Source organism: Enterococcus sp. AZ078, from assembly GCF_051714985.1.
Classification (GTDB): domain Bacteria; phylum Bacillota; class Bacilli; order Lactobacillales; family Enterococcaceae; genus Enterococcus_B; species Enterococcus_B hirae.
The window spans coordinates 2667843-2715000 of the sequence record NZ_JBIOSW010000001.1; the positions used below are offsets into that span (position 1 = coordinate 2667843).

At 39.1% G+C, this 47158-nt stretch carries 31 protein-coding genes, 17 tRNA genes, 1 riboswitch and 1 other annotated feature (2 of these 50 only partly in view); of the genes, 5 read left to right on the forward strand and 43 right to left on the reverse strand.

All coding sequences use genetic code 11. The features are described 5' to 3' along the window. The 7 genes from IGJ18_RS12415 to IGJ18_RS12445 form a co-directional block, all read right to left on the reverse strand. Positions 1 to 392, reverse strand: the 5' portion of a protein-coding gene (locus IGJ18_RS12415) for a YesL family protein (RefSeq protein ID WP_010721012.1). The gene continues 223 nt to the left of window position 1, outside the view; the window shows 392 of its 615 coding nt (coding positions 1–392); the start codon lies at positions 390 to 392; its stop codon lies beyond the left edge, outside the window. Positions 393 to 615: 223 nt separating this feature from the next. Next, positions 616 to 2070: an ABC transporter substrate-binding protein gene (locus tag IGJ18_RS12420; RefSeq protein WP_010721013.1), complete on the reverse strand. Its 1455-nt coding sequence runs from the start codon at positions 2068 to 2070 to the stop codon at positions 616 to 618. Between the two features lie 37 nt (positions 2071 to 2107). Continuing rightward, the gene (locus IGJ18_RS12425) at positions 2108 to 3028 is read right to left on the reverse strand and encodes a carbohydrate ABC transporter permease (protein WP_010721014.1); all 921 of its coding nucleotides are present in this window, start codon (positions 3026 to 3028) and stop codon (positions 2108 to 2110) included. A gap of 13 nt (positions 3029 to 3041) precedes the next feature. Then, entirely contained in the window at positions 3042 to 3989 is a 948-nt protein-coding gene (locus tag IGJ18_RS12430; protein ID WP_010721015.1) for an ABC transporter permease, read from the reverse strand. Positions 3990 to 4624: 635 nt separating this feature from the next. Continuing rightward, positions 4625 to 5350 (reverse strand): pseudouridine synthase, encoded by a 726-nt coding sequence (locus IGJ18_RS12435; RefSeq protein ID WP_034700491.1) that lies wholly within the window; start codon positions 5348 to 5350, stop codon positions 4625 to 4627. A gap of 83 nt (positions 5351 to 5433) precedes the next feature. Continuing rightward, positions 5434 to 7080 (reverse strand): putative polysaccharide biosynthesis protein, encoded by a 1647-nt coding sequence (locus tag IGJ18_RS12440; RefSeq protein WP_438843393.1) that lies wholly within the window; start codon positions 7078 to 7080, stop codon positions 5434 to 5436. 338 nt (positions 7081 to 7418) lie between these two features. Continuing rightward, complete coding sequence (locus IGJ18_RS12445; RefSeq protein WP_438843394.1) at positions 7419 to 8021, reverse strand: hypothetical protein; 603 nt, start codon at positions 8019 to 8021, stop codon at positions 7419 to 7421. A gap of 351 nt (positions 8022 to 8372) precedes the next feature. Here IGJ18_RS12445 and IGJ18_RS12450 point away from each other — a divergent pair, with 351 nt between their 5' ends. Next, positions 8373 to 9875: a UDP-N-acetylmuramoyl-L-alanyl-D-glutamate--L-lysine ligase gene (locus IGJ18_RS12450; protein ID WP_438843466.1), complete on the forward strand. Its 1503-nt coding sequence runs from the start codon at positions 8373 to 8375 to the stop codon at positions 9873 to 9875. Positions 9876 to 10172: 297 nt separating this feature from the next. Here IGJ18_RS12450 and celB read toward each other — a convergent pair whose 3' ends face one another. From celB to IGJ18_RS12490, 8 genes are all read right to left on the reverse strand, one after another. Beyond that, positions 10173 to 11516, reverse strand: coding sequence for a PTS cellobiose transporter subunit IIC (gene celB / locus IGJ18_RS12455; protein WP_010721020.1), 1344 nt, complete (start codon positions 11514 to 11516; stop codon positions 10173 to 10175). Beyond that, positions 11516 to 12034, reverse strand: coding sequence for a hypothetical protein (locus tag IGJ18_RS12460; RefSeq protein WP_181915155.1), 519 nt, complete (start codon positions 12032 to 12034; stop codon positions 11516 to 11518). Before IGJ18_RS12460 ends, celB begins: the two co-directional genes overlap by 1 nt. A 14-nt stretch (positions 12035 to 12048) precedes the next feature. Then, positions 12049 to 12363 (reverse strand): PTS cellobiose transporter subunit IIA, encoded by a 315-nt coding sequence (locus tag IGJ18_RS12465; RefSeq protein ID WP_014834421.1) that lies wholly within the window; start codon positions 12361 to 12363, stop codon positions 12049 to 12051. A gap of 24 nt (positions 12364 to 12387) precedes the next feature. Then, the gene (locus IGJ18_RS12470) at positions 12388 to 14367 is read right to left on the reverse strand and encodes a BglG family transcription antiterminator (RefSeq protein WP_010736973.1); all 1980 of its coding nucleotides are present in this window, start codon (positions 14365 to 14367) and stop codon (positions 12388 to 12390) included. 16 nt (positions 14368 to 14383) lie between these two features. Next, the gene (locus IGJ18_RS12475) at positions 14384 to 14698 is read right to left on the reverse strand and encodes a PTS cellobiose transporter subunit IIB (protein WP_010736972.1); all 315 of its coding nucleotides are present in this window, start codon (positions 14696 to 14698) and stop codon (positions 14384 to 14386) included. Between the two features lie 221 nt (positions 14699 to 14919). After that, complete coding sequence (locus tag IGJ18_RS12480; protein WP_438843395.1) at positions 14920 to 18609, reverse strand: hypothetical protein; 3690 nt, start codon at positions 18607 to 18609, stop codon at positions 14920 to 14922. A 1075-nt stretch (positions 18610 to 19684) separates the two neighbouring features. Continuing rightward, on the reverse strand, positions 19685 to 22099 hold the full coding sequence (gene leuS, locus IGJ18_RS12485) for a leucine--tRNA ligase (protein WP_034868000.1): 2415 nt from the start codon (positions 22097 to 22099) through the stop codon (positions 19685 to 19687). 125 nt (positions 22100 to 22224) lie between these two features. Further along, positions 22225 to 22435 (reverse strand) — a binding site (T-box leader). 99 nt (positions 22436 to 22534) lie between these two features. Then, positions 22535 to 24535: a muramidase-2 gene (locus IGJ18_RS12490; protein WP_438843396.1), complete on the reverse strand. Its 2001-nt coding sequence runs from the start codon at positions 24533 to 24535 to the stop codon at positions 22535 to 22537. Positions 24536 to 24916: 381 nt separating this feature from the next. Here IGJ18_RS12490 and IGJ18_RS12495 point away from each other — a divergent pair, with 381 nt between their 5' ends. From IGJ18_RS12495 to IGJ18_RS12505, 3 genes are all read left to right on the forward strand, one after another. Continuing rightward, complete coding sequence (locus tag IGJ18_RS12495) at positions 24917 to 25567, forward strand: phosphatase PAP2 family protein (RefSeq protein WP_010721028.1); 651 nt, start codon at positions 24917 to 24919, stop codon at positions 25565 to 25567. A 246-nt stretch (positions 25568 to 25813) separates the two neighbouring features. Further along, complete coding sequence (locus IGJ18_RS12500) at positions 25814 to 26770, forward strand: TIGR01212 family radical SAM protein (protein WP_010736968.1); 957 nt, start codon at positions 25814 to 25816, stop codon at positions 26768 to 26770. Beyond that, on the forward strand, positions 26770 to 27339 hold the full coding sequence (locus IGJ18_RS12505; RefSeq protein ID WP_053766190.1) for a class I SAM-dependent methyltransferase: 570 nt from the start codon (positions 26770 to 26772) through the stop codon (positions 27337 to 27339). Before IGJ18_RS12500 ends, IGJ18_RS12505 begins: the two co-directional genes overlap by 1 nt. 180 nt (positions 27340 to 27519) lie before the next feature. Here IGJ18_RS12505 and IGJ18_RS12510 read toward each other — a convergent pair whose 3' ends face one another. From IGJ18_RS12510 to IGJ18_RS12540, 7 genes are all read right to left on the reverse strand, one after another. Next, positions 27520 to 28347, reverse strand: a complete 828-nt coding sequence (locus IGJ18_RS12510; RefSeq protein WP_063627623.1) for a class C sortase — start codon at positions 28345 to 28347, stop codon at positions 27520 to 27522. Between the two features lie 26 nt (positions 28348 to 28373). Further along, positions 28374 to 29888 carry a SpaH/EbpB family LPXTG-anchored major pilin gene (locus IGJ18_RS12515; protein WP_438843397.1) on the reverse strand — a complete coding sequence of 505 codons (1515 nt, stop codon included), beginning with the start codon at positions 29886 to 29888 and terminating at the stop codon, positions 28374 to 28376. After that, positions 29881 to 31173 (reverse strand): pilin N-terminal domain-containing protein, encoded by a 1293-nt coding sequence (locus IGJ18_RS12520; RefSeq protein ID WP_438843398.1) that lies wholly within the window; start codon positions 31171 to 31173, stop codon positions 29881 to 29883. The genes IGJ18_RS12515 and IGJ18_RS12520 overlap by 8 nt, the downstream gene beginning before the upstream one ends. A 51-nt stretch (positions 31174 to 31224) precedes the next feature. After that, positions 31225 to 34155, reverse strand: coding sequence for a prealbumin-like fold domain-containing protein (locus IGJ18_RS12525; RefSeq protein ID WP_438843399.1), 2931 nt, complete (start codon positions 34153 to 34155; stop codon positions 31225 to 31227). A 36-nt stretch (positions 34156 to 34191) separates the two neighbouring features. Beyond that, the gene (locus tag IGJ18_RS12530; protein WP_438843400.1) at positions 34192 to 36045 is read right to left on the reverse strand and encodes a hypothetical protein; all 1854 of its coding nucleotides are present in this window, start codon (positions 36043 to 36045) and stop codon (positions 34192 to 34194) included. A 230-nt stretch (positions 36046 to 36275) separates the two neighbouring features. After that, positions 36276 to 38045 (reverse strand): ABC transporter ATP-binding protein, encoded by a 1770-nt coding sequence (locus tag IGJ18_RS12535; RefSeq protein ID WP_438843401.1) that lies wholly within the window; start codon positions 38043 to 38045, stop codon positions 36276 to 36278. Positions 38046 to 38047: 2 nt separating this feature from the next. Then, a complete protein-coding gene (locus tag IGJ18_RS12540) occupies positions 38048 to 39760 on the reverse strand; it encodes an ABC transporter ATP-binding protein (protein ID WP_034868009.1) in 1713 nt (570 codons plus the stop codon). A gap of 117 nt (positions 39761 to 39877) precedes the next feature. Between IGJ18_RS12540 and IGJ18_RS12545 the strand changes: the two genes are divergently transcribed. Further along, on the forward strand, positions 39878 to 40534 hold the full coding sequence (locus IGJ18_RS12545; protein ID WP_010721039.1) for a TetR family transcriptional regulator: 657 nt from the start codon (positions 39878 to 39880) through the stop codon (positions 40532 to 40534). 153 nt (positions 40535 to 40687) lie between these two features. Here IGJ18_RS12545 and IGJ18_RS12550 read toward each other — a convergent pair whose 3' ends face one another. The 21 genes from IGJ18_RS12550 to IGJ18_RS12650 form a co-directional block, all read right to left on the reverse strand. Then, on the reverse strand, positions 40688 to 41233 hold the full coding sequence (locus IGJ18_RS12550) for an acyl-CoA thioesterase (protein WP_010721040.1): 546 nt from the start codon (positions 41231 to 41233) through the stop codon (positions 40688 to 40690). A 130-nt stretch (positions 41234 to 41363) separates the two neighbouring features. After that, a complete protein-coding gene (locus IGJ18_RS12555) occupies positions 41364 to 42152 on the reverse strand; it encodes an alpha/beta hydrolase (protein WP_010736957.1) in 789 nt (262 codons plus the stop codon). Between the two features lie 154 nt (positions 42153 to 42306). Continuing rightward, positions 42307 to 43782: an MDR family MFS transporter gene (locus IGJ18_RS12560; protein ID WP_053765574.1), complete on the reverse strand. Its 1476-nt coding sequence runs from the start codon at positions 43780 to 43782 to the stop codon at positions 42307 to 42309. 168 nt (positions 43783 to 43950) lie between these two features. After that, a complete protein-coding gene (gene metK / locus IGJ18_RS12565; RefSeq protein WP_034868017.1) occupies positions 43951 to 45144 on the reverse strand; it encodes a methionine adenosyltransferase in 1194 nt (397 codons plus the stop codon). Next, positions 45142 to 45220: riboswitch (SMK box riboswitch) on the reverse strand. Its footprint overlaps the gene before it by 3 nt. Positions 45221 to 45563: 343 nt before the next feature. Further along, a tRNA-Glu gene (locus IGJ18_RS12570) sits at positions 45564 to 45635 on the reverse strand. A 12-nt stretch (positions 45636 to 45647) separates the two neighbouring features. Next, positions 45648 to 45721, reverse strand: a tRNA-Ile gene (locus IGJ18_RS12575). A gap of 15 nt (positions 45722 to 45736) precedes the next feature. Continuing rightward, positions 45737 to 45807 (reverse strand) — tRNA-Gly (locus IGJ18_RS12580). 4 nt (positions 45808 to 45811) lie between these two features. Next, positions 45812 to 45884: transfer RNA gene (locus IGJ18_RS12585), tRNA-Phe, on the reverse strand. Between the two features lie 3 nt (positions 45885 to 45887). Next, positions 45888 to 45961 (reverse strand) — tRNA-Asp (locus IGJ18_RS12590). Positions 45962 to 46004: 43 nt separating this feature from the next. Beyond that, a tRNA-Met gene (locus IGJ18_RS12595) sits at positions 46005 to 46078 on the reverse strand. Positions 46079 to 46124: 46 nt separating this feature from the next. After that, a tRNA-Ser gene (locus IGJ18_RS12600) sits at positions 46125 to 46214 on the reverse strand. An 18-nt stretch (positions 46215 to 46232) separates the two neighbouring features. Further along, a tRNA-Glu gene (locus IGJ18_RS12605) sits at positions 46233 to 46304 on the reverse strand. A 16-nt stretch (positions 46305 to 46320) separates the two neighbouring features. Continuing rightward, a tRNA-Ser gene (locus tag IGJ18_RS12610) sits at positions 46321 to 46408 on the reverse strand. A gap of 24 nt (positions 46409 to 46432) precedes the next feature. After that, positions 46433 to 46506, reverse strand: a tRNA-Ile gene (locus tag IGJ18_RS12615). 14 nt (positions 46507 to 46520) lie between these two features. After that, positions 46521 to 46591 (reverse strand) — tRNA-Gly (locus IGJ18_RS12620). A 1-nt stretch (position 46592) separates the two neighbouring features. Beyond that, positions 46593 to 46669: transfer RNA gene (locus IGJ18_RS12625), tRNA-Asp, on the reverse strand. Between the two features lie 46 nt (positions 46670 to 46715). Further along, a tRNA-Met gene (locus IGJ18_RS12630) sits at positions 46716 to 46789 on the reverse strand. A gap of 45 nt (positions 46790 to 46834) precedes the next feature. After that, a tRNA-Ser gene (locus tag IGJ18_RS12635) sits at positions 46835 to 46924 on the reverse strand. A 24-nt stretch (positions 46925 to 46948) separates the two neighbouring features. Next, a tRNA-Ile gene (locus IGJ18_RS12640) sits at positions 46949 to 47022 on the reverse strand. A 14-nt stretch (positions 47023 to 47036) separates the two neighbouring features. Beyond that, positions 47037 to 47110 (reverse strand) — tRNA-Met (locus tag IGJ18_RS12645). A gap of 28 nt (positions 47111 to 47138) precedes the next feature. Continuing rightward, positions 47139 to 47158, reverse strand: a tRNA-Ala gene (locus tag IGJ18_RS12650) (it continues 53 nt past the right edge of the window).

A 47158-nucleotide genomic window follows, 5' to 3' on the forward strand; every position in this document is an offset into this window, starting at 1 on the left:
TCGTATTCACTATCTAAAATCAAGCTATACTGATAAGTGGAGTAAATATAAAGTAAACTAAAAATCAGGATAAAATCAGTAATCAAAAAAAGAATGCCTTGAATTTGAACAGATAAGTATAAATTATAGCCAAGCAAAAATGTCCCCGCTAAAAATAAACCAAACAACACATTCCCACGGACAAATGTTTGTTTAAATGTTTCCCACCCTCGCTTAAACGTAATCTCTTTATATTCAAAACCATAAAGATAAAACAATTCGTTGACTGTTTTATAAGCAGGTCCAATCCCTAATACGATGGCTCCCATCAGTGTATAGATCCAAAAATAAAAAGTTAATTTCATGACCACCCACACTCTGATAAATAATGTTTCTAGTGCTTTACCTAACATGCGATTCCCTCCATAAAAAACATTGTATTCCCTTTCATTATACAAGAGTAGTAAAAAAGTAAAAGAACCAGTTTGATAAAAAGCCTAATGAACTTTTAGCTACTTGGTTGCTTTTCTTTCATTTCTTCGGACACTAATCAAAAAGCAGAACTCTCCAAAAATTCGACATGCAAATTTCGGAAAAAGTTCTGCTTCTTTCTAGAAACTGATTCAGTTCCTTGAATTATTTACTTTCCTTACGAAATGCATCATATTGTTTTTGCATTTCTGTTAATACTTTGTCATAACCTGCTCTGTTCAAAGCATCTTTTAGTTTTGGTAATGTTTCATCAGGATCAACTGTCCCAGTATTTAATCCATCTAGGTATTGATTCATGACATTTGAGATATTACTTAGTTCTGTTTTTACGCTATCTGTATTGAAACTAAAGCCTAAGATTGGAGAAGTTTTTGCTTCTTCGATTGATTTATCTCTTTCAGCGATCATTTCATCTGTGATCGTATCTTGTGTGTATAAGATTTCATTGTTACCGGTATTCCAAGCAGACATGTGCATGTTTGGTTGGTACCCATCTAATAATTTGATCTTATCATCGCCATCTTTTTTCCATGCTTCGCCTTCGATACCCCAAACTAAACCATTCAATAATTCTGGATCGCTATTTAATAAACCTAAAAATTCAACTGATTTTTCTTTGTTTTTAGAAGTATTTGATACGACAAAGTTGGCCATTTGTGCTTGTCCAGTTGACTTCAATGGAACAGTGATTGCTTTTGAAACCAATTCTTGTTTCGCTGCATTAGTCAAGATCGTATCGCCATAATCGTATGGTCCTTGTGTTTCGCCACGCATTAACCAAGTATTTCCTTCAAGTGGGTAATCTTTATTACTAGTAGCAGCATCGCTAGGAATCAATCCTTGTTTATACCAGCTGTGCATCGTACGTAATAATTCGATAAACGTTTTGTTGTCGTATTGATTGATGATCTTAGTGTCATCGCCGTTTAAATCAACCGCAAATGGTAATGTATTCCCTAATGGATAATCGAAATCTCCTTGGACCTTAAATCCTTGTCCAATCGCAAAAGCAGCTGTATTTGGGTCTTTTTTATGGAATTCTTGTAACACTTTTTCCGCATCCTGATAAGATTCGATCCCATCAATCGATAAATTGTATTTGTCTAATAACGGCTTGTTGAAAGTCAACACTTGTTGGGCAAACACATTGCCATTTACTGGAAAGGCATACAATTTTCCGTTAACTAAATTTCCTTTGATATACGCTTCATCTAAAGAATCATACGCTTCTTTCGCATATTTTGGTGCTAATTCTGTCAAATCAGTAAATGCACCCTTTTGCGCATTTGATACATAGTTGTTGGCAAAGGCAATATCGTAGTTTTCACCAGAAGAAATAATGACATTCATTTTCTTCTCGTAATCGCCCCAACCGATGTAGTTGATGTTGACTTTAACTCCGATTTTATCTTCGATCCGTTTATTTGCAATATCCATTAACTGATCGAAATTCTCTGGTTTATCACCGATTTGATACATTTGAAGGGTTGTTGAATCACTTGCTTCAGCTTTTTCTTTTGTCCCCGATCCGCAGGCTGCCAATGTTCCAACCATCATTGCAGAAACGCCAGTAAAGGCTAATTTCTTCCATAACTTCATTTTTCTTCCTCCTAAATTGTTTTATATTTTTATTGCATTACTCTTTTACTCCACCAATCGTTAATCCTTTAACAAAATGTTTCTGGAAGAATGGGTAGCTGATCGCAATCGGCAAAGTAGAAATCACGACGATCGCCATTCGAGCTGATTCTCCCGGAACAGAAGCAAGTCCGCCTGTCAATTGACTGCCCGCTCCTGAATTTTGTGTCAAATATTGAATATTGCTTTGGATCTTCATCAATAAATATTGCAAAGGAACCAGTTTATCATCTTGAATATAAAGCAACGCATTAAACCAATCATTCCAATACCCTAAGGCAGCAAACAAACTGATCGTTGCAATCCCTGGAATTGCCAGCGGTAAAACGATTTGCACAAAGATTCGCAGCTCACTAGCCCCATCAATTCTTGCAGATTCAATGATCGAATCTGAAACCGAGCGTTTGAAGAACGTTCGCATCACGATGATATTGAACGGACTGACCGCCATTGGCAAAATCAATGCCCAGATCGTATCTTTTAACTGCAAGAGATTCGTCATTACTAAATAGTTCGCAACCATCCCTGGTGAGAACAACATCGTGATCAAACAAAATACGGTAAAGAAGCGCCGAAATGGGAAGTTTGATCGTGAAATCGCATAAGCGTATAAAGAAGTCGCTGTACTATTGATCAAAGTCCCTAGAACAGTGACAAGGATCGTCACAAATAAAGCTTGGAAAATCTTGTCTTGCATTTGACCGAATAAGTAAGTATACCCAAATGTACTAAATTCTTTTGGCCAAAAACTGTAGCCATATTGTGTCAAAGCGGATTCTTTCGTAAAAGAAATCGCAATCACGAATAGAAACGGTAAGATGCAAGAAAGAGCAAACAATGCGATCAACAAGTTAGAGAAAAAATTGGTTGTTTTGTTAAATGAACGAATCTGTACTCGTTCGACTTTCTTTTTTTTCATTTCTTTCTCCTCCCTAGAACAATGCTGATTCGCTGTCGAAACGACGAGCAATCGTATTTGTGATCATCAATAGAACAAACCCCACAACGGATTGATACAATCCCGCTGCAGCTGTCATTCCAAAGTCACCAGTAGAGGTCAAGCCATTATAAATGTAAGTATCCAATACTTGTGTGACATCATAAAGTGCCCCGGAATTTCTCGGGATATTGTAGAATAAACCAAAGTCTGCTCGGAAAATATTCCCGACAGCTAGAATCGTTAAGATCGTCATCAACGGAATCAATTGTGGAATCGTCACATGTTTGATTTGTTGCCATTTGCTGGCACCATCCACCATCGCTGCTTCATAATAAGTAGGATCGATCCCCATAACAGAAGCAAAATAAATGATACTGTTATAGCCAATCCCTTTCCACGTACCGATAAAGACAAGAATAAACGGCCAATACTTCGGTTCGTTATACCAGTTGATCGCTTCTCCACCATGCCCAGTGATCCACTGATTAAAGATTCCTTTGTCAGGGCTCAAGAAGGCATAAACAAAATACCCAATGATGACCCATGATAGAAAGTAAGGAAGTAACGACATTGTTTGGTAAACTTTTACCAGTCGTTTATTCCGTAATTCACTCATAATGATGGCAAAAACAACGGAAATCAATAAATTCAAAAGAATAAAAGTAACATTATATAAAATGGTGTTTTTAGTGATCAAGAAAGCTTGATCAGAAGTAAATAAGAAGCGGAAATTTTCCCAACCAACCCAAGGGCTTTCTCTTAAACTAGCTAAAAACCCGTCAGCAGAAATATGGAAGTTTTTAAATGCTACTACGTTTGCTAATACTGGGATATAAAAGAAAAAAATCATCCATAGCATCCCCGGCACAGCCATCAGTACTAAAGCTTTGTAGCGCCATAGATTAGCAAAAAAATGATTTAACCCCTTTCTTTTTTTCATCGTAAAACTCCTTTCGTGTCATTCACAAGCCAATTATAGCGCTTACAACAAAAGGAATAAATAAACAAATTATAGATAAAATGATACAAAATATAGATAACAAAATTAGGCAGAGGTTCACTTTTAGCGATCAATCTTTTCAAAAAACCGTTGGCTAATGGCAGTAATTTCTAAATAAACACGAATGAAATGAGCATAAAAAAAGGGTGTCAGGTATAGATAAACCGATAAATAAGTCGAACATGCAGAAAAAAAAGCCACTCATTAAAATGAAAATCACTGATATTCTAGTAGGTATTTAAGTTGCTACTGTACAAGTTATATTCGTTTTGAGATAGACAATACTCACGATTAGTTGAACAGGAGTTTTGAACAGACGATCAATCCTATACTGCTTCTATTCACTCTTTTGTTAACAGCAAGTATATTGCTTTATATAAACTAAAGCGATGTGGCTGTAATAAGAAAAGACACCTTGAACTCCTTTAGAATGAATTGGGCGAACCAATTCATCGAAGGATTCAAGATGTCTTTTACTTAGCTTATCAAAGATACCCTAACTATCATTTTATCATTTGACAATGAGCCTAAAAACAGGCTAGCTGGCTTTTGTTTCTTCATCGTATTTCGTTTGATTACAATTCCTTTCCCTCTAACTGCTTGACTTCTTCAGCTGTCATTTGCCGATACTCGCCGAGTGCCAAGTCTTCTGGGAGCAGAAAGTTCCCCATTCGGATTCTTTTAAGATAAGTGACTTCTTTTCCTACGGCTTTGACCATCCGTTTGACTTGATGGAATTTTCCTTCATGCAGGATCAAGCGAATCACCGATGTTTCATCTTCCGAATTGACTGAAACAATGGTTAATTGAGCAGGTCTGGTTTCTTCGCCACCGTCAATGGTCAATCCTTGACTAAATGCCTGTACATCGGCTTCGGTCATGATACCGTTGACTTCAGCGAAGTACTCTTTTTCGACATGTTTCTTTGGGGAAAGTAAACGGTGAGCCAAGCCGCCATCATTTGTCACAACCAATAAGCCTTCTGTATCTTTATCTAAACGCCCGACTGGAAAAAGGTCTTCCCGATAAGAAGTATCATCGAATAGATCAAGCACTGTTTGATCGTAGTTGTCTTGAGTGGCTGAAATTACTCCAGCTGGTTTATTGAGGATATAATAAAAATCTTTTTGGTAAATGAACTGTTCGCCTTCATAAGTCACTTGATCCTTCCATTCATCTACTTGGAATTTGTCACTTTTAATGGTTTGATCGTTCACTTTGATGTGCCCTTTTTTGATCAGTGCCTTGACTTCTTTGCGACTGCCTAATCCGACATCCGCTAAAAATTTGTCTAATCGCATGCTTTTCCTCCATTTGATTGAAAAAAGAAGTTAAGGGATAATAGGGAACATTATTCCTAACTTCTTTTTTCAAATTTTATTTACTACTTGATTCTTAATCGATGGCGTAATCGAACCATACTTGGTCCTAAAAGACGTTCAGCTAATCGAATTTTTAACGCTAAGTATGCGTACACCGTACCGCCAACACCAGCTACAAATAAAATCAAGAACAATGACTGAATTTTACTATCTTGATTGAGGAATAAACCGAAAACAGATTTCGTGACCCCAGCTGCTACCAGCATGATCAGTGTCAAAATAAAAATCAATAGTGTTCTCCGCCAAACAAAACTTGGTTTGAAACGTGCCACTTGACGCATCTTTTTTAAAATCAACGTGCAAGAAACAGCAAAACCGATCATCGTCGCAAATAATGGACCATAGACTTCAAACAGACGGATCGCTGGATATTGCAAGATCACCTTCACGACAAAACCGATTGCAAGATAACGGATCGCTGCGGCATTTTCAAACATCCCTTGAAGCATATTGGAAACTAACATATATAGACCAAGGAACAGCCCCACAAAACTGGCTTGGATCAACACGTGACTTCCTAGTTTATCAGGTGCATAAAACAACGTATTCAAAGGATAGGCTAGCAAGATCACGCCAAAGGTAGCAGGAAACATAAAGAACGAAAACAATTGTAAATTGCCACTTGTCAGTTTCGCTAAACCACGATGATCTTTGATCGTCACCGCTTCGGTGATCAACGGCAATCCAGTAGAAGCGATGGAAGTAGCAAGTGCAATCACGACCATCGTCAATTTATCTGGGTTTGCACTGAAAATTGAAAAGAGATCCAATAACTGATCTTTGGAATATTCAGTCGTTGCTGACATGATTTTAATAAAGGTAAACTGATCTACTAATTTAAAGATCGTCACTCCTGACCCAACAATAATAAAAGGAATCGCTTCTTTGATCGTATCTAGTAACAATTCTTTTGTCGCTACATTGACTTGGTTATGGCTATACTGGACACGTGCCGCTGAATACGCCTGTTGTTTTTTCAAAAAATACAACAAAACCAAAATACTTGCTAACATTCCGATAAATGCAGCAAAAGTCGACTGAGTAACTGCTGTGACATAATCGCCTTTCATGACTTTCATAATAATAAAGGTCGCAAGCAACATGTAAAAGATCCGTGCGACTTGTTCCACGATTTGGGAAAGTGCATACGGCATCATTTCTTGGTTTCCTTGGAAATACCCTCGTATAACACTCATACAAGGAAAAACAAGTATCGCGATACTGAGTGATCGCATCGTTGGAATCAATTCTGCTCCGCCACCAGAAGCATGTGCGAGCCAAGGCGAAGCCACATACATAAATAATGAAAATAAGAGTCCTAGTACACCCATCATCTGTAATGCTCGAATAAATAAACGCCGAGAGGTCCCATATTCATTTAATGAATTGTAGCGAGCGGTTTGCTTTGCGATCGCCGCCGGAATCCCAGCTGTTGAAATCAGTAGGAACAAAGCATAAATATTGTAGCCCATATTGAATAATCCATTGGCAGCTTTCGCATTCTCTCCCATCCATGCGTACCATGGGATAATGTAGATCGCACCGAGTAACCGGGAAATGATATTACTAGCTGTCATCCAAGCAGAGCCACGAGCCATTTTTTCTTGAGGTGTTAAATTTTCCATTGCTGGTTTTCGTTGATTAGTCATCGATCAGATTCCAACTTTCTTCAAAACATTACTAACAGTTTAATAGCAAAATGGGAAACTGGCAATCTTTTTTGTGTGATTTTTCTGTAAATTCACTATTCTTTAGATAACTCTTTGTTTTGTTTTATTTTTATATTTTCATTAGAATTAGATAACAAACTGTTCCTGTGTTTCTGTTCATTGATAGCCTTTTCCGTTAAGTGATTGAGTGGTTGTTTTATACTCGAATGTTCTCCAGACTTCAACATGCCTTGTTTTTTACTAATTATATCTCTATATTTATAAATAAAGCTTTGTGAGGAATGCTTGTATTCACTCCATAGTTGCGGATCTTTTTCCTAAGGTGCTTCACATTGTTTTCCATTAGAAAAAAATGTGATTTTCCCCTCTAAAGCGTAGCGATGACGATAAATATATCTCAGTTCTCTATTTGTAATACTTCGGTTATACAAATCTTTTTTATGAACAACATTCCGCATATTTATTCCGTCTATAACAAAAAATAATTGAGTATTGGCATTTTTTATAGCAGCATCGATCCCTATTTTACATCCTCTTTTGGCATGTAAAATAGGGGAAATAACTTCTCCATCTTTTTCGAACAAACATTTTTCTTTTAACTTCAATATATGTACATCTTTATAAATATTTTCTAATTTATTTTTCTCTTTTTCTTGCAAAGATTGAAGATAATGTTTCCCTATAGGATCCATTTTAATATTTATGGGAATATAGGAATATAAATTCTTGGTAAAATTCTGCCACCTCTCTTTAGTGGTCAATTTTTCAGCTTCCTGTAAAATAGCTTCTTTTATTTTATTGTTATAAGTATCAATGTAGTTTTCTCGGGTTAACTTTTCATCTGAATACGAGAGAATAAACTTATCTCTTTCTGATTTCAACCCCAAAACTAGAATTTGCTTCTCTTCTATTTCAACCATTCTATTTCCCTTTCATTTTCATATTTTTCTTAGTCAATCTATCATTTCTTATTGGAATCAGGAATTTCCTTATTCTCCTCTCTATAGTAATCAAAGACATCTTGAAAACAGAATATCCTTGTACTTAAAGGTTAAAACATTTCTATACTAATATCAAAAAAATTGAGTAAATCTTTTCTTCCTCTCATCTTTTTACAAAAAACTAGCCCTGTAATCAGTGAGGTCATCGTCTTACGCTAGCTTTTTCCTTTTTGCAATCAACTTTATTCTCTTTCTTCCCTTCCCGTAAGCCTTTTGAAATATGCTATAATGGATCAGAACCCAATGAATAATAAAGTGAGGGATGATTCAATGAGCTTCTCTTTAGAAGATATCCGTAAATTATTGATCAAAGAAAATTTATTAAAAGAATTTGTTTCTGTTCAAGGTTGGCATTTAGATGCTCCTGAGCAATTTGTATTCAAAAAGTTAAGTTATGACTCACGCCAAGTAGATCATGAGACGTTGTTTTTTTGTAAAGGTCTGAATTTCAAAGAAGAGTATTTAACAAGTGCGATCTCGAATGGTTTGAGCTACTACGTCGCTGAACAGCCTTACGAAAATACAGCAACTGGTATCATCGTGACTGATATTCGCAAAGCGATGGCGATCCTTTCCATGGCTTTTTATCAGTATCCCCAAAAACAATTGCAAGTGATCGGCTACACTGGAACTAAGGGAAAAACAACGGCAGCTTATTTTACCAAAGCCATTTTAGATCATGCGACAAACAATAAAACAGCGTTGCTTTCAACAATGAACACGACTTTAGATGGACAAACTTTTTTTAAATCCCATTTAACAACGCCTGAATCATTAGACTTGTATCGCATGATGGCGGAAGCGGTAAAAAATGGCATGACACATTTAGTGATGGAAGTATCCTCACAAGCTTACAAAACGCAACGGGTATATGGTTTAACGCTAGATGTAGGAATCTTCCTGAACATCTCTCCTGATCATATCAGCCCCATTGAACATCCAACTTTTGATGATTATTTCTATTGCAAACGTCAACTGATTTTAAATTCTAAAACTGTGATTTTAGATCATGAAAGTGATCATTTCGATCTTTTACAGGAAACGGCTGAGTTAGCAAACGTCCCTTACATCACTTATGGACGTTCTGCCGAATCTGATTATGAAGTAAACAGTTTAACTTCAGGGAACCATGCCTTTCATTTGATCAAACACAACGGAAAACTTGATATCGAAGCAGACTATGAGATCCAATTAGCCGGTGATTTCAACCAAGAAAATGCAGCAAGTGCTATCATTGCGGCTGCGTTGACTGGCGCCTCCATCGAGGATGCCCAAAAAGGACTCAAAGCAGCACGTGTGCCTGGACGGATGGATCAGTTGATCCAAAAAAATGGCAGTCATGTTTATGTCGATTATGCCCATAATTATCTCAGTTTAAAAACATTATTAGAATTTGCCAAAAAAGAACATCCGAAGGGTCGGGTCATCGTTGTTCTAGGTAGCCCCGGAAACAAAGCAGTTTCTCGCCGTCAGGATTTCGGAAAAGTATTATCAGAAACGGCTGACGTCGTCTTTTTAACAGCGGATGATCCAGCGTTTGAAGATCCGCAAAAAATCGCTGAAGAAATCAATGCAGCTATCACTAATGCTGAGCTTGAGGTTCATTATGAAATGGATCGTCCAGAAGCGATCAGACAAGCATTAGCGATCAGCAATCCTGAAGATTCCGTTGTAGTCGCTGGAAAAGGAGTCGATCCTTATCAAAAAATCAATGGGATAGATGTTCCTTATAAAGGCGATTATGAAGTCGTCAAAGAACTGATTGAAGATTGAGTATTTCAATGAATACCACTTATTTACAATAAAAAATACGAGATGCGAAACGTATTGAAGCGAGGTTGAGACAAAAGTGTTCAGCATCAAGAAATAAGAAGGAATTTCCGAAAATTGCTTCTCAAATTTTTGGTAAATTTCGGCTTATTTCCGAAGATGCTACTTTTGTATCACCGTTTATTCGTTTTTAGAGATACTAGAAGAGACTGAGACAACTTTTGTCTCAGTCCCGCTTCATATTTATCGTAGTTTTCTATCTTTGTTTTTATTGAGTTAATTGAAGCAAATCACATGGCTTTATTCCGCAGCTAATTCGGCTGCTTTTTCTCTTTCTTCAGTCAATAGTTTATTGTCATAGTATTTGATGAATGGTAACCAAATGAAGAACGCTAAAATTGCACATAATACTGCTAAAACAGCCGCCTTCCAGTCTCCCCCACTACCGACAAATGCGCCCACACCAACTGGCGAAGGCCAAGGCATTTGCGCCAGCATTGGCTTAACGATCTCGAAGCGAATGGCAAAATAAGCTAGTGAAGCCGATGCCATCGGTGCTAGGAAAAATGGAACAGCCAGATACGGATTATAAACAATTGGCATCCCAAAAATAATTGGCTCATTGATATTAAAGATACCTGGAACTAGTGAAGCTTTCCCTAGTACTTTTAATTGATCGGATTTAGCCAAAAAGGCAATGAAGAAGATCAATCCTAATGTGGCCCCTGATCCTCCTACTGTTACATAGGAATTATTAAATTCGCCAGCAAGCGGGAAATTCGCTCCCTGTGCATTTGCTGCCATGTTCGCTAATACGATTGGTGTCAAGAAAGAAGTAATGATATTGGCGCCGTGGATACCCACGATCCATAGTGCATGGATCAAGAAATAGATCACCATGATCCCTAACCATGTGTTCGTTAATTGAGTAACAAACCCGAATGGGATCGCAATCATTTTGAAGATATCTGTTCCTAATACAACCAACAGACCATTAACAAGCATCACGACGAAGCCAATCACAAATGTAGGGATCAAAGCTGTAAAGGAACGAGAAACACCTGGAGGTACTACATCAGGCATCTTGATGACCCAATTCCGTTTGACACAGATGCAATATAATTCAACAGCTATATATGACATGATGATTGCTGTAAAGATACCGGAAGTGCCTAGCCGCTCGACAAATGAGCCCATCCGAATCCCGTTCACGACAGTTTCCGTATCTGAGATACTAGCGATCAAGCTTACTTTCCCATCGGATAACACTAATTCCGGAATACACATGAAGAAAGCAAATACCGCAAGCAGCGAACCAGTTAAAGGATTGACATTCAACCCTTGTTCATCTCGTTCGATTGAAGTCAGTTCATAAGCAAAAACAATAGCAAAATAAATGGATAAAATCCCCATGGTCATCGTGTTGATGATCATGTACAAATCACTGACTTTAAAAAATGTAGCGTTGAAAAACCCTTCAAGAAATGGAAATGGTAAAGGTAAGATATTCAAAACCAAAAACATCGACCCGACAATCGTAAATGGAATCGAAGCCATCCCTGCTGCCATTACCGCCCGAACGATTTTCATTTGTGCAATTTTTCCCATCGGTCCCATCAAATACTTTTCCAAAAATTTAAACATTAGTTACTCCCCTTCCCTAATTGTGAACTCTTTTCATATTGTTTAACACGTTGATATTGACGGTCTTGATTACGTTCAATTTTTTCTAAGCGGAACCAGCAAAAGCCACAAATAAAGATACCGCTTACAAATAATGCGAGTAAAAATAGCTTGGTGCTATGATCATTAGCCATAAATGGAAAAAATGAGCGATACCATGGGGTAAGTAGTAAGCCACTGATTCCTACGTTCATCATTCCTTGAATCTTAAAATAATTGCTCGTCCAAGGTGCTCGGTTCGTGTGCGTACGATAAAGTATGACTTGTTCACCAATAGCAGGAACGATCAAACCCAGCAAGCTAAGCGGCAGTAGCCAGGCACTGCTTCTTGCGATTAATAGTAGTACTAGCCAATTAAGATTGATGAAAAAGAAAAAGGCTGTCAAATAACGAATCACAAGATAACGATTGAAGTACATGATTTTCAAACTAAATTGTTTCTTTTCTAAAGCTAATTGTTGCTTCTTAGTTTCATCCACCTTAATCTCCTCTTTCAAGCTTTTTGTTGATACAAATAACTCATTTCATTTGCGACTTCTAAAAGGGTCATTGTTGTCATTAAATGATCTTGGGCATGGACCATGATGATCTCCATCTCGATTTTTTGCCCACTTGCATATTCTTTTAGCAAGTTTGTCTGGGCTTTATGCGCTTCTAAAATAGCTTCATTTGCTTTATCTAATTGTTGACTCGCTTCCGCTTTTTCTCCTTGCCGTAGAAGTTTGAAGGCTTCATGAATCAATGTTCGGGCATTTCCACTATGCAAAATAATATCAAAAGCGATGACTTGTAATTCTTCACTCGTCATATTTCCAGTCACACGTATTCCTCCTTATTCAATCACCTCGTCAAAATGATTGCTAAAATTTTCAAACGTTGGTTCAATTAAAATTTGTTGTTGCAAATCTGTGCGATCAATTAATTGCACAATTGCTTTTGTCACTATAGTAATTTCTTCGTTTTCAATAAAAGATGGTGACACGAGAAAAACAAATTTGATCTGTTGGTAATCATCCCAAAACATCCCCTCCGGAATCACTGCGACTGCAATTTTTGTCGTGACCCCTACTGGAATAGCTGGATGTGGGACTGCAACGGTTTCACTGAAGACAATCTGCCCCATTTTCTCTCGCTTGCTGATTTGTGCCATCATTTCAAGGGTATAATCTTTTACTTCGTCTTTTTCTAAAAGCGAGAGTAGGTCTAAAATCACCGTCTCTTTAGTTGGTCTTTCAGAATAGACTTTGTACCATCTTTCAGAAAGCTGGCCATGATAATCCTGTCTTTTTTTCGGAGAATCTGTGCAAATAGTTTTTATTCTTTTTGACGGACAAGGTTGTAAGTCCGCAATCGTCTGTCGAATTTTTTGGCTATCTAGTGGATTCAAAAAGACACTCACATGTAATACGGGGATCTTAAAAATCATCGTTGATAAATCGATTGATGAAATAATCATATCTACGCCCATCAAAGTCATTTCATTGATCTCGTAATAACCTTTGACATTGGTCACTAAGAGCATTTCGCCAAACTCAGCAAGCACACGATTCTTCAACAATTGCGCACTTCCATAACCAGTTGCACAAATGATCAATACACGTATTTTTTTCGCTGTTCTGACTTTTTCTAAAGCTGCCATGATGTGTAAGGTAAGATACGCCCATTCATCTTCATTGATCGTGAATTGTCGTAACATAGGCATTTGACTAAATATTCTTTTCGTCTGTTCAAAGGCGACCATATTTTCTTTTTTTATATCCTCAGTCAACGGATTCTCTAAAGTAATCCCTTGCCGTAGACGAACCACCATTGGCGTCAAATGATTAAGCAGACCATTTTTTAATTGTTGATCCTCAATCAGTGAATCGCCAAAAAAGTCGGCAAGCTGCTCAATCACTCTTGCTAATTCCTCGTAAAGCAGCTCATCATTTATTTTTTCGATGGGATTAGACTTAGCAACCAAATGCAATGTCAGATAATGAATTTCCGCTTCTGGAAAAGGTACTTTTGTCACACGATTCATTCGTTGAACGATCTTTTTTGCTACTTGATATTCACGGCGATCCACTAACTCTTCACTAAAATCTAAAGCTTCAATGGGGAATCCTTCGTTGATTCGCTTGATCGTTAAGGCTAGGTGTAATGCTAGATTTTGCATGATAAAATCAGAAACTTTTAAATTTGCTTCTCGGATCTCATCTAAAATAATGATTAAAACCTCTTCAAAATTGAATTCATTGAAAAAGTGACTGTTCACTAAATAATCTTTTAAAGAATTAGCTGCTTGATCACCAAAAAATGTGTCCATAATAAAATGGCGCTTGTTTTGCTCTGATCCTTCGATCCACATTCCTTGTCGCGGTTTAGAACAAATTTTTAACGCATAGGGCTCAATTTTTGCCTTTATCTCATTTAGATCATTGGATAAACTAGAACGGCTGATAAAGAGTTCCGACTCTAATTCATCCATAAAAATGGCTTCATCTTCTAGCAATAACTTATTCAACAGATATTTTTGCCTGTCTTCAGTTTCAAAAAATTCCATTTCAGACATGCCTTGATCAGCTGCGATATTTTGATGTTTTAAAAAAAATGCAAATGCCAAAGGCTTTAAGATCGCCAACTGATATCCTTGTCCTTGTTTGGCAATGATTTTTGCCCCATTTTTTTCAATTTTCTCTTTGACATCAACCATGTATTTACGGATTGTTCGATCAGATAAAGACAATTCAGAAGCAAGCTCATGACTAGTGATATATTTTTTTTGGTAGTTGATCAATAGCCCTAACAATGCTTTTTCGATCTGTTTCATCTTTATCCACTCCTAGTTAGATATTTTCTTCAATCAATTCCGCTAATTTCTGAATACCTGTGGGAATCGGAACATACGCTTGAAAGGGGATACTAACCACAGGTTTATCAACCGTTTTTCCTAGTTTAACAAACTTATCTAAAAACATCGTGGTTTGAGGACTAATGAGAAATAAATCAAAGTCGCTTGACTTGATCATTTTATCGCCTTCTGTCGCAGATACCGCATCGACTTCGATTTCTTCCCCCTTTTGTTTGAATAGATCCGTGGTCTTAGAAGCCATCATAGAAGATGACATCCCTGCTGCACAAATAATCAATGCTTTTTTCATTTTATTTGCTCCTTCCTTTTCGTTCTATTTAAAGTATAAATTGTAAACGTTTTCTTTACAAAAGAAATACTTCCGTATCGATTAGGAAGAAAAAAACATACAAAAAAAGAAACTGAGCTAAAACTTGCCTCAGTTTCTTTTTTAGTTGGTTAAAAAATTCTTTCTGTTTGTTTTCGGAACTATCCGATGCTTTCACGATCTCTTTTGAATAGGTCTATATCTCATGGTGTTTTAAAATGCAACTGCATCAAGTAACTAGGTCTGATTGGCGCATCTAAGGTTTCCGACAAGATGTTGTCACCTGCTGTTCCAAAGAAAGAGAACTCATAAGCATTCTGTTCACTTGTTAAAGTGACAAGTTCAACGGTTTCTGATAGATTTTGACCATTTGCTACTAAAACTACCTCTTGTTCATGATCCGTATTTTGCAAACCTAATGTCAGTTCAGTTAATCGTTCGGTTTCTTCAAGACTAGTCATGGCATCCACATAAACGGATACCGGACGGTTGGAATTATTTTTGATCTCATAATTTGGTGAAGCGATACCAGCTAGAATATCCTCCTGTACAAAACTCATACGTGCAGGAATGGTGACATCGATGTATTGTGCGTTAGATGTAATCGTCAATATTCCGTCTAGTTCTGTTTTATTGCCAAATTCATCAATCAATTTCAGCGTAAATCGATGATCGTCTGCAGGCAACTCAGAAAATTCTAAGCCATTCTCGAAAGTTAACTCAAGTCGGATATTTTCTGGTAAGGACCAATTGTCAGTTGGATCGCCATCTAACAACTCTCGTAAATCCGGCATTTCACTTCCTTGCTCATAGACAAGTGAATCTCTTAGCTTTCCTTCTGGAGGTGTTGTATCCTCGATCAATAGATTTATAGGTGAAAAGTGTTGTTGGTTTCCTGCTTCGTCTGTTAGAACAGAGGCTACAACATACGCAGTAGCTGAAGGCACTTTCCCAGCAACTTCAAACTTTCCTCCTTGAAGATCCTCCAGCCCAATCGTAATCTTTTCTGGTAAACTCCAATTATCTTGTAAAGTCCCTTCTTTAATCACACTCATTAACTCTTCTCGGCTAAGACTGCCTGTACGTCTTGCTTCAAATGAAACACTCCGTTCAAACTCTGCTGTCGGTGCCTTCGTATCTACTACTGTATATTTAGTAGTAAGTTCTTGCGTGTGATTCGTTGTTTTGTTTTTCACAGCAACTGTTACTTCTCCAGTTGCTCCAGGTGCCCATTCTTTCGGTCCATTAGTCAGACGATACTCATAATCATCGGTATCTTTTGGTCGTTTATCAAACCATGATTCTAGAATCGTCCGAGATAATTCTTGGCTTCGTTGGGCTTCAACAACCACTTCAGACTTTATTTCAAACCGTTCACCGATGTACAACTTCCCCTTAAGTTCTCTAGCATTTCCCCTTTCATCCGTCAAGGTTAACGTAAACTCGTGCGCCCCTTCAGGTAATTCTGAAAACTGCTTGCCGTCCTTGAAGCTTAACGCAAGTTTGATATTTTCTGGTAGCGACCAGTTGTCGGTGGGTTCGCCATCTAATAACTCTCGTAAATCTGGCTCTTTACTGCCTTTTTCAAAAAACAGTGACTCCTTAAGCTTGCCCTCTGGTGCTTGCGTGTCAACGACTGAAATATTTTTCATGTATCGAGCCGTATTTCCAGCTTCATCTGTTAAAGTAACAAAAATACTACCATACATACTTGGTGCCTTTCCAACAAGTTCAAACGGTTCATTTGCGGATCCGATGTTAGTCAATCCGATCGTAATCTTTTCTGGTAAACTCCAATTATCTTGCAGATCACTCTCAATCAACAGTTCTCGTAGTTCTGCTTGCGTGAGCGCACCTGTACGCCTTGCTTCAAACACGATCTCTTTTTTAAGTGTTGCGGTGGGTGCTTTAGTGTCTACGACGGAGTATTTCGTTTCATATTCTTTTGTTTCATTCGTTGCTTTATTTGTGACAGCGACTGTTGCTTGTCCGTTAGTGTCTGGTGCCCATTCTGCCGGTCCGGAGACTAGACGATAGTCATAACTGTCAGGATTGTTTGGTAATTGTTCAAACCAGCTTTTGAGAATTTCAGTTGATAGCTCTTTGGCTCTTTGTGCTTGGACAACCACTTCCGATTTGATTTTAAACGCATCACCGACGTGTAACGTACCTTTGAGCTCTTTAGGATTTCCAGCCTCATCCGTCAAGGTTAGCGTAAATTTATGCTCTCCCCTAGGTAATTCCGAGACTTGCTTGCCGCCATCAACAGCCAACGAAAGACTGATTTTTTCTGGCAAGGACCAATTGTCGGTTGGATCACCCTCTAGTAAACCTCTTAAATCTTTCAGTTCCATTCCTTGTTCAATCACGATTTTGTCTTTTAGTTTCCCATCAGGAGGCGTAGTATCAACCACTTGGATACGATAACCACTTCCCGTAGCAGCATTCCCTGCTTGGTCGGTCACACGTACCTTGACAATTTCAACACCTGGTTGAGTCCCAGCAATCTCCCAAGGAACGTTGGAACCGTTATAATCAAATAACTCAATCTGGAGATCCTCCGGTTTACTCCAGTTATCTTCTAGTTTTTCAAATATACTCCTTAGTTCTTCATCAGTGAGACTCCCTTTTCGTCTAGCCTCCAATGGTGCATCCCTGATTACTGTGTATTTTGGTGCAGTAGTATCTACAACAGTATAGTTAGTCGTAAATTCTTGCGTGTTATTCGTTGTTTTATTTTTGACAATAACTGTAGCTTTTCCAGTTGCTCCAGGTGCCCATTCTGCCGGTCCGGAAGACAGACTATAGTCATAATTCCCTGAATTCTCCGATATCGTAGAAAACCACGATTTTAGGATGCTCGTAGACAGTTCTTTTCCTCTTTGTGCTTCAACGGTCACTTCATTTTTAATCTCAAATTCAGGTTGCTCTTTCTTCACCGTAATCGTTCCCAGCAAAGCATTGACATACGAAACATCTTCGATCGGGATCGAGTCTAAAACAGAGTATTGGGAGGCTACAGCCGTCGTCCCTAGTTTCACGTCTCCGTTAAGTACTAATCGATCTTCTTTTGCACTGGTTGATGCCAGCCTAGTGATCGTGACGGTAAAAGATGCGGCATAAGAAGAAATACTAGGCTTCGTAACCGTCACTTGGTACCCATTGACACTTTGATCAGATGGAATCGTTAACGTATACGTTCCGCGGTAAGATGAATGATTCCCATAATACATCGTATCGTATGGATAATCATCCGTTGTGGTTAGATTACTTGCTATCCAAGAAATCCAACCATGATCTTTATCTTGAGTGACCTTCTCATAGGTAGGCACATTCACAGTAAAGGAAGTCTTCGAACCAACGGCAGCTCCCAACATAATAGTGCGATTAATCTGTGTCGCTAACGTTTTCTCAATATAACTTTTTTTCCCATTTGCTATCAGATCAGGTCGATATTTATCTAGGTTTGGTAAATTATTCTTCCTTAACTCAGCACTTTGTCGAAGGACTGGTGGTACAGGATCTTCCCATGGAGTCACAGGTTCCGTTACTTCAGTTGGCTGTTCAGTTGGTATTTCAGTTGGTACTTCTTCCACTTCTTGTTCTTCAACGATCGGTACTTCCTCAACTACAGGTGCTTCTTCTACGATTTCCTCTGTATTTTCTTCTACTGGCTCCTCTACCTCGATTGACTCTTCTGTTGAGTCGTTTGCAGCTGTTTCAGGTGAAACAGGTTCTTGCATCACTGGTTGTTCCCCTTGATTTTGTAAATCCTGTACAAACTCCGTATCTAGTTCTGGTGGTGCTTCCTCAGCAAAAACGGTTAATGGATAAAGACAATTTTGGAACAACAACAAAGAGGTTGTTATCGTTCGCAAATGCTTGCTTTTCAAATTTTCTGTCCTCCTCTCTTACTAATACACTCACTCTTTTTCCTTGCTCAAATTCTCTAAAAGGAAAGATTAAATAAACAAAATTTTTATTATTTCTTATGAACATTCCTAATGTGAACGTTCCTAATATTTGTAAAAGGTTACTTTTTTGCTCATGAGATGATAGTTTATTTGACTATTAACATAACAAAAATCACTATGTAAAGAAAAATTTTTCATTTTAATCTTACGTATACTCACCTCCAAAAACATATGAAACACCTACACTAAAATTATCTACGATTATCCGCTTAGAACAAAACCTTTTTTTACCGATAGAATGGTAATTTTTAACAGATTTGCGGTTGTTTCATCGGCCTGTCATTTTTCTAAAATAAAAAAAACATAATAGCGTAATACTATAGCTTGGTATTAAAAAAAAAGAAAACATGCCAACTAAATAAAAATAACAATGTTTTAAAAAAATGTGTCATTTGTTTACGTTCAAAAGGTATCACGATGCAAATATTATGAGACATAAGCAATTTTAATAAAACACTTTTTGTTTTTTTCACTTTTGTAACTAACAAAAAATAACTGTTCATCTTGGATAGTCATTCACAAAAAAAAAACGTCAGCAAACTTCCACTCGGTGAATGGTTCTAACTCTTCAATTGAAATTTTCTTTGTTTTAGTTTCTCTTCACTTTATTTTTCTATAAAAGAGTTTGAGAGGAAGCGACCCAAGACAAATAAATAGTATTTAAGCATCTGCTCGGAGCTATCCGCCTCTTTCACGATCTTATCCACGGTGTTTCAAGCTCTAACGGAAAATAAGCCGAAGAAAGAGGTTGAGCCAACACTTGGCTCAACCTCTTCTCCGGCTTATTTCTCGGAGCTAGACACTTTTGTCATAATCTCTTTTCCTACGTTTAGTCAGTTATAAACTTGCTGAACTGATTGCGACTTATAAAACATCTTAAAATACTGAAACAGCCAAAATTGTTTTTAATGATCTGTTCTTCATTCTGAAAGTGGCTCTGAGTTTCATCGAAAGCTCCTTCAACAATCTCTTATAATTCACTTGTTCCTGCTTTTTAATTAGCTACGATATTTACTAATTTATTTGGTACAACGATCACTTTACGAACGGTTTTTCCAGCAATGTTTTCTTTGATCGTTTCATTGTTCATCGCTATTTTTTCAAGTTCATCTTTTGGTAAGTCACGTGAAACATTAGCTTTTCCTCGGACCTTACCATTGATTTGGAAGACAACTTCGATTTCATCTTCGACTAAAGCTGACTCATCATAAGTTGGCCAAGCTGCGTAAGAAATCCCTTCCTCATTTCCTAAGATTGCCCATAGTTCTTCACCCATGTGTGGTGCGATCGGTGCCAACAATTGAACAAATCCTTCGATATATTCATAAGGTAGTGCATCCACTTTATACGCTTCATTGACAAACACCATTAATTGAGAGATGGCTGTATTGAAGTGAAGATTTTCGTAATCTTCCGTAACTTTTTTGACGGTTTGATGATACACTTTATCTAATTTTCCATCATTTAAAGTGGTGATTCGATCACGCATCTTATTGTTTTCATCCACGATCAAACGCCAAACACGATCTAAGAATTTGCGGCTTCCTTCTAGTCCATTTTCACTCCAAGCAATCGATGCGTCTAATGGTCCCATAAACATTTCATATAATCGTAATGTATCTGCGCCATATTTGGCCACGACATCATCTGGATTAACGACATTGCCACGTGATTTAGACATTTTTTCGTTGTTTTCTCCCAAGATCATTCCTTGGTTGTATAATTTTTGGAATGGTTCCTTTGTAGGTACAACACCGATATCATATAAGAATTTGTGCCAGAAACGAGCGTACAGCAAGTGAAGAACGGCATGTTCTGCTCCACCAATGTAGATATCTACTGGCAACCAGCGTTCTAATTTCTCATAGTTCGCTAATTCTGTTTTATTATGTGGATCGATATAACGTAAATAATACCAAGAACTTCCTGCCCATTGTGGCATTGTATTGGTTTCACGGCGACCTTTTTTGCCAGTCACAGGATCGACAACATTCACCCATTCTTCGATGTTGGCAAGTGGCGATTCTCCTGTTCCACTTGGTTTGATATTAGTCGTTTTAGGCAAACGTAATGGCAGCTCTTCTTCTGGTAAAGCTGTGACTGTACCATCTTCCCAATGAATGATCGGAATTGGTTCCCCCCAGTAACGTTGACGTGAGAATAACCAGTCACGTAAACGATAGCTGACTTCTTTTTTCCCACAACTATTTTCTTCTAACCATTCATTCATTTTAGCAATGGCTTCTGCTTTATTCATGCCATTCAAAAATTCAGAATTGATATGAGGACCATCTTCTGTATAAGCAGCCTCTTCAATATTTCCTCCTTCGATCACGGGAAGAATTTCTAAATCAAAGGTTTTTGCAAATTCATAATCACGTTCATCGTGAGCAGGCACAGCCATGATTGCTCCAGTACCATAAGAAGCTAACACATAGTCAGCGATCCAGATCGGGATCTCTTTTCCATTAACTGGATTGATGGCATAAGCTCCAGTAAAGACACCCGTTTTTTCTTTCGCTAGATCTGTACGTTTCAAATCTGATTTTTTAGCTGTCTCTTCGATGTATGCTTCAACTGCTGCTTTTTGTTCTGGCGTCGTGATTTCTTGCACCAAGTCTAATTCAGGAGCTAAAACAGAGTACGTTGCGCCAAACAGTGTATCTGGTCGTGTGGTAAAAATCGTGTACGTTTTGTCTGTTCCAGCAACTTTAAATTCCACATTTGCTCCTACTGAACGACCGATCCAGTTGCGTTGCATTTCTTTGATGCTATCTGGCCAATCTACTAAATCAAGATCATCAAGTAAACGATCTGCGTATGCAGTGATCTTTAGCATCCACTGACGCATTGGTTTGCGGACGACATCGTAGCCGCCACGTTCACTTTTTCCATCGATCACTTCTTCATTAGAGATCACCGTACCAAGTTCAGGTACCCAGTTAACTGCTACTTCTGCTTCATATGCCAAACCTTTTTCGTATAATTTTGTAAAGATCCATTGTGTCCATTTGTAATATTCTGGATCAGTTGTGTTGACTTCACGATTCCAGTCATAACTAAACCCTAAAGAATTGATTTGACGACGAAATGTTTCAATGTTTTTTTGTGTAAATTCAGCTGGATCATTTCCTGTATCTAATGCGTACTGTTCGGCTGGTAGTCCGAACGCATCCCATCCCATCGGATGCAAGACATTGAATCCTTGACTGCGTTTAAAACGAGATAAGATATCTGTTGCTGTATAGCCTTCCGGATGTCCAACATGCAAGCCTTGACCTGATGGGTATGGAAACATATCCAACGCATAGAACTTTGGTTTTTCAGGATCATCATGGGTATTGAAGGTATTGTTTTTTGCCCAGTATTTTTGCCATTTCTTTTCGATTTCTTTATGGTTATAACTCATTTTCTATCCCCCTGATCTATTTGTACTTCCACATTAATCTGTCGAAGTTTAGTGAAGTCTAGCCTCACCTTTTTGTTTTTTTCATCTGAAGAAAACAAAAAAGTCCTATAAAAAGATTGCTCTTTTTATAGGACGTAATCTACGTGGTACCACCTAATTTTGCCTTTTCACAAAGGCCTCAAACGTTGTAACGGTCGTCACCGCTCCTACTTACTCTGTTTGTGATTTCAGTAGGCGCAACTCAAAGGCGAGTTCAAAAGCGTCCGTACACATTTCCACCAACCATGTGCTCTCTAAAACTTTCGACTTTTTACTACTTCCTTTTCAGGCGTTGATTTTTATTTACTCAAAAGTGTAGATTCATAGTAACAAATAAATGCTACAAGTTCAAATATTATTTCACACATTTACTGATTTCCTGCCATGTATCATTACTTATTTTTTGACGATCAACTGTTGTCCCGGATAAATAAAGTTATTCTTGATATTATTCCATTCGATCAATTGATTCATGGTGATTCCATGACTATCGGCAACGCCCCATACTGATTCGCCTGCTTTGACGGTATAGGTTTTTTCATCTGATTTCGCTGGCGTTGATTGTGCAGTGCCTTTTTTAACGATGACTTCTTGTCCTGGATAAATAAAATTATTTTTGATGTTGTTCCATTCAATCAACTGATCCATCGTAATATGGTGTTTATTGGCAACGCCCCACACCGATTCGCCTGCTTTAACGGTGTACTTCGTATCACCCGTTGAAGAAGCCGTTGGAGTTGTAGAAGCTGGCGTTGAAGCTGTTGGTTTGGTTGTTGCTGTTGCGCTTGCTTTACTGCTTCCACCTTTGACGATCAATTTCTGTCCTGGATAAATGAAGTTATTCTTAATATTGTTCCATTCAATCAACTGGTTCATGGAAATCCCATTTTTATTTGCAACACCCCATACTGATTCGCCTGCCTTGACAGTATAAGTCGCTTGCCCTGTCGCAGTTGAGCTGGTATTGCTTGATGCGGTGTTCTTGTTATTAGCTGTCGAAGCGGACGCATTACTTGAAGATGAGCCACCTTTGACAATCAATTTTTGCCCTGGGTAAATAAAATTATTTTTAATATTGTTCCATTGAATCAGTTGGTTCATGGAAATTCCAAATTTATTCGAAACACTCCAAACCGATTCGCCTGCTTTGACAGTATAAGTACTTCCAGAAGTAGTACTTCCTGTATTTGCCGTATTACTAGATGCATTACCTGTCGATGTATTAGAAGTAGAACCGCTTGCTGAAGAACTACCTTTTGAAACAACCAACTGTTGACCTGGATAAACAAAGTTATTCTTGATGTTATTCCATTCGATCAGTTGATTCATCGAAATCCCATGATCATTCGCAATTTTCCAAACAGAATCGCCTGATTTAACCGTATATTTTGCACCAGTTGCTTGCCCCGTACTGCCAGACGTATTCGTGTTGCCAGAAGTATTTCCAGAAGAAGCATTATTACCAGTGTTAGTGGTTGAAGAACCTGCAGATTGGCCACCTTTGATCGTTAATTTTTGTCCTGGATAGATAAAATTATTTTTGATATTATTCCATTCGATTAACTGCGCCATCGTGATTCCAAATGAATGAGAGATTCCCCAAACGGAGTCTCCTGATTTGACGGTATAAGTCGTACCAGTCGTAGTTGCAGAACCGCCTGAGTTCCCACTAGTACTTACAGAATTGGATGTATTTCCCGTATTCCCGCCATTTCCAATCGTTGCACCGCCTCCAGCGTTGCCGCTAGCTGGTGTATCGTATTTGGTCAATCCATAGGTTGTAATAATATTGTTTAGTTTTCCAGCGTACCCTGGATCAGTTGCATAACGACCTGTCAAACAAGCAGTAGCATCAGTATAAGATTTAGTGTTGCTTTTCCAAGTACCTGCATAATAATAGCCATTACCAAAAGAGGTATTTCTTAAAACATAGGCATTGTCATTAAATGACTCTGCAAAAGAAGGGTACTGACGGAAAGGTTCTTTTTTAGATACCCATTTATTGTTAAGATATTCGAGTGTATCCATATAAACAGTTTGACCTTGATAACTTCCTTTAATCCCAAATAGATTATAGTAAGGTGCTTGTGACAAGGCACTACTTCCCCAACCACTTTCGACGACTGCTTGAGCAATCATGACTGAGGCATATAAATCGTTGGCTTGAGCAATTGGTTGTGCATACGTAGCAATCTCAGCAATAAACGCTGCTGTATTGATTCTGGCACCGAATTGTGTGGGGGTTTGATCAGCATCTACTTGTACAGGCTGAATCAATGGCGCTGCCACAGAACAGCCGACCATCGCCGTACCGACAAGTGCAGCACTACGTTTTACTTTACGAAAACGTTTGGTTTCATTTAAACGTCTACGTTCTTTTCTTGCAATGTTTTCCATCTTCTATCCTCCAACTTCTATCTACAATTTCTATACTATTATAATAATTATAACTTCTCTTAATCTTTATTAAAAGTTATTTAAGTGTGTGACTGCTTATTGTAATCAGACTGTAACCTTTCGTAATGTTCAACACTGAGAAAAAAATAGCACCTTTCCCCGCTTGATTTTAACGACTTTTAACAAATAATCGATTTAAACTTTCCCAGTCAAAGTATGTCAGTTATATTACTTGAAAATGTCTAGGAGATTACAAAGTGATTTACAAATAAAATACCTTTTTTATTTTTTGATTAAGTGCTCGATTCTATAAATAATTATGGATATTATTTATAGAGAGAATAATGCTATAATGAGTCATTGTTGAAAAGGAGGATATTTATGAAGCAACGTACAACTTTTCATGTAGCTGGAGCTTGTTTTTTACTGCTCTTTTTAGTCTTAGGCTACATTGTCAAATACCGTATTTCTTTACTGGCGGGATTTGATCAATCAATAACAGAAATGATCCGCGCTCCCTACCCCCATTGGAATGCTTATCAGCTGTTTATGACAAAATTTGGCAATCCACTCACGGTCATCTTAGTCTTCTTGCTGGTTTCATTTTTGTTATGGTGGAAGAAAAAAAGACCTGAAATGATTTGGTTAGCGGTTAATTTTATTGCCATTGCTGGGATCATCAATCCTGTGATCAAACTATTCGTGATGCGCGTTCGCCCAACCCTTGAACACCTTGTGGTAGAGCACAGTTACAGTTTTCCTAGTGGTCATGCAGCTGGTAGTATGATTTTATATGGTACACTGATTTTTCTAATTCCTGTCATTATTCAAAAAAAGGTCTTTCGTCCATTGATTCAAATACTTCTAGCGTTTATTATAGTAAGTGTTGGGATTAGCCGTATTTATTTAGGCGTTCATTTTCCAAGTGATATTCTAGGCGGCTTTTTACTTAGCCTCTCGTGGTTATGCTTCACGTATCCAATTTATCGAACCCAAAAAGAAAAATGGCTAAACACGCAGAAAACGTCTTGATCTCACACAAGTATTTTTTAGTGAGAACTTTTGTTACAAATCATCCAAATCAATAAAAAATTGTGGAGAGACAGTTAACTTTTTTCTTTGATGATTAGTTAATCTGTCTCTTTACTTGATTCTAAGAACGATTCTCGTTATAAAGTGCTTAGATTTTACGTCATTCATCAGGTATAATGATCTGAATCGTTCAATACGAGTAGAAGAAAGTGATGAATTTAGCACCATTAAGAAAGAAGGATAACAATGGAATTTACATATTCAGATGGAAATAAACGCTACCACTCATGGAATTATGCGTTAAGAAATGAATTTGGCGGGAAAATTTTCAAAGTGCCAATCGATGGAGGATTTGACTGCCCCAATCGTGATGGTACAGTGGCCCACGGGGGCTGTACTTTTTGTAGTGTTTCTGGATCAGGTGATATGATCGTCGCTCCCGAAGACCCATTACCTATTCAGTTCCATAAAGAAATCGATATGATGCATCAAAAATGGCCAGGGGTAACCCAATATATCGTTTATTTCCAAAATTTCACGAATACTCATGCACCTGTAGAAATCATTCGTGAGCGTTTTGAACAAGTGATCAACCTTCCTGGTGTTGTCGGGTTGTCGATTGGTACTCGCCCAGACTGCTTACCAGATGCGGTCGTGGATTATCTCGCAGAACTAAATGAACGGCTTTATCTGTGGGTCGAATTAGGATTACAAACGACTTTTGAAGAAACCTCTACACTGATCAATCGCGCACATGACTACCAAACTTACCTTGATGGTGTGAATAAATTACGAAAACATGGCATTCGTGTCTGCACTCACTTAATCAACGGTTTACCTGGTGAAACATTAGAAATGATGCGTGAAAATGTCCGACGTACGATCCTTGATTCAGATATCCAAGGAATCAAGCTTCACTTAATGCACTTGATGCGCAAAACAAGGATGCTTCGTGATTATCATGAAGGTCGTTTACAACTGATGACCCGTCCTGATTATGTCAATGTGATTTGTGATCAATTGGAAATGATCCCTCAAGAAATCATTATCCATCGGCTTACCGGTGATGCCCCTTGGGATTCGTTGATCGGACCAATGTGGAGTTTGAAAAAGTGGGAAGTCTTGAATGCGATAGATGAAGAATTGGTTCGTCGCAATAGTTATCAAGGGAAATTTGATGTTCGTAAAGGAGTGCGTTGCTAATGCTACAAACTGCTTTACACTTTAGCCATACATTATTAAAAGAAATCCTGCAACCAGGTGACCATGCTATTGATGCCACAATGGGTAATGGCTACGATACGCTTTTTATGGCTGAATTGGTCGGGAAGACCGGACATGTTTACAGTTTTGATATCCAACCTGCTGCCTTGCAATCCACGAAAGAAAAACTCGCTGAACAAGCATTGACCGATCGAGTCTCTCTTTATTTACAAGGTCATGAGACACTGGGGAATGTCGTGGCTCCAGAGCAACCAATCAAAGCAGGGATTTTCAATCTAGGTTATCTTCCTAAGAGTGATAAAGCAATCATTACTTTACCTGAAACAACGAAAATCGCAATGGAAGAGATACTGAAACGTTTAGCCCCTCGAGGACGCATGATTATCGTCGTCTACTATGGTCATGAAGGTGGGAAATCAGAACTGGATATGGTACAACAGTTTTGTCAAATGCTCCCTCAAGATCAGTATAATGTTTTAAACTATCAATTTATTAATCAAAAAAACAATCCACCGATTTTGTATTGTGTGGAGAAGAAAAAATGTTGAAATAATTGGCTTTGTTCAATTACTCCGTTCGCTTCTTTATGGCTTATCAATGTTTTTTGGACAGTTTTGTTAATTGACGAATATAAAAAAGCCCATAACTAGAAAGTTTTCACTAAGCTTTCTATGGTTATGGGCTTTTTCTCATTGTTGGTTCTCTCAAGTAATCCAACATGTCTTTTTCTATTCTATTGGCTTTTCACGTATGACTCGCAGAATGAACAGGGATAGACTTCCTACAAAGAGCAATAAAATGAGTAAGATCATGAGATTGAGCCACCATTGTCTTTGTTCTGCATTCGCTTCTTTTTGGGCTAGTTCTTCTGTATAAGGCACTCGATGTCCTCTGACTAATAATCGATGGGAATTGATCATATACGGTGTACAGGTGACTAAAGTCACGAGATCTTCCTCTGGATAAATTTTTAGAGAGCTAACGTCGTCAGGGGTCACAATAGTGATGTCATTCACTTCATAGGCCAACTTTTCTTCTGCATAGGTGATAATGAAAATATCCTCCAACTCCAGTTGATCGAGATCCGTAAAAAGTTTTCTTTCAGGAATCCCACTATGGGCAGAGATCACACTATGATTATTTTTGCCGCCAGTAGGATAGGACGTTCCTTCCAAAACACCAGCACCATATTGGAGGATCGTTGGGCTTGCATGGTCAAACAGCGGAACACTGATCCTAATCTTAGGAATTTGAATCGAACCAATCAAGTGATTTGCTAAATAATTAGCGAGGTCCGCTTCTTTCCGTCCAGTGTAGGTTGGGAGCGTGATCGCTCCCATGCCTCTTTCTGCTAGTTCTTGATTATACTTTTTGGCTCTTTCTCGTGCCTGTTGCTGTTCTGCTTTCGTTTTTTGAGACTCATTGATACGATAATGATCAACGAGTTGGTTGAAGGCATTGACATAAAAAGGATAACTCGCAATTAATCCACCTGTTAAAAAAAGGAGATACATCACGATCCGAAGCCACTTTTTTGGTCGCTGTTTTTGGGACATTATATATTCCCTCCTTCAAAACCTGTTTACATTGGCTTTTTTTTCGTTTGTCGATAAACGACGTAGGCTGCTAAGAGAATCAGTCCCCCGATCAGCAGGAAAATATAGATGCCCATACCACCGGTTTCCGGTAAAAGCCCTTGAGGTTGGTTTTCGATCGTAACTAAAGGTGTCTCTGAAGCAGTTGAATCAATTTCAAAAGTGGTATAAGGATCTAAAATGACGTAACCACTTGGAGCCGTCACCTCTTCCAACGTGTAGGTTCCCGCTTTAAAGCCCCGAATATCAAAATAGCCATCTGGTCCTGAGGTTATTTCTGTCCCGACATCATCCCAACCAATCAAGACATTCTCTTCATTCAGACGTGCGTACAATACTTGACCATCAGAATCTTTAAAAATCCGAAAGACCGCCCCACTTAATGGATTACCATCATGACTATTGATCTTTCTAAATTGATGCTCATTCGTCTTGACTTTTGGTCCATCTAAGATCGTAGGATCCGAGCCAAAATCGATTGTGGCGGTATTATCAGATAGTTGAGTGATTGCATCACCCGTGAGCGACATGTCATAAGAAATCGTGAGCGTTTTTCCTTGTAATAATTCAACCACTTCCTCATTGTCAATGTGGAAAGTAATCGTAAACCCAACATTCGGAGTAGCTGTATCAATCGTAAAATAACTACTAGGTACCGCTACACCATCAATCAATACTTCGATTGAATCAGGGGTCGTTAGTCGCAATCCATTAGTTGGTGTATCCGTGATTTCGAAAAATGCTTTGTTACCTAAGTCACGGGGAACAGCAACCGTCAACAGATAATTTAAGATGTCATCTGTTCCAACATCATAGTAGGTTACTTGATTCCCATCTTGAGTGATTGTTACTTCATTAAACCGACCGCTATCTACTAAAGTTTTCGAATGTTCTTTCAAAATATTTTTAGGATAGAGGTGGATCTCTGTTAGTTCTCCATCACCAGCATAGACTGGCAAAGCCAAAAGTAGTGGGTATGCCATTTCATATATATTCGCTGGTGATTCTTCTTCGACAAAGAGATAAACAGCATCTCTACCTTGGGCATCTTTTCGAGGTAATTGGTCAAAGACCGCAATCCCCTGTCTGTTTGGATCGGTCTCGCCACTTGCTGTTGCTGTCACTTTAGTCTGCAAAGGGTCACTGGCATAATCAGGGGCTCTTTTATATAAAGCCGCATCAGACTGGATTCTTTCCAAGGCTTCTCGTGCTGTTTTCCCATCCTCTCTGATAGAACGAAAATATTGTTCTGTGACATCATAGACAGAAAATGTCACGCCGTCTAACGGATCACCGCCAAAGTTTTCCATTAGTTCACCAGTATTCTGTTGATACGCTTCTTTCGGGATTTCATCCTGCCAAACACGTTTATGAAGCGTGACATTCACATGCTCTGGGGCTGCTGCTACTGGAAGACTCATTCCTAAAATACTGAATGCCGAAAACAACAACGTAGCAAGCATCACGAATATCCTGAATTTATTCTTTTTACTTTCAGTCATCTTCTTCCCTCCTAGTTTTGTTCATGTACTTCCTTAACAAGTAAGCCAGTAATAACAACGCAATGCCTAAAATAGCTAGCGCTTGTCTCATTTCTGCAGTACGTGGTAACAGACGATTGAATAACTGTTCCGTCCCTGTCGCTGTTCCTCCTTGTCCTCCCCCAGCATCCGTTGGCAGATCATCGTCCTTTTGAGACTCTCCTGCTCGTGAAATGTTATAGATTCTAGGCCCTTTCTCTATCGATTCGTCCTGTTCATCAGAAAAAGGTTCCGACATTTTTTGTTCATTAAGTGTCATGAATAAAAACTCACCTGATTCATTTTTCCAAGTATTTGGGATAAATAATGGAATCTGCCGATTTTCTTCACTGATCTCATACCCCGGAAGAGTTTGCAATTCTTCAAAATAGTATTCACCACCGATCAAAAAATGGTCTGCTATCTTGACACGCCCTGCAGCATCAGAGATGAAGGTTGCGATTGCTTCATCGTTTAAGGGATCATCACTTTGTTTCCACACATCCCCTAATGCCTCCTGATTTTGCGCTAAATAGATTTTTTCCCCAGCTTCGTTATAACGAAACAGGGAAAAAATCACACCTTCGAGAGGTTCGGTCTGCTCAGTGTCTTCTTCTTTGCCATATTTGTAAAAATACGGTTGTCGAAAATACCCAGCATTTTTAGGGTAAAGATGAATCTGAGTCAGCTCTACTTCATTTAATGGGTCCATTAGAGGCAAGCCAATCATTATCGGTGCAGCATTTGTCACATTGAAATAACTAGTTTGCTGGGAATGATCCTCAACGATCAGATAAATTCCATAGTGACCGTTGTGCTTTCTGGGAACATCGACCACACCCACTCCTTCGCCAAATTCAGCATGAGTCTGCGTTAGGACAGGGCTACCTGTCACTTCTTCTAATTGCTGCTCTGCAATAAATTGTTCGATCTGGATCGGGTTCATCTGTCCCAAGCGTTTAGGTAAAGCTTGCGCATCTTCTTGTGATTGAAGATAATAATCCGTCAAATGATAGACATGAAACGTGGCGCCATTATAAGGAACACTCAGACCAAGGCCATTTAAGTTAGCCAATTCATTTTCTGTCAATTGTCTGCCATTTGATGGAGAGGTCTGTGGATCTGTGATCGACTCATCTACAAGGACTCTCTTGTGTAAGATGAACGTCACAGTCTCAGGATCAGTAGCATAGCCTCTATATGGGAAGAATCCGGTTACTAACAGCAGACCTAGCAGCAGCCATTGAAACATTCTTTTTTTCTGCATATCCTCTACTCCTTTCTCATTTGCTGAAATGCCATCAGACCGTCCTAATTACTATTTGCTATTTCGCTTACTTCTCAAGCGATAGAACAACCAACCTAGTAATAAAACAATGGTAGTGAGGGCTGCAATTAGAAAGAAGCGAAGTCCAGGTCCACCTGTCATTGGCAATAAGCCAGACGTTTCCGTATTCATGATTGGTACGACTTCCATTTCGTCCAAGTTTTGGACAGCTTCATGTGGTTGTAACAAAATGTAATCTGTATCAGCTAGCCTAAATCGTTCAGAAAGGTCACTACCTTCGTGATCCGTGATACTTATTTCTCTAATGTAATAATGATAAGCTTGACCATCTGGAGTAAATTTCTCCAAGCGGTTACTGATCCATTTCAACCCTTCACCTGTATCTCCTGGCGTTAAGAGAATCGTTTGGATTTTCTGCTTTTCCCCTTCTTCGACACTTCTAAATAACTCAAAGGTAATGTAGTTAATGCTCGAGTAATCTAAATCGCTGAATTCAAATTGTTTCTCAAATCCCACATAGACACGTTCAGGGGTACTTTCAGGTGTCGTACTATTTTTCAGGATGATTTTCCAATTGTGATTAGCGTCTTTTACGATCTTATTGAGATTATCAACTTGATCTTCCTCTTCTCCACTACTTAAATCAAAATAAGGTTGCAGGTTTTTTCCTGTTTTGGTATTGATGATGCTGGTTTCTTTTACGATATATCGATAATCCTCACCTAAATCGGCTAACTCTTCGACCAGCACTTTAAACTCATTCTCCTGATTTAAAGTGAAAGTCATGGGTGTGAATGAAGCATCCAAGCGCCACTCATCGCTTTGTTCATGCCGTTGTTCCCTTAATAAATTGACCGTAATTTCATAATCTTCTTTGATCTCCTCTGGTACTGCCGCATTAGGCGTGGTAAAATCCCAATTTTTTTCGATCATGAAAGGCTTTGGTCGGTTTTCAACAGTCAACTTGAACTGTCCATTGTCTAATTGGATCGTTGCTCGTTCTTGTGTCACTGGAATCCCTTGTTCATCGGTGAAAAAAATTTCCTCTTTTCTACTAGTCGTTCCTGATGCCTGTACCTTGAAATAAATGGGCTCTGGTAGTACAGCAAACGGACCTGCTGGTGGAGTAATCTCTGTCAGACGATAGATTCCGTTCGTCAATCCATAAGCCTCTTCTTCATGAACACCACCGATCTGAGTAGGATTATCTACCGTAAATGTCCCTAATACTCTTTCAGGAAATTGTTCTTGGAAAAAATCTTTAGATTTTTTCTCTAAACGGAATTCTGAACCTGTAAGGTCATTTCCTTCGTGATCGGCTTTATAGAATTCCACGATTCGGTGGATTCCTGAAGCATAACCTTCGCCCGTCGTGATGTCCGTAATGGATTCTTCCGTCACTTTTTGTTTTCCATTCAAGAAAACACCTGCACGATTATTGACAGAATCAGCGGTTGTTTGGGCAGTATATTCTACGATCAATGTTTTATCTGTCACTTCTGACTGACCAGTATTATCACCTACAACTAATTGGAAATGAGCGGTTTTTTGCGATAAATTGATCAAACCGTCCGCAGCTAACTGGTCAAAGGCGGTTTCTGCCTTCACACCTGGCTCACTTAAAGCTCTTCCTGTTTGCTGACTGATCCAATGAGCTTCACTTGTATCATTTTCTGGATTTGCTTGCCATTCAAAGATTTGATAAGCACCTCGCCCATCTACGCCAATGTACTCTGGCAAATATGGGACTAAGAGTTGTTGTGGTGCCAACAGTAGAAAATCTTGTTCATCGATTAAACGGCGTATTTTTTCAAATTGCTGAGTCTGGGGATTGTATTTTCCTTCAAAAACGTTGATTCGATATTTTCCAGTATCGGGATCTAGCAGAAGCGTCGTTTCTTCTTCATGATCCATGAGATCAAAGAGATACAAATTCTGGTATTTGGCGCCACCTGGATTCACGATCACGCGGTAGGTGATATGTTCGCCGTCGTCTGCTACTTCACCCGTCTTGATCACTAAACTTTCTGTCGGTATCGTGACTTGCGTTTCTACTTCTGTCTTGCGCCCACCAGGACTTGTCAGTGTCGCTATATTTTTATAAGAACCTGCTAGTAATGGATTATCAGCTAGTTCTTGAGTGGCAACATAATCGGCAATGAAGAAGATAACGATTGGTCGATGACTCTCTTTTAAGAGAACGATCCGCATCAATTGTGTCTGCGGATCATATTCTAGGCGATAATCCGTACCTTCCACTAGTCGTTCATTCCCTGCATAATCTCCTGCCGCTATTTTCCAGCGGTGTTGATTCGTATCAGGATCAATCGGACCAGCTAGGTTGGCGGTCCCCTGAAAGACGTGAACAGAGTCTGGCTTAAACTCCCAACCAGCAAGGGTCGAAAAATCATCTTCAATGACGGTTCCTGCTGGTAATGGACCACTGGAAGGATTGAATTCTAGACGAAACAGTGTTTGGTAGCGATCAACGATTCCAGTGTAGACCGGTTGTCGACTCTCATTTGAAAAACTTTCATCTGTCCAATATTCAAACGTTCCGATATTTCCAGCATCAGCTTGTTCTGCATCTTCAGCGATTGCTTCTTCATACTTTTGCCCTGGCTGTAGGAATAACCCTTTTTTATGTCCATCGTTTATGAGGCTATAGTGCCAATTGCCAAATGTTCCATAACCAACTGAATCTTGAGAATACTGAACGTCTCCTTGCCGCCAAGTTGCTTTGGCGTAGTTGAAGAACGTAATATCTGGATGGATATACGTTCCACCTAACCAAGGATAGATCCCTTGGACTACTGGATCGCTGGAATAGTAATTACTTCTATTGAACTGAGAAGGGGCTTCATCCCAGATTTTTAAATAACCTCTACTAGATAACTGATGCTCTTTCGTTGAAAAATGAATCTTAATGGTTCGATCCGTTGTTTCGTAATCTCCAATCAAGCGGATCGTAAACCCTGTTTGATAAGCACTATTCGCTTAATGTAAATAACTCCCATCTGGCAACATCAATCGTTCGCCTGGTTCAGAAAGATTATGCAAAACCAACTCAAAATCAACACCCTTTTCTAATGTGTTGCCTACGTCATCTGTGATGATTAATGTCGATTCTAGTAATGAGCGAGCATAATAGATCCATTTAAAAGGACGAACATTGTTCTCATAGTAGCCGTGATAGTTATTAGGATCGAACAATCGCACGAGATCCTCTTCAAAGATGATGAAAGAATCACGGATTTCTACTTGTTCAACTAATTTGTTTTCCTGATTGAACAAAATCTCCCAATGTTGGATCTGCTGAGTCTGGTCACCCCCAACTCCACGTTTTACGATCCCTGGCATGCTTGGGTTAGGAATGATTCCGCCAGCGCTACCTTCACCAAAACTTCCTTGGATCGCATGGTTGGAAAACTGGATCGTATCCGCTGAAACCTGTCCATCCGTCGTTTGTATCCTCGTTTGGTAGGTGATTCGGTAGGTGCCATTCGCATCCCCTGGTGGTGTGAGCGTCATCTCTGTGTTTTCTGCATTGAAACCGACTGTAAAGCCTTCCGCATTCGTTCCAGTGATCTGCAGTGAGTTTTGTTCAAAGGTATGGCTCGCAGCGTTTGCTGGAATGACGGATAATCGATCGACGATAGGGTCTTTTTCACCATCGACGTAATAATACGTGTCGATTTGCCAAGTCACGAGTACATAGTCATACGCTTCGCGATTCCCCGTTGGTTGACCAGGCTCATCTGTCGCCCGATAAAAATCAATTTTGTCTGATCCATTTGGATTTTTAGCTATTCGTTTTGAAAAGTCTTGTTTTACGATATCAAATTCGACATCATTCGTTTCTGTCCGACCCAACTCATCACTTTCGACAATGAGTTGATTATGAACAGTTGGTTGGCTTAGATCTTTGACTCTGGTACGGATGATTAATCGATAAGCGGTTCGTTTAGGTGCTTCATTATTTCTGATCGTCCAAGTTATTTGGTTGTCTTGTTGCGCTTGACTATAATCACTTGCTAATAAAGGATGGAACTGTTCATCTTCAACTTCTTTCTTTTGGATACTAACTGACACAAATTCCTGGTTATCACCAAAGAAATCTGTGATTTTCACATTTGTCAACGCCCGATGTTCTTCGTTGATCAACGCTTCCCATTCAACAATTCCAGTGTCCCGATTAAAACTAATTCCCTGTTTTTCAACGATCTCTTCTCCTTTAACAATGATTGGCACTTCAACTACACCATATTCTCCCAAATCTACGATCAATTCTTCGGTAATATTATCAAAACTCGTATCAATAGAAAACGAGCCCTGAATCTCACTAAAATTATAAATACGGGTATTAAATTGGATCGCTATACTACGATCCTCATTTACATAAAACGTACCAAAAGAAAATCGTCCAGTTTCATCCATCAATTCACCCGATAGACCACCTGCTGGAATCAATAATGTGTCAGGAATATTTTCAATGATCGTATAGCGTTCATTAGCCATTAGATCGCCACTAGGATAAATATCGTCATCGACCAACCACCAATTGATTTGAAGGCGGACATTCGTATCGCTTGGAACACCTGTTTCGGGCAAATCACTCGTATACGTGCCGTCTTTTTCAGGATCGATCATCAATTGGACGCCGTTATCATTGTTCCCGTAAGCCTCACCTAATTGAAAACCTGTTGGTTGTCCAGTTACCTGGAAATGACCATTTGAGGAAGCATGGACTAGCGGCCCCATCAAAAAGAGCGGGTTGGACAAAGGAACCAAAATCGTCAAGAGCATCATCAATTGTAAGCACACCTGCCTTATTTTTACCTTCATACCCATTACCTGCCTTTTTATAGTTTTTAAGGAGCGCCTTATTTAACATGAAATATAACAGGTTTCTTGAAACAGCTTACTTCAACTTTTTCAGACAAGTCTGAAAAATAACGATTCTTATCTCACAATAGCTAAAGTCAAAGAGATCTCTATATGCAAAAAAAGACTACTTAGAAAAGAGCCATTCCCTCTTCTAAGTAGTCTATTAGTTAGCTTATTTGTTCATTAAAAACAGATTATTCAAAGACAAACTGATTATGATAAAGTTCAGCATAGAAGCCATCTTCTGCCAACAACTGATGATGATTTCCTTCTTCGATTACTTTTCCATCACGTAAAACAACAATACGATCTGCATTTAAAATCGTTTTTAACCGGTGGGCAATCACAAAGCTGGTACGTCCTTTGATTGCTTCGTCCATGGCTTTTTGGATTTTAGCTTCTGTTACTGTGTCCACGTTACTTGTTGCTTCATCTAAAATCAACAATGAAGGATTCGTAATGATCGTTCTGGCAATACTGATCAATTGTTTCTGACCGGTACTGAACAAGTTGTTTTCTTCAGATACTTCTGTTTCATACCCTTTTTCTAGATTCATGATAAAGTCATGAATATTCGCCTGCTTAGCGGCATTGATCACTTCTTCATCTGTCGCATCAGGTTTCCCAAAGACAATATTGTCGCGAATAGTACCCGAGAATAGGACGGATTCTTGTAAAACGATTCCTACATGTTTTCGTAAAGCATCTAAATCATACTCACGGATGTCTGTCCCATCAATCGTTACTGCACCACTATTCACATCATAAAAACGATTCAATAGATTCATGATCGTTGTTTTACCTGAGCCAGTCGGTCCAACTAACGCGACCATTTCGCCTTTATTTACATCAATAGATACATCATTTAACACTAATTTATCAGGGTTATAACCAAAATCAACGTGTTCCAAAGATAAGCCTTTATCGATCCCATCAAAGGATTGACCATTCGCTGGTTTTACTTCATCTTTTTCAGCAAACATCTCATTCAGTCTACGTGCCCCTGTGATCGCTAATTGGATCATGCTATAACCAGATGAAATTTGCATCAATGGTTGATAATATTGTTGGGAATACTGAACGAACGTAACTACCAATCCTAAAGCAACCGAGCGTTCCAGATCCCCATTCAGTGCTAACCATCCACCAAAGAAAATGACGATTGCGGTATTCACTAAAGACATCCCTTGCATCATTGGGAAAAGCAATCCTGAATAAGCTTGTCCTTTAAACGTTGCTTTACGAACAGTCTCATTGTGTTCTAAGAAACCATCAATTGTCTCTTCCTGTAATCCATTGGTGATGATGACACGTTGACCACTGATTTTTTCATCCATATAGCCGTTCAATTTCCCAACTTCGTCTTGTTGTAAATCAACGTATTTTCTTGCCTTTTGGATAATCAAAACAGCAATCAAAACTGCCACTGGTGTAGAAGCAATTGTTGCCCAAGCTAACTCAACATTTTGGCGGAACATCATAATCAATATCCCAAAAAGTAAAACGATATTGGTGATTACTTGGAGCAAAGCTTGGTTCAAACTATTTTGGATATTATCTAAATCACTCGTAAATCGACTAAGAATTTCCCCATCTTGATGAGAATCAAAGAAGCGGATCGTCAATTTTTCTAGTTTATTGAATAAACCAATACGCATCCGATTCGTCGATTTACCCACCACTTGCGTAAATAAGATACTGTAAATGAAGTTTGCGGCACTCGCTAAAACATAAAACATTAATAGTTTCCAAATAATGGAAACGAAGCGACTCTTATCATCGACTCCTTGCATCAAAGACCCAACATAGTTAGCTAGTTCTTGAAAGGCTTCTCCGATATATTGTGGCGCCTTCACTTGAAGATAAGTGGCAATGATAACTGTAACAAAAATAAAGAAAAAGGAGACCTTATACCGTTTTAAATAGTGATAGAAAAACTTACTGGCTTTTATTAAATCAGTCATGGCTACTCCTCCGTTCCTTTTTGTGTTTCGAAAATTTCTTGGTACACCCGATTGGTTGCTACTAGTTCTTCGTGTGTTCCTTCACCCACTAATCTGCCTTCATCTAACACAAGAATCCGGTCTGCTTTGACAACAGAAGCGATTTTTTGAGCGATCACAATCGTAGTAGTGCCTTTTAATTCTTTTGCTAATGCTTCACGAACCAACTTTTCAGAACGCGCATCTAATGCACTGGTACTATCATCTAAGATCAAAATCTTAGGATCACCAATGACACCTCGGGTAATGGACAACCGTTGTTTCTGTCCACCTGAAAAGTTACTACTACGTTCTTCCACAGGAGCCTCATAGCGATCCGCTAATTTTTCGATAAATTCTTGTGCTTGAGCAATCGCAGAAGCATGTTCCATATCTTTTTCAGAAGCATCTTTTTTCCCTTGACGCAAGTTTTGCGCAATCGTTCCAGAGAAAAGGATCGCTTTTTGTAAAACAAAGGATACAGTGTGACGTAAGCTTTTTTCATTGACTTGTCTTAAATCTACACCGCCTACTTCCACTTTTCCTTCTGTTGGGTCAAACAATCGTGGAATCAACTGAGCGAGTGTCGATTTACCAGCTCCTGTTGCACCAACAATCCCCACCATTTCCCCTGGTTGGATCGAAAAACTGATGTCTTTCAATGTGTCTGCATCATCGCCAGGATAACGGAAAGAAACATGATCAAAAGTGACTGATCCAGTTAAATCCTGTTCCGGCACATCTTGGTATGTTAAATCTGGTTCTGTGTCTAAAATCTCTTTGATCCGTTTCAATGAAACTGCAGCTCTTGATGTCATCATCATCATCATTCCACCAATAATGATTGCCATCATGATCTGCATCAAATAGTTCATGAAAGAAGCCAAACCACCGATTAAGGTTGGATCATCTTTTGCTAAATCACTAACAAAAAAGATTGCGCCAACTACTGCTAAATTAGCAGCCAACATAAAGGATGGAATCATCACAGAAAACAAGGTTCCCACAATGATGTTGTGTTTCGTTAGATCTTCGCTGACTTTACTAAACTCTTTCAATTGATTGTCTTCTTGGACAAAAGATTTGACTACACGGATCCCCATAAGATTTTCTTTGGCAATACTATTGACTTTATCAATCAGTTTTTGGATGATCATAAAATGTTTACCCATTCTGGTAAATGATAAAGCTGTAATCAAGAAAACTGCTACGATCAATGCGACAATGATCCACCATAATTGCGGCATCGTCATCATTGCCAAAACAAAAGCCCCGATAAACAGAAATGGAATTCTAAAGAGCGATTGTAAAGAAATCATGACTAGGTTTTGAATTTGTGTAATATCATTTGTTAGTCGAACTACTAGATTTCCAGCAGAGAATTTTTCGATATTTCCAAATGAAAAAGTCTGGATTTTACGAAATGCTTCTTCCCGAATATCAGCACTAATCCCTTGTGCCACTTTCGCTGAAAAAATCGTATTTGAAACTCCAGCTGCTAGTCCTAACAAAGCTAAACTGATCAAGTATACACCGATCGTTTTCATCTTGTCGTTATCTTCTGTAATAATAGCTTCTAATACTTGTTGTAAAAGCTTCGGTTGCCATAATGCGGCACTTACCATAATCGCTACAGAAAACAATGAAATAAATACAGCAACTTTGTATTTTTTTGCATGTCTTAAAATTAAGCCCATTGGTTGTTACACCCCTTTTTATTAAAATTGACAGGTCTTATTTAACACTGTAAAATAAGGCCGACTAACAATTTACCATGTTTAAAAAAATATTGCAATACAAGAGGTTGATTAAATTTGGAACCAAAGCTTTCCCAAGAAATGATTATCAAATCTGCTTTTGCGATTCTGGCAGAAACGCAAGAACTATCAAAACTATCTATGCGAAACCTTGCTCAAAAAGTTCAAGTAAAAGCCCCTGCGCTTTACTGGTATTTCAAAAATAAGCAAGACTTGCTCCAAAAAATGGCTGAATTCATGGAAAATGAACTAATCATTCCCGATCCTCGTTTACCTTGGCAGGAACGCCTTGTTCAATTCATGGAAAACTACTACGACCTTTACACCCACTTTCCTTGTGGTGCAGAGCTAGAAATCAATACCGTTCCTTCTTATGCGAGTCGTTTGGAACACTTAGAAATGATGATCCAGATTCTTATCCAAGCGGGCTTTTCGATTGACCGTAGTCGTCAAGCAGTGTTTGCTCTTCATAACTTGTTGATTGGTCAACTGATGGATCAACAGCATGAACAGAATCTTCGGCACAAAATCATGACCGGTAATCACTTACTCAAAGATGCTATTCTTTCTATGAAAAGTTATGTCGAAGAAAATGCACTAGTTGGTCTAAAGGCTAGTATCACCGCTCACCAGCACCAAGAAAATGAAAAACAACTCTTTCTTGATAGTGTGACGATCTATCTTCAAGGGTTGGCTGTACAAAAAGAATCGTAAACAAAAAAAGACATGAAGGCAAGTTCACGAACTTGCCTTCATGATTTTTTGTTTACTGTTTGAGTTGACTACGTGAATAAAACTTCCTATTCCACAAGTAATAGTCAGTTTAGCTACTAGTTTAGCCATTTCACTTATCCTAGATGAAGCAGTCTAATCATCTATTCCTTCATTTTTTAACCAAGGAAGGTCTGTTGATAATTGAGCAGCAAAAGCTCGGTATTCTTCTCGTTCTTGTAAACGCTGTTTGCGCCGTTTTTCGTATCCTGCGCACACTAGTTTTTCTTCTGCCGTGTCCGGTATGACTTTAGGTACTGTAAATTCCGTTTCTTCATTCATATGAGACGGAACAGCGACAAATGTTGTAAAACAAGTTGCGGCTAAGTAACGCTCCCCAGTCGTCAGATTTTCCCCAATAATTTTAACGAATACTTCCATCGATTTATGATGAGTACCACTTACATAAGATTCTACACACACAGAATGGTTTTCATGCAACGGCTTCAAAAAATTCAAGCTGTCTAAAGAAGCGGTAACTGCACCTCTGCGACAATGTCTTGTCACAGAGATCGACGCAGCATCATCAATCATCGTCATCAATTTTCCACCAAATAAAAACCCAAAAGGATTAAGATCGAACGGAAAAATCCGATGTGTTTGAATGACTATCGATTCTTTACAATGCTTTATCTCTTCCAAAAAAACACCTCTTTCAAATTATTACCTTGTGATTCGTCCTATAAAAAAGCTAAGGCCAAGACAATGTCCTAGCCCTAGCGATCGTCCTGAAAATAGTCTCAAAAGCTAAGAAAGATCAAGGGGTCTTCACCTATTTTTCTTCAAATAACCATTCCAAAGCACGTTGAATCCACTGATCCCAAAATACCCAATTATGTTCGCCAGGACCATGTTCGAAGGTTACGCCAATCCCATTTGCTTTCAATGAATCGGTCATTTCTTGATTTGCTTGATAAAGAAAATCTGATTCTCCACATGCCAAGTAGATACGAGGTGCTGTTTTGTCACTCTTTACTAATTCTTCTAATAAATACTGAGGATCATTAACTGAACCTTTGATCTGATCTAACGGTCCAAATACGCCCTCCCAGAATTTTGCCTTTCGAATCATCAATAAATCATCCATCCGATTGCCTACTGAAATGGCTCCTGATAAAGAAATGATTGCAGCAAAATTTTCTGGTTTTGCCAGCCCAAGTTTCAAAGCACCATAGCCACCCATTGATAATCCAGCAGCATAAGTCTTTTCTCTTTTTGTCGTTAATTGTGGAAACAGTTCATGACAGATTTCGGGAAGCTCTTCTGAAATAAACGTCCAGTATTTCATATCATATGCCGTATCGGTATACCAACCTAGATCAGTAGAAGGCATAATGACCGCTAATCCATGGTCTGCGACATATCTTTCAATCGACGTCCGACGCTCCCAGACACTATGATTTCCTCCCATTCCGTGCAGAAGGTATAAGACAGGAACATCTGTTGTCGCTTGTTGTGAACTCGTACCGATCACTTTATTTGTTGTTTGTGGAAGGATTACATTCAGGTTTACTTCCATCTCTAAAACATTTGAATAAATATTTGCTTGAATAAATGCCACGTTGAAACATCCTCTCTAAGGTGTGAAAAATAGTGTTTTTGACCTGACCAATAATGACAAATTTTGATAAAACAACTATTCTAACACCGGTTATCGTTGTGAAATAATTGGTCAAACGACCTCACAAAGTAACATTTAGTACTACTTTCTTGTACTAATACTCTCTTATTCTATCACTTTTTTCACGAACGACAAATGTCAATGCAAAAGCGACCACTACTAGTAATAGCCCCACAAAATAGACTTGATGCAATCCTTCATATAAAATCTTCCGTAAAGGCGTGATCAACTCTGACGCAATGTTTTTAGCTGTTTGTGGGTTGACTAGCTTATTCATGATATCTGCATCATTCGTCAAATTAGTCGCATTCAGCTCCCGTTGTGTTACTCCATTGATTAATAAGCCAAAGACTGCTACCATCACAGTTTGTCCAATCGTCCGCACCAATGTATTGAACGAGGTAGCTACCCCTAGTTGATCTCGAGACACACTATTTTGGGCACTAACAGTTGAGGTAGTCATGGTGATTCCTAGTCCTACACCAATGACCGTTGAAATAGCAAAGAACCATAAAAAATTACTTTCAAATGGCATTAACCAGAGCCAGGCACCACCTAGAGAAGCAATTAACAGACCAATTCGTAATACCCAATTCGTTGCCATTTGAGTCATCCACTTACTTGCTAAGAAAGAACCGACCATCCAAACAAGTGAAAGCGGTGCTAAGACCAATCCTCCTACTGCAGCATTTAGCCCCAATACCCCTTGCATCCACATTGGGATATACACATCGATGCCCATTAAGAACCCGCTGGCTAAAGCTGCTGCTAGATTCACGACCACAAATAGTGGATTAGCAAAAAGATGCAACATGATCACAGGGTCTTTGGCTCTTTTTTCGGCTGCAATAAATAAAAATAATAAAAGAAGACTTCCGATCAAAAGCCCGATCACTACTGGAGTAAATCCTTGATCCCCTAACAATTGAAATCCAAGAAGTAAAGCAACCAACATCGCCATCAAACTAAAGCTCCCGAATAGATCCATCGGTTTTGACTCATGTTCTCTCTGTGGTTCGTTCAAATAAAGCCAGATCAAAACCATCAATAAAAGCCCGATTGGTACATTAATAAAAAAGATCCAATGCCAACTGATCGTTTCTACAATAAAACCTCCAGCTAATGGTCCAAAAACACTAGCAATTCCCCAAGCCGAACTGTTCAAACCTAAAACTTTTGCTCTTTTTTCAATCGTATATAAATCGCCAATGATCGTTAACGCCACTGGCATCATTGCTCCAGCGCCCATTCCTTGAACAGCACGAGCAGCAATCAACCCCATCATTGTTTGAGAAAGTCCACAAAATAAAGAACCAATAATAAATAATAGCGTTCCAAAGATAAAAATAGGTTTTCTCCCCACTTTATCTGCAAGTTTGCCATAGATCGGTGTCAGCATCGCATTCGTTAGTAAATAAATCGAAAATACCCAATTCATGATCTCCATACCGTGAAGAGAGCCGACGATCGTAGGCATCGCAGTGGTCACGATCGTTCCTTCAATTGCTGTCATGAAAGTTGCAATAAACACACTGATCGTTACTAATTTGACGTTTGTTTCTCTTTTCATCTTATTCCTCCTTTTTTTATTGTTGCCAAATAAATTTTAGCCAAAAAAAATAGGCTTTATCATTTATCAAAAACACGAATCAAAAACGACCATGGATTTCTCTTCAGCCGTTTGGATAAAAAAAACTGGAATGATCCCATAAAGAGAACCATTCCAGCCATCAAAAAGCTATTTTGCTAAGCTTGCTTTAATTGCATCAACTTTATCTGTTTTTTCCCATGGCAATTCGATATCCGTACGACCGAAATGACCATAAGCTGCTGTTTGACGATAAATTGGACGACGTAAATCAAGCATTTCAATAATACCTGCAGGTCGTAGATCAAAGTTTTCTCTCACAGCGGCAATCAAGTCTTCTTCTGGAACAGTTGACGTACCAAAAGTATTGATTGAAATAGATACAGGTTGTGCAACACCGATCGCATAGGCTAACTGAACTTCAGCTTTTCTTGCCAAACCAGCTGCTACAATGTTTTTCGCAATGTAACGAGCGGCATAACTTGCTGAACGGTCAACCTTAGTAGCATCTTTCCCAGAAAATGCTCCACCACCATGACGAGCATAGCCGCCATATGTGTCAACGATGATTTTTCTTCCCGTCAACCCAGCATCTCCTTGAGGTCCCCCAATAACAAAGCGACCAGTAGGATTGATGTAGTATTTTGTGTTGTCATCAAGTAATTCAGCTGGAATAACTTCTTTTATTACTTTTTCAATGACGTCATGACGAATTGTTTCATTGTCCACTGCATCATCATGTTGTGTTGAAATAACGATGGTATCCACTCGTTCTGGCTGACCATTGTCATCATATTCAACTGTTACTTGTGATTTTGCATCTGGACGTAGATAAGTTAATTCATTGGATTTACGTAAATCAGCTAAACGACGAACTAGACGATGGCTTAATGCAATTGGTAAAGGCATTAATTCAGGTGTTTCATCGACTGCAAAACCAAACATCAATCCTTGGTCTCCAGCACCGATCTCATCCAATACATCTCTCTTCGCTTCGTCACGAATCTCAAGTGCTTCATCAACACCTTGAGCGATATCTGGTGATTGTTCATCAATTGCAGCTAATACAGCTACTGTATCTCCATCAAAGCCAAATTTTGCTCGTGTGTAGCCAATCTCTTTGATCGTTTGACGTACCACTTTTTGAATATCCACGTAGGCAGTGGTTGAGATTTCTCCAAATACCAATACAAGACCAGTGGTAACAGATGTTTCACAAGCCACACGTGCATTTGGATCCTTTGCTAAAATTGCATCCAAGATCGCATCACTGATTTGATCAGCAACTTTATCTGGATGTCCTTCAGAAACAGATTCTGAGGTAAATAAATGTCTTTCTCCCATAGTGATTCCCCCTAGTTAAATTCGGTTACAAGGCATCTCCGTCGATGACGGATCCTCTCGGGAACTTGCAACGAACCAAGTATAGCAGATATTTGAAATTTACGCTTGTTTTTTTAACGTAATTACTTAAAAATTTGAATAGTTCATTGATTATGCTGGTTATTTCCTTTATCCCAGGTAATCATTTCGCTTCACTATGCTACATGTTTAAAGAATAGCAAATAAAAAAGGTTCAAAGTTTAGGAGCATAAGTATACAACAAATCCTTTTCAGCAGAATCAAATTTTTTTCATTCTATTTCTGATCACCTATAGAATCAAATAAAAAGACCTAAAACAATCATCGCCTACGATAACTATCTTAAGTCTTTTGAAATCATTCTTACAAATAAAAAAAGATACTTTAGAAAGTATCTTTAATGACCCGTACGGGATTCGAACCCGTGTTACCGCCGTGAAAGGGCGGTGTCTTAACCGCTTGACCAACGGGCCAGGTGAAACTAATGGGCCTAAATGGACTCGAACCATCGACCTCACGCTTATCAGGCGTGCGCTCTAACCAGCTGAGCTATAGGCCCATAAAAAAAACTAAAAGCGGGTGACGAGAATCGAACTCGCGACAACAGCTTGGAAGGCTGTGGTTTTACCACTAAACTACACCCGCATTATGGCGCGGGACAGAATCGAACTGCCGACACATGGAGCTTCAATCCATTGCTCTACCAACTGAGCTACCGAGCCAAACGGTCTGGACGGGACTCGAACCCGCGACCTCCTGCGTGACAGGCAGGCATTCTAACCAGCTGAACTACCAGACCATATTTAGTTTCTTATTTGGTGACTTTGAAAAATCAAAGTCAATTGCGGGAGCAGGATTTGAACCTACGACCTTCGGGTTATGAGCCCGACGAGCTACCAGACTGCTCCATCCCGCGATAATATAATTTGCGAATCAACTACTTTGTAGTAACTCTCAAAGAAAGGAGGATAAGGGATTCGAACCCTTGCACGGTTTTACCCGCCTGACGGTTTTCAAGACCGTTCCCTTCAGCCGGACTTGGGTAATCCTCCAATATAAAACTATAATCATGACCCGTACGGGATTCGAACCCGTGTTACCGCCGTGAAAGGGCGGTGTCTTAACCGCTTGACCAACGGGCCAGGTGAAATATTGAAACGGAGAAGGAGGGATTTGAACCCTCGCGCCGGTTTCCCGACCTACACCCTTAGCAGGGGCGCCTCTTCAGCCACTTGAGTACTTCCCCAAAACCAATAAGATTTTGTACTAATGGGCCTAAATGGACTCGAACCATCGACCTCACGCTTATCAGGCGTGCGCTCTAACCAGCTGAGCTATAGGCCCATAAAAAAACTAAAAGCGGGTGACGAGAATCGAACTCGCGACAACAGCTTGGAAGGCTGTGGTTTTACCACTAAACTACACCCGCATGGCGGTCTGGACGGGACTCGAACCCGCGACCTCCTGCGTGACAGGCAGGCATTCTAACCAACTGAACTACCAAACCATGATTTTAGTTTTTTTAATTGTCGACTTTGAAAATTCAAAGTCAATTGCGGGAGCAGGATTTGAACCTACGACCTTCGGGTTATGAGCCCGACGAGCTACTAGACTGCTCCATCCCGCGATAATATAATTGCGAATCAACTACTTTATAGTAACTCACAAAGTAAGGAGGATAAGGGATTCGAACCCTTGCACGGTTTTACCCGCCTGACGGTTTTCAAGACCGTTCCCTTCAGCCGGACTTGGGTAATCCTCCAATATGGAACTTACAACGTCACTATGGACCTTGTAGGACTCGAACCTACGACCGGACGGTTATGAGCCGTCTGCTCTAACCAACTGAGCTAAAGGTCCAGGCTCTTTAAAAATCGCGGCGGAGGGGATCGAACCCCCGACCTCCCGGGTATGAACCGGACGCTCTAGCCAGCTGAGCTACACCGCGAAAAAAGATATTCATTATTCAAATGAAATGGAGCCTAGCGGGATCGAA

Bases quoted from the DNA above. Each gene is read 5' to 3' on its own strand.
- IGJ18_RS12420 (WP_010721013.1), bottom strand. From the start codon at position 2,070: ATGAAGTTATGGAAGAAATTAGCCTTTACTGGCGTTTCTGCAATGATG.
- IGJ18_RS12425 (WP_010721014.1), bottom strand. From the start codon at position 3,028: ATGAAAAAAAAGAAAGTCGAACGAGTACAGATTCGTTCATTTAACAAA.
- IGJ18_RS12430 (WP_010721015.1), bottom strand. From the start codon at position 3,989: ATGAAAAAAAGAAAGGGGTTAAATCATTTTTTTGCTAATCTATGGCGC.
- IGJ18_RS12435 (WP_034700491.1), bottom strand. From the start codon at position 5,350: ATGCGATTAGACAAATTTTTAGCGGATGTCGGATTAGGCAGTCGCAAA.
- IGJ18_RS12440 (WP_438843393.1), bottom strand. From the start codon at position 7,080: ATGACTAATCAACGAAAACCAGCAATGGAAAATTTAACACCTCAAGAA.
- IGJ18_RS12445 (WP_438843394.1), bottom strand. From the start codon at position 8,021: ATGGTTGAAATAGAAGAGAAGCAAATTCTAGTTTTGGGGTTGAAATCA.
- IGJ18_RS12450 (WP_438843466.1), top strand. From the start codon at position 8,373: ATGAGCTTCTCTTTAGAAGATATCCGTAAATTATTGATCAAAGAAAAT.
- celB (WP_010721020.1), bottom strand. From the start codon at position 11,516: ATGTTTAAATTTTTGGAAAAGTATTTGATGGGACCGATGGGAAAAATT.
- IGJ18_RS12465 (WP_014834421.1), bottom strand. From the start codon at position 12,363: ATGACGAGTGAAGAATTACAAGTCATCGCTTTTGATATTATTTTGCAT.
- IGJ18_RS12470 (WP_010736973.1), bottom strand. From the start codon at position 14,367: ATGAAACAGATCGAAAAAGCATTGTTAGGGCTATTGATCAACTACCAA.
- IGJ18_RS12475 (WP_010736972.1), bottom strand. From the start codon at position 14,698: ATGAAAAAAGCATTGATTATTTGTGCAGCAGGGATGTCATCTTCTATG.
- leuS (WP_034868000.1), bottom strand. From the start codon at position 22,099: ATGAGTTATAACCATAAAGAAATCGAAAAGAAATGGCAAAAATACTGG.
- IGJ18_RS12490 (WP_438843396.1), bottom strand. From the start codon at position 24,535: ATGGAAAACATTGCAAGAAAAGAACGTAGACGTTTAAATGAAACCAAA.
- IGJ18_RS12495 (WP_010721028.1), top strand. From the start codon at position 24,917: ATGAAGCAACGTACAACTTTTCATGTAGCTGGAGCTTGTTTTTTACTG.
- IGJ18_RS12500 (WP_010736968.1), top strand. From the start codon at position 25,814: ATGGAATTTACATATTCAGATGGAAATAAACGCTACCACTCATGGAAT.
- IGJ18_RS12505 (WP_053766190.1), top strand. From the start codon at position 26,770: ATGCTACAAACTGCTTTACACTTTAGCCATACATTATTAAAAGAAATC.
- IGJ18_RS12510 (WP_063627623.1), bottom strand. From the start codon at position 28,347: ATGTCCCAAAAACAGCGACCAAAAAAGTGGCTTCGGATCGTGATGTAT.
- IGJ18_RS12515 (WP_438843397.1), bottom strand. From the start codon at position 29,888: ATGACTGAAAGTAAAAAGAATAAATTCAGGATATTCGTGATGCTTGCT.
- IGJ18_RS12520 (WP_438843398.1), bottom strand. From the start codon at position 31,173: ATGCAGAAAAAAAGAATGTTTCAATGGCTGCTGCTAGGTCTGCTGTTA.
- IGJ18_RS12530 (WP_438843400.1), bottom strand. From the start codon at position 36,045: ATGGGTATGAAGGTAAAAATAAGGCAGGTGTGCTTACAATTGATGATG.
- IGJ18_RS12535 (WP_438843401.1), bottom strand. From the start codon at position 38,045: ATGACTGATTTAATAAAAGCCAGTAAGTTTTTCTATCACTATTTAAAA.
- IGJ18_RS12540 (WP_034868009.1), bottom strand. From the start codon at position 39,760: ATGGGCTTAATTTTAAGACATGCAAAAAAATACAAAGTTGCTGTATTT.
- IGJ18_RS12560 (WP_053765574.1), bottom strand. From the start codon at position 43,782: ATGAAAAGAGAAACAAACGTCAAATTAGTAACGATCAGTGTGTTTATT.
- metK (WP_034868017.1), bottom strand. From the start codon at position 45,144: ATGGGAGAAAGACATTTATTTACCTCAGAATCTGTTTCTGAAGGACAT.